51 protein-coding genes and 1 tRNA gene (1 of these 52 running past the window's edge) are annotated in these 55,677 nt (G+C 69.3%); 28 read left to right on the plus strand and 24 right to left on the minus strand.

The features are described from left to right. Positions 1-274: 274 nt before the first annotated feature. Positions 275-598 carry a DUF6280 family protein gene (locus ACK3BB_RS09130; protein WP_111774146.1) on the minus strand — a complete coding sequence of 108 codons (324 nt, stop codon included), beginning with the start codon at positions 596-598 and terminating at the stop codon, positions 275-277. 228 nt (positions 599-826) lie between these two features. Between ACK3BB_RS09130 and efp the strand changes: the two genes are divergently transcribed. Then, a complete protein-coding gene (gene efp / locus ACK3BB_RS09135; protein WP_428928408.1) occupies positions 827-1,390 on the plus strand; it encodes an elongation factor P in 564 nt (187 codons plus the stop codon). Between the two features lie 102 nt (positions 1,391-1,492). On the opposite strand, the gene ACK3BB_RS09140 is transcribed toward efp, so the two are convergent. Next, positions 1,493-2,434, minus strand: coding sequence for an ABC transporter transmembrane domain-containing protein (locus tag ACK3BB_RS09140; protein WP_428928409.1), 942 nt, complete (start codon positions 2,432-2,434; stop codon positions 1,493-1,495). Positions 2,435-2,613: 179 nt separating this feature from the next. Between ACK3BB_RS09140 and ACK3BB_RS09145 the strand changes: the two genes are divergently transcribed. Both ACK3BB_RS09145 and ACK3BB_RS09150 read left to right on the plus strand, forming a co-directional pair. After that, entirely contained in the window at positions 2,614-4,065 is a 1,452-nt protein-coding gene (locus tag ACK3BB_RS09145; protein WP_428928410.1) for a caspase family protein, read from the plus strand. Next, a complete protein-coding gene (locus ACK3BB_RS09150; RefSeq protein WP_428928411.1) occupies positions 4,059-4,898 on the plus strand; it encodes a M15 family metallopeptidase in 840 nt (279 codons plus the stop codon). The genes ACK3BB_RS09145 and ACK3BB_RS09150 overlap by 7 nt, the downstream gene beginning before the upstream one ends. 281 nt (positions 4,899-5,179) lie before the next feature. On the opposite strand, the gene ACK3BB_RS09155 is transcribed toward ACK3BB_RS09150, so the two are convergent. After that, positions 5,180-5,920 (minus strand): YgfZ/GcvT domain-containing protein, encoded by a 741-nt coding sequence (locus ACK3BB_RS09155; protein ID WP_428928412.1) that lies wholly within the window; start codon positions 5,918-5,920, stop codon positions 5,180-5,182. A gap of 150 nt (positions 5,921-6,070) precedes the next feature. Here ACK3BB_RS09155 and ACK3BB_RS09160 point away from each other — a divergent pair, with 150 nt between their 5' ends. Then, positions 6,071-6,751 (plus strand): TIGR04283 family arsenosugar biosynthesis glycosyltransferase, encoded by a 681-nt coding sequence (locus ACK3BB_RS09160; RefSeq protein ID WP_428928413.1) that lies wholly within the window; start codon positions 6,071-6,073, stop codon positions 6,749-6,751. A gap of 173 nt (positions 6,752-6,924) precedes the next feature. Here ACK3BB_RS09160 and ACK3BB_RS09165 read toward each other — a convergent pair whose 3' ends face one another. Together ACK3BB_RS09165 and ACK3BB_RS09170 are read right to left on the minus strand one after the other, a co-directional pair. Further along, positions 6,925-8,685 carry an ABC transporter ATP-binding protein gene (locus ACK3BB_RS09165; RefSeq protein ID WP_428928414.1) on the minus strand — a complete coding sequence of 587 codons (1,761 nt, stop codon included), beginning with the start codon at positions 8,683-8,685 and terminating at the stop codon, positions 6,925-6,927. Next, on the minus strand, positions 8,682-9,362 hold the full coding sequence (locus ACK3BB_RS09170; RefSeq protein ID WP_428928415.1) for a tyrosine-protein phosphatase: 681 nt from the start codon (positions 9,360-9,362) through the stop codon (positions 8,682-8,684). The genes ACK3BB_RS09165 and ACK3BB_RS09170 overlap by 4 nt, the downstream gene beginning before the upstream one ends. A 136-nt stretch (positions 9,363-9,498) precedes the next feature. On the opposite strand from ACK3BB_RS09170, the gene ACK3BB_RS09175 reads away from it, so the two are divergent. After that, positions 9,499-10,707 (plus strand): pyridoxal-phosphate-dependent aminotransferase family protein, encoded by a 1,209-nt coding sequence (locus ACK3BB_RS09175; protein ID WP_428928416.1) that lies wholly within the window; start codon positions 9,499-9,501, stop codon positions 10,705-10,707. A 73-nt stretch (positions 10,708-10,780) separates the two neighbouring features. Here the strand turns inward: ACK3BB_RS09175 and ACK3BB_RS09180 are convergent, their stop codons facing one another. Next, positions 10,781-10,993, minus strand: a complete 213-nt coding sequence (locus ACK3BB_RS09180) for a hypothetical protein (RefSeq protein ID WP_428928417.1) — start codon at positions 10,991-10,993, stop codon at positions 10,781-10,783. An 86-nt stretch (positions 10,994-11,079) separates the two neighbouring features. Next, a complete protein-coding gene (locus ACK3BB_RS09185) occupies positions 11,080-12,186 on the minus strand; it encodes a pyridoxal phosphate-dependent aminotransferase (RefSeq protein WP_428928418.1) in 1,107 nt (368 codons plus the stop codon). A 139-nt stretch (positions 12,187-12,325) separates the two neighbouring features. Here ACK3BB_RS09185 and ACK3BB_RS09190 point away from each other — a divergent pair, with 139 nt between their 5' ends. Next, positions 12,326-13,108: a crotonase/enoyl-CoA hydratase family protein gene (locus ACK3BB_RS09190; protein WP_428928419.1), complete on the plus strand. Its 783-nt coding sequence runs from the start codon at positions 12,326-12,328 to the stop codon at positions 13,106-13,108. Positions 13,109-13,375: 267 nt separating this feature from the next. Here the strand turns inward: ACK3BB_RS09190 and ACK3BB_RS09195 are convergent, their stop codons facing one another. Beyond that, positions 13,376-13,708 (minus strand): DUF1992 domain-containing protein, encoded by a 333-nt coding sequence (locus ACK3BB_RS09195; RefSeq protein WP_428928420.1) that lies wholly within the window; start codon positions 13,706-13,708, stop codon positions 13,376-13,378. 64 nt (positions 13,709-13,772) lie between these two features. Beyond that, positions 13,773-16,919, minus strand: coding sequence for a valine--tRNA ligase (locus tag ACK3BB_RS09200; protein ID WP_428928421.1), 3,147 nt, complete (start codon positions 16,917-16,919; stop codon positions 13,773-13,775). Positions 16,920-17,567: 648 nt separating this feature from the next. On the opposite strand from ACK3BB_RS09200, the gene ACK3BB_RS09205 reads away from it, so the two are divergent. The 3 genes from ACK3BB_RS09205 (at position 17,568) to ACK3BB_RS09215 (ending at position 21,855) form a co-directional block, all read left to right on the plus strand. After that, complete coding sequence (locus tag ACK3BB_RS09205) at positions 17,568-19,865, plus strand: xanthine dehydrogenase family protein molybdopterin-binding subunit (RefSeq protein WP_428928422.1); 2,298 nt, start codon at positions 17,568-17,570, stop codon at positions 19,863-19,865. Then, positions 19,843-20,991, plus strand: a complete 1,149-nt coding sequence (locus ACK3BB_RS09210; protein WP_428928423.1) for a DUF2235 domain-containing protein — start codon at positions 19,843-19,845, stop codon at positions 20,989-20,991. The genes ACK3BB_RS09205 and ACK3BB_RS09210 overlap by 23 nt, the downstream gene beginning before the upstream one ends. A 138-nt stretch (positions 20,992-21,129) precedes the next feature. Continuing rightward, a complete protein-coding gene (locus tag ACK3BB_RS09215) occupies positions 21,130-21,855 on the plus strand; it encodes an SDR family oxidoreductase (RefSeq protein WP_428928424.1) in 726 nt (241 codons plus the stop codon). Between the two features lie 349 nt (positions 21,856-22,204). Here ACK3BB_RS09215 and ACK3BB_RS09220 read toward each other — a convergent pair whose 3' ends face one another. Together ACK3BB_RS09220 and metF are read right to left on the minus strand one after the other, a co-directional pair. Further along, the gene (locus ACK3BB_RS09220; RefSeq protein ID WP_428928707.1) at positions 22,205-22,636 is read right to left on the minus strand and encodes a PaaI family thioesterase; all 432 of its coding nucleotides are present in this window, start codon (positions 22,634-22,636) and stop codon (positions 22,205-22,207) included. A 200-nt stretch (positions 22,637-22,836) separates the two neighbouring features. Beyond that, entirely contained in the window at positions 22,837-23,703 is an 867-nt protein-coding gene (gene metF, locus ACK3BB_RS09225; protein ID WP_428928425.1) for a methylenetetrahydrofolate reductase [NAD(P)H], read from the minus strand. A 92-nt stretch (positions 23,704-23,795) separates the two neighbouring features. Here metF and ACK3BB_RS09230 point away from each other — a divergent pair, with 92 nt between their 5' ends. Beyond that, on the plus strand, positions 23,796-24,701 hold the full coding sequence (locus tag ACK3BB_RS09230; RefSeq protein WP_428928426.1) for a LysR family transcriptional regulator: 906 nt from the start codon (positions 23,796-23,798) through the stop codon (positions 24,699-24,701). Positions 24,702-24,815: 114 nt separating this feature from the next. Here the strand turns inward: ACK3BB_RS09230 and ACK3BB_RS09235 are convergent, their stop codons facing one another. Next, a complete protein-coding gene (locus ACK3BB_RS09235; RefSeq protein WP_428928427.1) occupies positions 24,816-25,838 on the minus strand; it encodes an NADP-dependent oxidoreductase in 1,023 nt (340 codons plus the stop codon). Between the two features lie 142 nt (positions 25,839-25,980). On the opposite strand from ACK3BB_RS09235, the gene ACK3BB_RS09240 reads away from it, so the two are divergent. Beyond that, complete coding sequence (locus tag ACK3BB_RS09240; protein ID WP_428928428.1) at positions 25,981-26,772, plus strand: inositol monophosphatase family protein; 792 nt, start codon at positions 25,981-25,983, stop codon at positions 26,770-26,772. Between the two features lie 432 nt (positions 26,773-27,204). Here ACK3BB_RS09240 and ACK3BB_RS09245 read toward each other — a convergent pair whose 3' ends face one another. Then, positions 27,205-27,951: a rhomboid family intramembrane serine protease gene (locus ACK3BB_RS09245; RefSeq protein ID WP_428928429.1), complete on the minus strand. Its 747-nt coding sequence runs from the start codon at positions 27,949-27,951 to the stop codon at positions 27,205-27,207. 614 nt (positions 27,952-28,565) lie between these two features. Beyond that, the gene (putA, locus tag ACK3BB_RS09250; protein ID WP_428928430.1) at positions 28,566-31,922 is read right to left on the minus strand and encodes a bifunctional proline dehydrogenase/L-glutamate gamma-semialdehyde dehydrogenase PutA; all 3,357 of its coding nucleotides are present in this window, start codon (positions 31,920-31,922) and stop codon (positions 28,566-28,568) included. Positions 31,923-32,034: 112 nt separating this feature from the next. Here putA and ACK3BB_RS09255 point away from each other — a divergent pair, with 112 nt between their 5' ends. Next, positions 32,035-32,511, plus strand: a complete 477-nt coding sequence (locus ACK3BB_RS09255) for an Lrp/AsnC family transcriptional regulator (RefSeq protein WP_428928431.1) — start codon at positions 32,035-32,037, stop codon at positions 32,509-32,511. A gap of 77 nt (positions 32,512-32,588) precedes the next feature. Next, positions 32,589-32,673, plus strand: a tRNA-Leu gene (locus tag ACK3BB_RS09260). Positions 32,674-32,781: 108 nt separating this feature from the next. On the opposite strand, the gene ACK3BB_RS09265 is transcribed toward ACK3BB_RS09260, so the two are convergent. The 6 genes from ACK3BB_RS09265 to ACK3BB_RS09290 form a co-directional block, all read right to left on the minus strand. After that, positions 32,782-33,705, minus strand: a complete 924-nt coding sequence (locus ACK3BB_RS09265; protein ID WP_428928432.1) for an aldo/keto reductase — start codon at positions 33,703-33,705, stop codon at positions 32,782-32,784. Positions 33,706-33,915: 210 nt separating this feature from the next. Further along, positions 33,916-35,628, minus strand: a complete 1,713-nt coding sequence (gene metG, locus ACK3BB_RS09270) for a methionine--tRNA ligase (protein ID WP_428928433.1) — start codon at positions 35,626-35,628, stop codon at positions 33,916-33,918. A gap of 195 nt (positions 35,629-35,823) precedes the next feature. Then, a complete protein-coding gene (locus ACK3BB_RS09275; protein ID WP_428928434.1) occupies positions 35,824-37,047 on the minus strand; it encodes an MFS transporter in 1,224 nt (407 codons plus the stop codon). Between the two features lie 164 nt (positions 37,048-37,211). Continuing rightward, entirely contained in the window at positions 37,212-37,835 is a 624-nt protein-coding gene (locus ACK3BB_RS09280; RefSeq protein ID WP_428928435.1) for a YceI family protein, read from the minus strand. Positions 37,836-38,384: 549 nt separating this feature from the next. Then, a complete protein-coding gene (locus ACK3BB_RS09285; RefSeq protein ID WP_428928436.1) occupies positions 38,385-39,047 on the minus strand; it encodes a YceI family protein in 663 nt (220 codons plus the stop codon). A gap of 318 nt (positions 39,048-39,365) precedes the next feature. Then, positions 39,366-40,208 (minus strand): ImuA family protein, encoded by an 843-nt coding sequence (locus tag ACK3BB_RS09290; protein ID WP_428928437.1) that lies wholly within the window; start codon positions 40,206-40,208, stop codon positions 39,366-39,368. 267 nt (positions 40,209-40,475) lie between these two features. On the opposite strand from ACK3BB_RS09290, the gene ACK3BB_RS09295 reads away from it, so the two are divergent. The 6 genes from ACK3BB_RS09295 (at position 40,476) to ACK3BB_RS09320 (ending at position 45,878) form a co-directional block, all read left to right on the plus strand. Then, on the plus strand, positions 40,476-41,516 hold the full coding sequence (locus ACK3BB_RS09295) for an aldo/keto reductase (protein WP_428928438.1): 1,041 nt from the start codon (positions 40,476-40,478) through the stop codon (positions 41,514-41,516). Positions 41,517-41,757: 241 nt separating this feature from the next. Then, positions 41,758-42,669, plus strand: coding sequence for a 3-keto-5-aminohexanoate cleavage protein (locus tag ACK3BB_RS09300; RefSeq protein ID WP_428928439.1), 912 nt, complete (start codon positions 41,758-41,760; stop codon positions 42,667-42,669). Between the two features lie 4 nt (positions 42,670-42,673). Beyond that, positions 42,674-43,294, plus strand: a complete 621-nt coding sequence (locus ACK3BB_RS09305; RefSeq protein ID WP_428928440.1) for an SGNH/GDSL hydrolase family protein — start codon at positions 42,674-42,676, stop codon at positions 43,292-43,294. Continuing rightward, positions 43,291-44,064 (plus strand): SDR family oxidoreductase, encoded by a 774-nt coding sequence (locus ACK3BB_RS09310; protein WP_428928441.1) that lies wholly within the window; start codon positions 43,291-43,293, stop codon positions 44,062-44,064. Before ACK3BB_RS09305 ends, ACK3BB_RS09310 begins: the two co-directional genes overlap by 4 nt. After that, on the plus strand, positions 44,061-44,384 hold the full coding sequence (locus tag ACK3BB_RS09315) for a hypothetical protein (protein ID WP_428928442.1): 324 nt from the start codon (positions 44,061-44,063) through the stop codon (positions 44,382-44,384). The genes ACK3BB_RS09310 and ACK3BB_RS09315 overlap by 4 nt, the downstream gene beginning before the upstream one ends. Before the next feature lie 21 nt (positions 44,385-44,405). Beyond that, on the plus strand, positions 44,406-45,878 hold the full coding sequence (locus ACK3BB_RS09320) for a carnitine 3-dehydrogenase (protein WP_428928443.1): 1,473 nt from the start codon (positions 44,406-44,408) through the stop codon (positions 45,876-45,878). A gap of 86 nt (positions 45,879-45,964) precedes the next feature. On the opposite strand, the gene ACK3BB_RS09325 is transcribed toward ACK3BB_RS09320, so the two are convergent. Next, positions 45,965-46,825 (minus strand): helix-turn-helix domain-containing protein, encoded by an 861-nt coding sequence (locus tag ACK3BB_RS09325; RefSeq protein ID WP_428928444.1) that lies wholly within the window; start codon positions 46,823-46,825, stop codon positions 45,965-45,967. Between the two features lie 249 nt (positions 46,826-47,074). Between ACK3BB_RS09325 and ACK3BB_RS09330 the strand changes: the two genes are divergently transcribed. Together ACK3BB_RS09330 and ACK3BB_RS09335 are read left to right on the plus strand one after the other, a co-directional pair. After that, on the plus strand, positions 47,075-48,238 hold the full coding sequence (locus tag ACK3BB_RS09330) for a fatty acid desaturase (protein WP_428928445.1): 1,164 nt from the start codon (positions 47,075-47,077) through the stop codon (positions 48,236-48,238). Positions 48,239-48,258: 20 nt separating this feature from the next. Then, a complete protein-coding gene (locus ACK3BB_RS09335) occupies positions 48,259-49,161 on the plus strand; it encodes an EamA/RhaT family transporter (RefSeq protein WP_428928446.1) in 903 nt (300 codons plus the stop codon). 40 nt (positions 49,162-49,201) lie between these two features. Here the strand turns inward: ACK3BB_RS09335 and ACK3BB_RS09340 are convergent, their stop codons facing one another. Next, the gene (locus tag ACK3BB_RS09340) at positions 49,202-49,906 is read right to left on the minus strand and encodes an NUDIX hydrolase (protein ID WP_428928708.1); all 705 of its coding nucleotides are present in this window, start codon (positions 49,904-49,906) and stop codon (positions 49,202-49,204) included. 88 nt (positions 49,907-49,994) lie between these two features. Continuing rightward, positions 49,995-50,375 (minus strand): DUF983 domain-containing protein, encoded by a 381-nt coding sequence (locus ACK3BB_RS09345; RefSeq protein WP_428928709.1) that lies wholly within the window; start codon positions 50,373-50,375, stop codon positions 49,995-49,997. Positions 50,376-50,671: 296 nt separating this feature from the next. Between ACK3BB_RS09345 and ACK3BB_RS09350 the strand changes: the two genes are divergently transcribed. The 4 genes from ACK3BB_RS09350 to ACK3BB_RS09365 are packed head-to-tail and all read left to right on the plus strand — an operon-like array spanning position 50,672 to position 52,659. Beyond that, positions 50,672-51,166 carry an EF-hand domain-containing protein gene (locus ACK3BB_RS09350; protein WP_428928447.1) on the plus strand — a complete coding sequence of 165 codons (495 nt, stop codon included), beginning with the start codon at positions 50,672-50,674 and terminating at the stop codon, positions 51,164-51,166. A gap of 44 nt (positions 51,167-51,210) precedes the next feature. Then, complete coding sequence (locus ACK3BB_RS09355) at positions 51,211-51,816, plus strand: RNA polymerase sigma factor (RefSeq protein ID WP_428928448.1); 606 nt, start codon at positions 51,211-51,213, stop codon at positions 51,814-51,816. Beyond that, on the plus strand, positions 51,809-52,180 hold the full coding sequence (locus ACK3BB_RS09360) for a hypothetical protein (RefSeq protein WP_428928449.1): 372 nt from the start codon (positions 51,809-51,811) through the stop codon (positions 52,178-52,180). Before ACK3BB_RS09355 ends, ACK3BB_RS09360 begins: the two co-directional genes overlap by 8 nt. After that, on the plus strand, positions 52,180-52,659 hold the full coding sequence (locus ACK3BB_RS09365) for a periplasmic heavy metal sensor (RefSeq protein ID WP_428928450.1): 480 nt from the start codon (positions 52,180-52,182) through the stop codon (positions 52,657-52,659). The genes ACK3BB_RS09360 and ACK3BB_RS09365 overlap by 1 nt, the downstream gene beginning before the upstream one ends. A 77-nt stretch (positions 52,660-52,736) precedes the next feature. Here ACK3BB_RS09365 and ACK3BB_RS09370 read toward each other — a convergent pair whose 3' ends face one another. After that, a complete protein-coding gene (locus tag ACK3BB_RS09370) occupies positions 52,737-54,254 on the minus strand; it encodes a diguanylate cyclase domain-containing protein (RefSeq protein WP_428928451.1) in 1,518 nt (505 codons plus the stop codon). A gap of 102 nt (positions 54,255-54,356) precedes the next feature. Between ACK3BB_RS09370 and ACK3BB_RS09375 the strand changes: the two genes are divergently transcribed. The 3 genes from ACK3BB_RS09375 to ACK3BB_RS09385 form a co-directional block, all read left to right on the plus strand. Then, positions 54,357-54,641, plus strand: a complete 285-nt coding sequence (locus ACK3BB_RS09375) for a DUF3572 domain-containing protein (RefSeq protein ID WP_428928452.1) — start codon at positions 54,357-54,359, stop codon at positions 54,639-54,641. After that, complete coding sequence (locus ACK3BB_RS09380) at positions 54,638-55,348, plus strand: HAD family hydrolase (protein WP_428928453.1); 711 nt, start codon at positions 54,638-54,640, stop codon at positions 55,346-55,348. Before ACK3BB_RS09375 ends, ACK3BB_RS09380 begins: the two co-directional genes overlap by 4 nt. Positions 55,349-55,551: 203 nt before the next feature. Beyond that, on the plus strand, positions 55,552-55,677 hold the 5' end (the start) of the coding sequence (locus ACK3BB_RS09385) for a trimethylamine methyltransferase family protein (RefSeq protein WP_428928454.1). Its footprint extends 1,434 nt past the window's final position; 126 of the gene's 1,560 nt are visible here — the first part of the coding sequence; its start codon is at positions 55,552-55,554; the stop codon falls past the right edge of the window.

Consider the following 55,677-nt stretch of genomic DNA (forward strand, 5'->3'; position numbering starts at 1 on the left):
GGGCGGATGGTCCGGTTGATGTAGGGAATGGCCCGGCAAGGGCCCGCTGGTCCGGCGTCTGCCGTCCACCCGGCGCATTCCGCAAACCCATCGTGTCCCCGGCCATCGCCGGATCACGCTTCACCCGCGCGACATAATCGCCCTTGATCCCGCCCAAGGCAGATCGCCCGGTTCAGGTCATGGCAGGGCATTCGCGACGTCACGTCACAAATGGGGCGTGAAAAACGAACGACGCGCCCGAATGGGGCGCGTCGTTCGTTTTGGTCCGTTCGGATCAGGCCGCCTGGGCCTGGGCCTCTGCGGCATGGCGGCGTTCGCTTTCCTCGCGGGACAATGCGACCGAGGTCCGCACACCCTTTGACACGAACTCCATCAACCCCGAGACAACCCGTTCGTTGGGGTCGATCCCGGCGCAGGTCAGAACTTCACGACCATCGCGCGAGCGCGCCCAACGGGCAATCTGCTCGGGGCCATTGCCATATTTCTTGTCGTCGGCAATGGCGTCGTCCAAGGCAGCAAGCACCACTGCCGCGAACAATTTTCGGGCACGGTTGCCTTGCTCGTTGTTAAAGGCCGTGCCGTCAACGAAATCTCTCATCTCGTTTTCCTTGTTTTTCTTGCTCTTGTGTTTTCGGCGTGGCGCCCCTTATGACGAATGCGGACCGATTCGGATACCGCCTTTTCGCATACCTTCCATGCAAGCCGTGCATAACTTGTTTCGACCACCAGATGGGACGCCGGTTGGTTTCGTCGCCTTGTCACACCGTTGCACCGGAGATATAGGGGGCCGAAACAGGCCATCAACCGTTCATAAAGGTTTTATGTCATGCCGAAGATCAATGGCAACGAGATCAGGCCGGGCAACGTTCTGGAGCACAACGGCGGGCTCTGGGCCGCCGTCAAGGTCGACCACGTCAAGCCCGGCAAGGGCGGCGCCTTCGCCCAGGTCGAGCTGCGCAACCTGCGCAACGGCTCCAAGCTGAACGAACGCTTCCGCTCCGCCGACAAGGTCGAACGTGTCCGTCTGGAACAGAAGGACCAGCAGTTCCTCTACGAGAATGACGGCATGCTCGTCTTCATGGACGCCGAGACCTACGACCAGATCGAGCTGCCCGCCGATCTGCTGGGCGAACGCCGGCCCTTCCTGCAGGACGGCATGACCATCGTCGTGGAATTCTACGACGCCGAGGCGCTCAACGCGACGCTGCCGCAAAAGGTCACCTGCAAGGTCGTCGAGACCGAGCCGGTCGTCAAAGGCCAGACCGCGGCCAACAGCTTCAAGCCGGCCGTGCTGGACAATGGCGTCAAGGTCATGGTCCCGCCCTTCGTGGGCCAGGACGAGGACATCATCGTCAACACCGAGACGATGGAATACGCCGAACGCGCCTGAACGGGCCCGGGTCCAATGGGACCCAGGCCGGGGCAGGGTGGGCCACCTCCGGCCCGCGCCGCGCTCCTGCTTCTTTCTCTTTGAAAATATCCGGCATGACGGTCACGCCCCACGGGACGTGGCCGTTTCCTTGTCCGGTCGCGGCAGGGCCACGTCGCGGAGCAATTCGAACTTTACCCGGGTCGCGCTGATCAGCCGGTAGAAGGCGATCATGAAGCTCGTCGGCCCCTGCAGCCGCGCCAGCCCCATTGTCGCGGCCACCACGGTGCCCACGTCGGTCGTGCCGTTCAGAACGGCCCAGCCGCCGAGCAGCAGCACCCCCACCGTGCCTGCGCCGTTGATCAGGCTCAGCACGAACTTGGTCGACAGCTTCCACAGGAACATCTGCCGGCGCGTGTCGTAGATCTCGTCGAAGCCCCGCAGCACCTCGGCGCTTTCGCGGGCCAGGTCGGTGTCGACGATGTCGCGCGTGGCCCGGCGCAGCACCCGCACGCGCTCGGCCACGAAACGGTTGACCACCCGCTGGGTCGTCAGCACCAGGATCACCTGCGGCGCCACGATCATCAGGGCGATCAGGCCCAGCACCGGCTGGGCCGTGGCGATGTACCCCACGACCGACACCATCGTGCCGATCTGCACGACCGGCTCGGAAAAGGCGCTGCCGGCGAACTTGCCCAGCTCCTCGGCTTCGGCCGACACCATCGTCGTCACCGTGCCCGCGCCCAGCTCATGCGCCGGCCCGCCGCCCACGGCATCGCCATAGATGCGCCGGCGCAACCGCCGGATCACGTCTTCGCCCAGCAGGTTCGACAGGAACCCCAGCGCCCATTTCAGCCCGAGGCTCAGCACGATCACCCCCAGCATCTCGGCGCAGAGCCGGATCAGCACCTGCTGCGAGATCTGGTCGTCGGTCAGCTCGTTGATGATGTCCTTCTGGTAGGACAAGGGCACCGCGGCCAGCGCCGCGATGGCCACCGACAGCAGGATCAGAATCACTTGCCGCCGCCCGCTCACCCGCCAGATCGCGGCATACATGTCCCACATCGGGCGCCCTCCCGGTCCGGTTTCACCCCGTTTCTCCCCGGATTCCTGCCCCTTGCCGGCCGCAAGGGCAAGATCACCGCCCTGCAAACGGCCCCGGCCCGCTGCCGAAAGGTGACAGGCGGGGGCGGGCTCGTGTAGCGTTCAAGGATCGCCGTTTGCGAAGTTGATACGAGGTGACCATGGTGCCTGTCCGTTTCACCCTCCTGTGCCTGTCCCTGGTGATGGGCCTGTGCATCGGCCTGGTCCCGGCGGGCCCGGCCATGGCCAAGCGGCTGGCCCTGGTGGTCGGCATCGACGGCTATCGCAACGTTCCGGTCCTGCAAAAGGCGCGCAACGATGCCCGGGCGGTGGGCCAGGCGCTGCAGGCCTCGGGTTTTGACGTGCTCAGCGGCATCGACGTCTCGCGCCGCGACTTCTTCATCCTGCTCAACGATTTCTACAACCGGGTCAGCCCGGGGGACGAGGTGGTCTTTTTCTTCGCCGGGCACGGCGTGCTGCTTGATGGCCGCAACCGCCTGCTGCCCGCCGACGTGCCCGTCGTGTCGCCGGGCAACGAGACCCTGCTGGCCTATGAAAGCCTGGCCGCCGACGAGATCCTCGACGAGATCCAGCGGCGCGGTGCGCGCGTCAGCTTTCTGATCCTGGATGCCTGCCGCAACAATCCCTTCCCGCAATCGGGTCAGCGCAGCGTCGGCGGGGCCCGGGGCCTGGGCCGGATGGATGCCCCCGAAGGCGCCTTCATCCTCTATTCCGCCGGCACCGGCCAGACCGCGCTGGACCGGCTGTCGAATGCGGACAGCGATCCCAATTCGGTCTTTACCCGCGCGCTCCTGCCTTTGATGTCCGAACCGGGCCTGGGCCTGCATGACATCGCCCGCCAGGTCCGCAACGAGGTGCGCGCCATGGCCCGCAGCGTGAACCATGACCAGTTCCCGGCCTATTACGACCAGCTGTCGGGGGATTTCTTCGTGCGCCAGCCGGCCGATCGCGGGGCCTTTACCATCAGCACCGCGCCCGCCACGGCCGACGCCCCGCCGCAGATCCCCGAGACCCAGGCCGTGCCGCCCGTGGGCGACCCCTGTTCCGGGGCGGTCGGCCATTGGGAGGTGATCGCATCGAGCAGCAGCGCATCGGTCTTCGAACTCTACATCGAACGTTACAAGGCCTGCCCGATGTTCGTGGCCCTGGCCACCGAACGGATCGAACAGCTGAAGGGCCCCTCAACGCCCACCAATGAGGCGCCGGCTCTGCCGGACACGACCATGGCCGCCGCGTCATCGTCGGGCGCGCTGCCATCCGTCGGGGTTGGCGTGGGTGTCGCCGCGGGGGCCATCGCCCCGGCTCAACCGGCCCCGGGCACGTCGCCCGTCCGGCCGGCCGCCGTGCCGGCCCCGGTCGTCACGCCGGTGCCCCAGGTCACCCCCAGCCCGGTGCCCTCGGGGGATGTCTGTTTCGATCTCTGGTACCAGCGTAACGCGATCTTCCACGATTACGGCTATTGCTTTCAGACCGACAAGGCCAAGCAGTATTTCGACGTGTCGTCCTGCAAGACCCGCTCGCCCAATCTCAACGCCTTCGACCTGACCCGGGTCGAGACCATCCGCGCCCGCGAAAGGGCCTCGGGATGTTAGGCTATCTCGTGCGCGGGGCGCTGTTGCTGGGGCTGGCGGCCCCGGTCGCGGCCTCGGAGTGTACCGCCCGCGATTTCCTGGCCATGCCCCTGCCGCCGACCGAAGGCCGCCCGGCGGTGTCGGTCGCGCTTGAAACGGCCTATCCCGGGCTCTTTGTCGACGACGGCCAGGCCAGCGTCTACATGCCCGACGGGGCGACCGTGTTGCCCCTGGGCGATATGACCGGCCGGCCGCCGGCCCGGCTGCTGGAAACGCCGACAATCGTTGAACAATTTGCCTATCCCTATCCGCTGGCCTTCGATCTCGACGCCCGCCGCACGCCCTGGGTCGATCCCGGCCGCCCGCGCAACCCGGACTTCTTCGAGGCGCTCTATTTCTCGGCCCAGGCCGAGGCCGCCCGGTCGCTGCGAACGGTGACCTATGCGCCGACGGGCACGCGGTTCTACCTGACCGACAAGACCTGCGCGGCGACCCAGCTGGACGCGGCCCTGCAGGCCATTGCGGCGCAGGGCGTCGATTACGGCCGGTTCTTCCAATCGGTGGGAGGCAGTTTCAACTGGCGCCGGATCTCGGGCACCACACGGCTCAGCGCCCACAGCTTCGGCATCGCGCTCGACCTGAATGCCGAGCTTGGCGGCTATTGGCGCTGGTCGGGGGCCACGGCCGGGCAGGTCGGGGCCTATGACAACCAGATCCCCGAGGGCATCGTGTCGGCGCTGGAACGCCATGGCTTTGTCTGGGGCGGCAAGTGGCACCATTTCGACGGCATGCATTTCGAATACCGCCCCGAGCTGATCCTGCATGCCCGGTTGACCCGCGCCCCGCAGGGCTGAGGCTTGTGTCACAGGGCTGTACCGTGGCCTTGAGGAATAAGCCGTGGTCCGAAGGGGCGGGCTTCACCCCGTGGCGCTGACTGGTGTGACCCGTGCCTCGCATGACGGGGCCAAGCCCCGAGGCACTGAGCCGAAACCCGTAGGGTAGAGCCATGTCCCACAGGACTGGCTCACACCGCCCAGTTTTGACGCCTTGCCCCGAAGGCTCGCCTCTTGTCCCGCAAGTCCGGCCCATGCCCGGAAAACCGGCCCATTCGAGGCAGGCCCTCGCGCCGTCCCCGTCAGGCTTGCTCCATCGTCACGCCCGCCGCGCCGGCCTGCATGCCGGGCTGGACGCGGTCGAAGCGCAGGTAGGCAATGCCCTGTCCGCCGGCCGAGGAAAACAGCGTGCCCACGGGCTTGTCTCCCGCCCGGATCTCGGTGCCCGGCTCGGCCTGGCCGTCGACCTGCACGGTGGCCAGCCCCTTGCGCAGCTCGGTCTTGTGCTTCATCCGCGCGGTGACCTCCTGGCCGACGTAACAGCCCTTGCGGAAATCCACCCCGTTCAGCCGTTCGAACCCGGCCTCCAGGATGTAGCTGTCGGGCGTCAGCTCGATCCCAGTCTCGGGGATGCAATGGGCCACGCGCAGGGCGGTCCAGTCGCTGCCGTCATCGGCCTCGGGCGCTTCGGTATAGGCCCGCCAGCCCAGGGCGGGGTGGCGCGGATCGGCCAGGGCGCCGTCGGGTGCCGGGCCGGTGCCCCGCTGCACCTGCAGCCCGCTGTCACCGATGGTCACGTCGGCGCGCAGCTTGTACATGGCCAGCCGCCTGGCCAGCCCGTCGGCCAGCGGTTCGGCCACGTCCAGCAGGATGTCGTCGCCGGCCCGGGCCAGGAAGAAATCGGCCAGGTACTTGCCCTGGGGCGTCAGGATGGCGGCATAGACCAGCCCGTCATCCAGCCGGCGAATGTCATTGGTCACCAGGCCCTGCAGGAAATCCGCCGCATCGCGGCCCCCGATCCTGAGGATGCGTCTGCTCGCCATCTGTCTCTCCTTTGTTGGTCGTGGACGGCCCGGGGCCGGTCCATGGCGCCGGGGCGGGGCTGTCCATGGGGCACCACCCGGGCTGCGATCTTGTGTCTGGCGGCCTTTGATATAGGTATGCGCGTGCAGCACAATAACCGGGACTTGCCCTTGACCGCCACGCTCAGCATCGTGATTCCGACCCTGGACGCCGAAAAACATCTGCCCCGTTGCCTGGACAGCCTGATCGAAGGCCTGACCAGCGGATTGATCCGCGATCTGGTCATCACCGATGGCGGGTCGCAGGATGCCACGGCCGAGATGGCCGAAGCCGCAGGCGCCGTCCTGGTCACCGGGCCGGCCTCGCGCGGGGGGCAGCTGCGCCGCGGGGTCGAAGCAGCCCGGGGCGACTGGCTGCTGGTGTTGCATGCCGATACCCATCTGTCGCCGGGCTGGTCGCAGGAGGTCATCGACCATATCCGCGACGAAGGTCCCACGGCCCATTTCCGGCTGTCCTTCCGCGAGGGCGGGATGATGGCCGGGCTGGTGGCCGGCTGGGCCAACCTGCGGGCCCGGCTCTTTGCCTTGCCCTATGGCGACCAGGGGCTGCTGCTGCGGCGCAGTGACTACGACGAAGCGGGCGGCTACCCCGACCAGCCGCTGATGGAAGACGTGGCCCTCGTCCGCGCCCTGGGCCGGCCCCTGGCACGGCTGGACAGCCGGGCGATTACCAGCGCCGAACGCTACCTGCGTGACGGTTGGATCCGCCGCGGCCTGCGGAACCTCTGGACCATGCTGCGGTACCGGCTGGGGGCCGATCCCGAACGCCTGGCCGCCGGCTACCGGCGCTGAGCCTTCTTCTGGGGCGTCACGCCCGTGGCAGGCCGGTCGCCGGATATTTTCAAAGAGAAAGAAGCAGCAGGTCGGCGCGCCACCCCGGCCAAGGCGCGGGATGTCCTGCTTCTTTCTCTTTTCAAGTATTCCCGGGGGAGTCCTCCAACGGAGGACGGGGGCAGCGCCCCCATCTACCCGGTGGGGGTCTCGCCCGGATCCTGGAACTGGAGACGGTAGAGCTCGGCATAGGCGCCGCCACGGGCGAGCAATTCGTCATGGGTGCCCTGGTCGATCACCCGGCCGCGTTCCATCACGACGATCCGGTCGGCATCGCGCACGGTCGACAGCCGGTGGGCGATGACCAGCGTGGTCCGCCCGCCCGAGAGCTTGTCCAGCGCCTGTTGCACGACCTTCTCCGATTGCGCGTCCAGCGCCGAGGTCGCCTCGTCCAGCAGCAGCACCGGGGATTCGCGCAGCAGGGCACGGGCGATGGCCACGCGCTGGCGCTGGCCGCCCGACAGGGCCGAGCCGCGCGGGCCGACCATGGTGTCCAGCCCGGCCGGAAGCTGGGGTAGGAAATCGCTGACATGGGCCGCGTCCAGAACCTCCTGCAGCCGGGCGTCGCTGACATCCTCGCGGCCCAGCAGGATGTTCTCGCGCAGGGTCTCGTCGAACAGCAGCGCCTCCTGGCTGACCACGGAGAACAGCCCGCGCAGGTCGTCGAGCGACATGTCCCGGGCCTCGACCCCGCCGATCCGCACCGAGCCCTGCGCCGGATCGACCAGCCGGGTCAGCACGTTGAAAATCGTCGACTTGCCCGCCCCCGAGGCGCCGACCAGCGCCGTGGTCTCGCCGGCCCGGGCGACGAGGTCGAGATCGCGCAGCACGGTGGTCTCGCCGTAGGACAGGGTGACCTTGTCGAGCGCGATGTCGGGCAGGCCCGTGGGCGGGGCCACGGGTGTGTCGGGCGAGGTCAGGGTGATCGGCGCATCCATCAGCGCCTTGATCCGTTCCATCGCCGCCGCCGCCACCTGCCACAGCCCGCTGATCGAACCGAGCCGGCGGATCGGGTCGAAAGCCAGGCCCATGGCCGTGAAGAAGCTCATGAACTCGCCCACGGATTTCTCGCCCGAGATGATCTCGGATCCGCCGAAGACCAGCACGGCCAGGAAGCCCAGCCCGGCCATCAGGTCGACGATGCCCGGGATCAGGGCCGAGCCGAAGGCCGCGCGGACCTCGGCCTCGACATAGGCCCCGGTCTTGTCGGCGAAACGGTCGGCCTGGTAGCTTTCCAGCCGGTTCAGCTTGACCGGCACGATGCCGTGAAAGACCTCGTCCAGCCGGGTGGCCAGGGCCGCGCCCAGGTCGCGGGCGCTGCGGGCCTGGCCGCGCACGAAGCGCTGGATCGCGGCGACCGGCAGGGCCATCAGCGGCGCGCCGATGAGGGTCACGGCCGTCCAGCGCCAGTCGACGCTGATCGCCACGCCCATCAGGGCCACCAGGGCCACGACGTCCCGCCCGGTGCCGGTGACCACGGCCCGCCAGACATCGTTGATGGCATTGACGTCGGTCTGGATGCGCTGGATCAGGAAGCCCGGCGGATGGGCCAGGTGAAACGCCCCGTCCTGGCGCATCATCCGGCGCAGCAGGTCCAGCCGCAGGGCCGCGGCGGTAAGCTGGGAAATGCGCGTGAGGATCACGCTCTGGCTGACCCCGGACACCGCGCGCAGGGCGAAGATGCCGGTGATCGTCAGCCCGACGGTCCAGATCGCCCGGGGATCACCCCCGACGAAGACCTTGTCGAACATCGGCTGCATCATGTAGCTCAGCGCGCCCAGCATCGAGCCTTCGATCGTCATGAAGACCAGCGCCACCAGCAGCCAGCCGATGTGGCGCCGCAGGTAACCGTCCCAGAGCCAGCGGAACAGGCCCTGTCCTGGGGTGTCGCTCATTCCGGTTTCTCCCCGGCGTGGAAGGCGCGGAACATCTCGTTGTTGTCGTATTCGGTGGCGATCCAGTCCTCGAAGGATATCGGGTCGCGGGCGTTGCGGGCCTCGTAGACATCCAGCGTGTAATCCAGGATGCCGACCTTGCCGTTGCGGAAATGCATGTAGCGCGGCGACAGCATGCGCCGGGCCTCGGATACCGGCTTGCCCTGCACGACCATCATGTAGATGGCCGAGGCAAAGCCGGCCCGGTCGGCGCCGGACTTGCAATGCATGACAAAGGGCGGCTCGAGCGTCTTGAGCTTGTCGATGACATCGAGGATGTCCTCGGGCACCGCCGCGCCACGGGCCAGCAGCCGGGCATTGACCAGGGTCAGGCCGAGCTCGTCGCAGATTTCCTTTTCCAGCAGGTAATGCGCCCCGTCGGTCTCGCCGCGCAGGTTGAGCACGGTGCGGATGCCCATGGCCTTCATCTTTTCGAAGCGTTTGCGCGTCGGGTGGTTCGACCGGTAGACCCCCGGGGCGACCTCGTCGAAATTGGTCCAGAGCCCGCGCAGGATCTCGTGGTCGAACCACAGCGCGTAGATCCGGGCCTTGCGCCGGTTCTCGGGCGTGGTGGGCGCGACGTTGTAATGCGCCCGGATCCGGCCTTCCCAATCCTTCAGCCGTGTCGCCAGGCTCATCCCGGTGGTCCTTCCTCTGTGCGGTCTGCGACCGATATGCGCAGGGTCGGCCCGCGCGGCCAAGACGCGGGCGTTTCGCGGATTGACCCCGCCGGCAACCCCGCTAACGTGCCCGGCGCTATTACAGGAACGTTCCATGACATCCAAGCCAAGCCTTCGCCAGGGCCGCCCCTACCTGGCCATTCCCGGTCCGTCCGTCATGCCCGACCGGGTGTTGCAGGCCATGCACCGGCCCGCGCCCAACATCTATGCCGGCGAGATCGTCGACATGACGGCCAGCCTTGTGCCCGATCTCAAGCGCGTGGCGCGCACCGATCACCATGTTGCCATCTATATCAGCAATGGTCACGGGGCCTGGGAAGCGGCGGTGTCCAACGTGGTGGCCCCGGGCGAAAAGGTGCTGGTGCCGGCGACCGGGCGGTTCGGCCTGGGCTGGAGCGAGATGGTCACCGGGATCGGCGGCGTGCCCGAGGTGATCGATTTCGGCAAGCGCACGCCCTGGGACCTGGACCGCGTGGCCGAGGCGCTGCGGGCCGACGAGGGCCACGAGATCAAGGCCGTGCTGGCCGTGCACGTGGACACGTCCAGCTCGATCCGCAACGACGTGCCGGGCCTGCGGCGGGTGCTGGACGAGACCGGCCACCCGGCGCTGCTGATGGTCGATTGCATCGCGTCGCTGGGCTGTGACCGGTTCGAGATGGATGCCTGGGGGGCCGATGTCATGGTGACCGGCTCGCAGAAGGGGCTGATGACGCCGCCGGGGCTGGGATTCGTGTTCTTCAACGACAAGGCCGATGCCGTGCGCAAGGCCATGCCGCGGGTCAGCCGCTACTGGGACTGGTCGCCGCGCGCGGCGCCCGAGTTCTATTACGAGTATTTCGGGGGCACGGCGGCGACGCATCACATCTTTGCCCTGCGCGAGGCGCTGACGATGATCCACGAGGAAGGGATCGAGAACATCTGGGCGCGACATGCCACCCTGGCCCGGGCGGTCTGGGCGGCGGTCGAGGCCTGGGGCGCGGACGGGCCGATGGAGCTGAACATGGCCGATCCGGCCTATCGGTCGCATGCGGTGACGGCGCTGCGGATCGGGGCGCCCCATGGCACGGCGCTGCGCGACTGGGTCGACGAGCGGCTGGGCCTGACGCTGGGCATCGGCCTGGGCATGGCGCCTCCGGGCGATCCGGCCTGGCACGGGTTCTTCCGCATCGGCCACATGGGGCACGTGAACGGCCACATGATCCTGGGCCTGCTGGGGGGCATCGATGCGGGGCTCAAGGCGCTGGACATCCCCCATGGCGGCGGCGCGCTGGAGGCAGCGACACAGGTGATCGCCGGGGTGTGACCCTGCCAGACGGCCCGCCGGTGGCAATTGTCGGGCCGGATATTTGGAAAGAGAAAGAAGCAGCAGGGCGGGGTCAGTCGTCGACCTGCTGCACCGGGTCTACGGGGGCGGCGCGGGCGGCGGCGAGCCGGTCGATGCCGTAATTCAGGCCGAGGGCCAGGCCGACAACGGCGATGAAGCCCAGCAGCGACCAGATCGCGCAGAAGATCCAGAACAGGTTGACGCCGAGCATGGTCAGGGCGGCATTGGTGTAATCGGGGGCCGAGGGGCGTTCGTCTGACGGCATGGGCGAGGGTCCTTAGGCTCACCCCAGAATAGCCCGCGGGGCGGCGCTGTCAGGTAAATCCTGTGCGACCGCCCGGGCCCGGGTGATCAGCCGCGCGCCGTTGCCAGAGCTTTGGGCAGGGCGGCGGCAAAGGCGTCGAGATCGGCGGGCGTGCCGCAGCTGACGCGGATGCAGCGGTTCTGCGGGGCGACGAAGGGCATGCGCACGAAGATGCCGAGGTCGATAAGCGCGTCGAGCACGGCCTTGGCAAAAGCCCCGTCGGCGCCGCAGTCGATGGCCACGAAATTGGTGGCCGAGGGCAGCGGGACCAGGCCGTTGTCGCGGGCGATGGTGGCGATGCGGGTGCGGGCGTCGGCGATCTGGTCCTGCACCCGGGCCAGCCAGTCGGCATCGTCCAGGGCGGCCAGGGCGCCGGCCTGGCCCAGGCGGTTGACGCCGAAATGGTTGCGGACCTTGTTGAAGGCCTGGATCAGCTCGGGATGGCCCAGGGCATAGCCGATGCGCTGGCCGGCCATGCCATAGGCCTTGGAGAAAGTGCGCATGCGGATCACCCGGGGATCGTCATGGGGCAGGGGCAGCGCGGCGGCGGCCGGGGCGCATTCGATATAAGCCTCGTCGAGCACAAGCAGGGTGCCTTCGGGCAGGGAGTCGATGGCCCGGGCAATGGTCTGGCCGGTGACCCAGCTGCCCATCGGGTTGTCGGGATTGGCCAGGTAGACCAGCTTGGCCCCGGTTTCGGCCGCCCGGGCGACCAGGGCCTCGGGGTCCTCGGCATCGTCGCGATAGGGCACCTTGTGCAGCACGCCGCCAAAGCCCGCGACATGGTAGTTGAAGGTCGGGTAGGCGCCGTCGGAGGTGACCACGCCGTCGCCCGGTTCGATCAGCAGGCGGACCAGGGCGCCGAGCAGGCCGTCGATGCCTTCGCCGATGGTGATCTGTTCCGGCGTGACATCGTGGTGGCGGGCCAGGGCCTGGCGCAGGTCGTGGCTCTCGGGGTCGCCGTAGCACCAGATGGCGTCCAGCGCGTCGCGCATGGCCTGCAGGGCCCGGGGCGACGGGCCGAAGACGTTTTCATTGGCGCCCAGCCGGGCGGCAAAGGCCCGGCCGCGGGCGCGTTCCTGGGCCTCGGGGCCGACGAAGGGGACGGTGGCGGGCAGGCCCTGGGCCAGGGTGGTGTAACGCGGTGTGGTCATGGCCCGCCATATTGCCCGGGTCGCGGGGCGGCGCAAGCCCCATGGCGGCCGGCGGGGCCGGGGGCCGTGACCCGGCGTTCCGGTGGACGGGCGGTCCGGCCCCCGGCAGGGTGGGGCCAAGCCAGGCGGAGGAGAGAACATGGCCCGTGTATCGGTCACCCTTGAGGATCACGTCGCAACGGTCATGCTGACCCGGGGCGACAAGATGAATGCGCTCGACGACGAGATGATCGCGGCGATCCTGGCCGCGGCCGAAGAGGTCGGGGCCTCGGGCGCGCGGGCGGTGGTGCTGGCCGGCGAGGGACGCAGTTTCTGCGCCGGGCTGGATCTGCAGAGCTTTGCGCGGATGGCCGGGATGGATGTCGAGGGCTGGCTGATGGCGCGCAGCCACCATGATGCCAACGGGATGCAGGAGGTCGCGCTGGCGTGGCGGCGGCTGCAGGTGCCGGTCATCGCGGCACTGCAGGGGGCGGTCTATGGCGGCGGGCTGCAGCTGGCGCTGGGGGCGGATGTGCGGATCGCGGCGCCGGATGCGCAGCTGGCGGTGATGGAAATGAAATGGGGGCTGGTGCCCGACATGGGAGGCATGGTGCTGTTGCCGTCGCTGGTGCGTTCGGACGTGCTGCGGCTGCTGACCTATACGGCGCAACCGGTGGGCGCCGAGCAGGCCGAACGCTGGGGGCTGGTCACCCGGCTGGCCGAGGATCCCCTGGCCGAGGCGCAGGCCCTGGCCCGCCAGATCGCCGGGCAGAGCCCGTCGGCCATCCGGGCAGCCAAGCGGCTGATCGGGCAGGCAGAGCAGGACAGCCGGCCCGAGGTGCTGCTGGCCGAAAGCCGCGAACAGGTCGGGCTGATCGGCAAGCCCGACCAGGTGGAAGTCGTGACCGCCCAGATGCAAAAGCGCGCGCCCGTGTTCAAGTGAGGCGCCGGGGGCGCTGCCCCCGGACCCCCGAGGGTACTTGGGCCAAGAAGAAGCAGGGGGATGCGTGGTTGTCCCGGGCGTTGGGGAGGGCGGAACGTGCGTCTTCGGCGGGTTGCGGCGGCGGTTTGACGATCGTTCAGGGGAATGCGTCGGGTTCGAGCCCGTTCTCGCCGGCATCCGGCATGGGCGTGACGTCGATGAAGCGGCCCGGGTTGCTGCTTCTTTCTCTTCTTAAATATCCGGCCGTCCAGGCTCCGCCGGGCGCTGTCACCGGAAAAAGGCGCGGCGGGCGTCACGGGCCATGTGATAGCGCATTTCCAGGTCGGCGATCCGCGGCATGGCCGCCCGGCGTTCATCCGGGTCGGTCAGCGCGGCATAGGCGCGCCGGGCCTCGGCCAGTTCGTCCTTCAAGCTGAATTCCCGGGGTTTCACCCCGGCTTCCGCCATGATCCGCATTCCTGCCGACAGGGCCGGATCGACCAAGGCCTCGCCCGAGCGGTCCGGCAGGGGGCGGCCTTCGCCACGCAGGCCGCGCAGCAGGCCGCGGGCTTCTGCCTTGCGGATCTGGCGTTCGACGAGGGAGCGGAAGGCGCGGGACATGGGTCGTATCATGCCACATGTCCCGCCACCGTTCCAGTTCGGGCCTGCCGGGAGGGCGCCCGGCTCAGCCGATCTCGGACAGCCGGGCCAGGGCCTCTTTCAGCTGGGCCTCTTCGCTTTCGCGGGCGGCCAGGTTGGCCCGGGTTTCCTCGACCACTTCTTCGGGCGCGCTTTCGGCGAACTTGGGGTTGTTCAGCCGTCCGCGCAGCCCGCCTAGCTCCTTGGCCAGCTTGCCCAGGGTCTTTTCCAGCCGCGCCTTTTCGGCGTCGATGTCGATGATGTCGGCCAGCGGCAGGCCGAAGGTCGCGCCCTCGGCCGGGATCGTGATCGTGCCCTTGGGCATCGTCTCGGTCTCGGTCAGCCCCTCGATCCGGGCCAGGCGCCGGATCAGGGTCTCGTTGACATCCCAGGCCGCGCGGGCGGCCGGGTCCATGCCCGTCACGACCATCGGCACGTAGAGCCCGGCGGGCACATGCATCTGGGCGCGGGCCGAGCGGGTGTTTTCGATCACCGAGATCACCCAGTTCATCTCGCGGTCCGCCGCATCGTCGATCAGGGCATCGCCATAGGTCGGCCAATCGGCATGGACCAGCAGCTTGGCCCGGTCGCCGGTGGCATCCCAGAGCTCTTCGGTGATGAAGGGCATGATCGGGTGCAGCAGGATGAAACACTGGTCGAGCACCCAGCGCATGGTCGCCCGGGTCTCGGCCTGCGCGGCGCTGCCTTCGGCCAGCAGGGGCTTGGCAAATTCGACATACCAGTCGCAGACCTTGCCCCAGACAAAGGCATAAAGCGCGCCGGCGGCATCGTTGAAGCGGAAGGCTTCGAGCGCGGCATCGACCTCGGCGCGCACGCGGGCGGTTTCACCGATGATCCAGCGGTTGACCGTGGCCGTGGCCGCCGGCGGCGTGGCCGATTGCGGCACGGCGTCGGTGAAGACGCCGTTCATCTCGGCAAAGCGCGTGGCGTTCCAGATCTTGGTGCCGAAGTTGCGATAGCCGGCGATGCGGGCGGTCGACAGTTTCAGGTCGCGGCCCATGGCGGCCATGGATGTCAGGGTGAAGCGGACCGCATCGGCGCCGTATTCGTCGATCAGCTCGAGCGGGTCGAGCACGTTGCCCAGCGATTTCGACATCTTCTTGCCCTTCTCGTCACGGACGAGGGCATGGACATAGACGGTGTCGAAGGGACGTTGGCCCATGACGGCATATTGCATCATCATCATCCGGGCGACCCAGAAGAAGATGATGTCGAAACCGGTGATCAGGACATTGGTCGGGAAGTATTTCTGCAGCTCGTCGGTCTGGTCGGGCCAGCCCAGCGTGCCGATGGGCCAGAGACCCGACGAGAACCAGGTGTCGAGCACGTCCGGATCGCGCCAGACCGGGTAGAGCACGGTGGTCGGGTCCTGGCTGACCTCGTATTCGGCCAGGCTGCGGGCCAGGGTGGCGATGGCCTCGTGCTTGTCGGCGACCTCGACGATGCGGGCATGCGACAGGGGCGTGGGAATGTCGGCGATTTCATCGCGGAAGGCCGGCTGGACGTCTTCGAAGCTGGCCGCGCAATGGGCCCGGGCGCCGGCATGGACCATGCCGCCGTCCTGCAGCAGGCGGCCGAGTTCGACCATGTCGAGATCGCCGTCGCCTTCGTCGTCGCGGAAATCGGGGGCCGAGAGGTCAAGCCCGTACCAGACCGGGATCTGGTGGCCCCACCAGAGCTGGCGCGAGATGCACCAGGGTTCGATGTTTTCCAGCCAGTGGAAATAGACCCGGCGATCGGATTCGGGCAGGATGGTCGTCTCGCCGCTGCGCACGGCATCGAGGGCCGGGCCGACGATCCGGGCGGTGTCGACGAACCATTGGTCGGTGAGCATGGGCTCGATGACCACCTTGGAGCGGTCGCCGAAGGGCTGCATGATGGGCTTGGCTTCGACCAGGGGCACCAGGGCCGGCTCGTCGGTCTCTTCCGAGTCCGCCTCGCGCTTTTTCTTGCCCAGGCGCGGGTCGTCGGCGGCGGTCATGACGGCCAGGCCTTCGGCGGTGATGTCGTCGATGACGCGCTGGCGGGCTTCGAACCGGTCGAGCCCGCGCAGGTGGTCGGGCACCAGGTTCAGCGTGTCGATCTCGGCCTCGGAGAAGGCCGCGCCATTGGCGATCTCCTGGGCGCGGGCCGCGCAGGTGGCATGGTCGGCCCCGTCGTCGCGCAGGTGGCCCGAGGTGTCCATCAGCCGGTACATCGGGATGTTGTTGCGGCTGGCCACGGCATAGTCGTTGAAATCATGCGCGCCGGTGATCTTGACCGCGCCCGAACCGAAACTCGGATCGGGATATTCATCGGTGATGATCGGGATCAGGCGGCGGTGTTCCCTGGGGCCCACCGGGATCTCGCAGAGCTTGCCGACGATGGGCGCATAGCGCGCGTCGTCCGGGTGCACGGCCACGGCGCCGTCGCCCAGCATGGTTTCCGGGCGGGTCGTGGCGATCGAGATATAGTCGCGGGTCTCGCGCAGGGTGACGTTGCCGTCTTCGTCCTTCTCGACGTATTCGTAGGTCTCGCCACCGGCCAGCGGGTACTTGAAATGCCACATGTGGCCGTTGACTTCGATGTTCTCGACCTCGAGGTCGGAGATCGCCGTTTCGAAATGCGGGTCCCAGTTGACCAGCCGCTTGCCGCGGTAGATCAGGCCCTTGTTGTACATGTCGACGAAGACCTTGATGACGGCGTCATGGAAATTGCCGTCTTCGCCTTCGGGCGCGCCGGGGGCGCCGGACATGGTGAAGGCATTGCGCGACCAGTCGCAGGAGGCGCCAAGGCGCTTGAGCTGGTTGATGATCGTGCCGCCGGACTGGCCCTTCCATTCCCAGACCTTTTCCAGGAAGGCCTCGCGGCCCATCTCGCGCCGGGTGGCATTGGCGCTGTCCTTGGCCAGCTCGCGCTCGACGACCATCTGGGTGGCGATGCCGGCATGGTCCTGGCCGGGCTGCCAGAGCGTGTCGAACCCGCGCATGCGGTGCCAGCGGACGAGGATGTCCTGCAGGGTGTTGTTGAAGGCATGCCCCATGTGCAGCGAGCCCGTCACGTTGGGCGGGGGGATCATGATGCAGAAGGTCTCGGGCCGGGAGGCATTGGCCCCGGCCTTGAAACAGCCGGCTTCTTCCCAGGCCTTGTAGAGACGGCTTTCGGCTGCGGCGGCGTCGAATGTCTTGTCCATGGGTCCCACGCTTTCGTCCTGACGGTCGGCTTTGTCCTCTACCTGCTGGGCCGGGCAAGGGGAAGGTGGCAGCGGGGGATTTCTTGCCCGGCGATGGCCCGGGCGGAGGCGGCGGGATGGGATATTTCAGAAGAGAAAGAAGCAGAAAGGCTTTCTTAACCCTGGTCGGTCACATTGATCGGGCGGTACAGGCTGGGAAGCCGATGACCGCAAGAGGAAGAAGCGGCCCCGGTCTCACTGTAAGCACCGCGATGTACAGCGGCCGGCAGGGGATCGGGGCGCTTCGGCTGCGGCGGCCGCCGCCTGGCCCCCACGCCCGGCCGTTTGTTGCCCGCCGGGCGCACCGCGGTGCCGCTGATCGCCGCAGACATCGTGATCATCCTGATCACCGCCCCGAAAACGCCCACGCGACGGGCCTGCATCCCCGATCGCTCTTTCGCGCCTCCTTCCTGCTTCTTTCTCTTCTCAAATATCCCAGTGCGTCCCCACCATCCGCTCCCGACGGTTCGGAAGCTGCGCGCAACGTCCGTTCTCTCCGCATCCCGACCGCCCGGACCATGCGCAGGCCCACTGTCGCAGGCCTGTCACTGGACAAGCGCGGCCGGCTGGCTAGTGTCACTTCCAAGCCAGATCTGAGGAAGGATGACGATGGAAAAGTTCGGCAAGAGCCAGCCCGTCAAACGTGTCGAGGACCAGCGATTTCTGACCGGCACGGGACGTTACGTGGATGACATCGCTCCGGACGGCGCCCTGCATGCCGTCTACCTGCGCAGCCCCGCGGCCCATGCAACGATCCTGTCGATCGATGTCGAAGACGCCCGCGCCGCCGAAGGCGTTGCCGCCGTCTACACCGTGGCCGATCTCGAAGCTGCCGGCGTCGATATCTCGATGCCGGCCACCGTGGTGCCCAACCGCGACGGCACCATGGGCGCCGAGCCGCTGCGCCCGATGCTGGCCAGGGACAAGGTGCGCTATGTCGGCGAGCCCATGGCCGTGGTCATCGCCGAGACCCTCGACCAGGCCCGCGATGCCGCCGAGCTGATCGAATACGACCTGGACGACCTGCCGGCCAAGCTCGACCTGGCCCGGGGTGGCGCCGCGCTGCATGACGTGGCCCCCGACAACCTGGCCTTCGATTGGGGGCTGGGCGACGAGGCCGCGACCGAGGCTGCCTTCCAGGCCGCCGCCCGGACTGTCAGCCTGGAGGTCGGCGACAACCGGATCATCGTCAATTCGATGGAGCCGCGCGGCTGTTACGCCGAATGGCAGGACGGCCGGATGCACCTGGCCTTCAACGGTCAGGGCGTCTGGGGCATGAAGGAGGCCCTGTCCGCCGCGCTGGGGCTGGACCGCGAGGCCGTGCGCATCACCAATCCCGACGTGGGCGGGGGCTTCGGCATGAAATCCGGACCCTATCCCGAGTATTTCTCGGTCGCCCTGGCCGCCCGGCTGCTGGACCGGCCGGTGCGCTGGATGTCCGACCGGGCCGAGGCGATGATGGCCGACAACGGTGGCCGCGACCTGGTCTCGCTGGCCGAGCTGGCCTTTGACGCCGACAACCGCATCACGGCCTACCGCGTGCGCACGCGCTGCAACCTGGGTGCCTACAACTCGGTCTATGGCCAGCCGATCCAGACCGAGCTCTTTGCCCGGGTTCTGATGGGCACCTACGATGTCCAGACCACCTGGCTGGGCGTCGAGGGTTATTACACCAACACCACCCAGGTTGATGCCTATCGCGGGGCCGGCCGGCCCGAGGCGATCTACGTTCTGGAACGGGTGATGGACCGGGCCGCGCGCGAGCTGGGGATCGACCCGCTGGAGCTGCGGCGGATCAATTTCATCAAGCCCGACCAGTTTCCCTATGTCACCGCCACCGGCGAGAATTACGACGTCGGCGATTTCGACAAGGTCATGACCCGGGCCGTGGCCGAGGCCGACCTGGCCGGCTTTGCCGCGCGCCGGGCGGCCGATGCCGGCGAGGGAAAATTGCGCGGGCAGGGGATCTGTTACTATATCGAAAGTATTCTGGGTGATCCTTCGGAAACGGCCAAGGTCGAATTCCACGAGGATGGCACAGTGAGCATCTATGTCGGCACGCAATCGAACGGGCAGGGCCATGAAACGGTCTTTGCCCAGTTCCTTGCCGATCAGACCGGCATCCCGGCTGACATGATCCGCGTCGTGCAGGGCGACAGCGACCTGATCGCCAAGGGCGGCGGCACCGGCGGGTCGCGCTCGGTGACCACGCAGAACACGGCCACGCTGGCCACGGTGGATGCCATGGTCGCGGCCTTCATCCCCTTCCTGGCCGACAAGATGGGCGTTGAGCCCGACAGTGTCGCATTCGATGCCGAGACCTTCCGCGCGCCGGGGTCGAACATGACGCCGACGATGATCGAGGCGGCCGAGATGGCCCGGGCCGAAGGGCGCGACGATCTGCTGGTCCACCAGGAAACCGCCGAGCTGCCGGGGCGGTCCTATCCCAATGGCTGTCACGTGGCCGAGGTGGTGATCGATCCCGATACCGGGCTGGTCACGCTCGACCGCTATACCGTGGTCGACGATTTTGGCAACCTTATCAACCCGATGCTGGCCGAGGGCCAGGTGCATGGCGGGGTGGCCCAGGGCGTGGGACAGGCGCTGACCGAACACGTGGTCTATGACGAGGACGGCCAGCTGCTGACGGCAACGTTCATGGACTACGCCATGCCCCGGGCCTATGATATGCCCATGGTGTCCTTTACCTCGGAACCCGTGCCCTCGAAGGCCAATATCATGGGGATGAAGGGCTGTGGCGAGGCCGGGACCGTCGGCGCGCTGGCGGCCGTGTCCAACGCGGTGCAGGACGCGCTGTGGGATCGCGGGGTGCGCCAGGCCGATATGCCGTTCACCCCGCTCAAGGTCTGGGAAATGCTCAAGGATGGCCCTGTCGCCGCTGAATGACCGCTTCTCCCGATGGTTCGGTCGCCTGCGGTGGGCCGAACCGTCGGAGCCGGGGCGCGAGCTGCCGCCCCGCATTCACGTGGTCGTGCTGGACGGCACGCTGTCGACGCTGGAGCCGGGCGAGGAGACCAATGCCGGGCTGCTCTACAAGCTCTGCCGCGAGGCCGGTGCGCCGGTGCTGGTGCATTACGAGAAGGGCGTGCAATGGCCCAACTGGCGGGCCACGATGGACGTGCTGCAGGGCAAGGGCACCAGCCGCAAGATCCGCAGGGCCTATGGCCGGCTGGCCTCGCGTTATCGGCCGGGTGACCGGATCTTCCTGTTCGGATTCTCGCGCGGGGCCTTTGCGGCGCGCTCGTTGGCCGGGGTGATCGACATGGTGGGGTTGCTCAGGCCCGAACATGCCACCCATTCCAACGTGCGCCAGGCCTATCGCCATTACGAGCGCAACCCCTATGGCCATGCGGCGGCGGCCTTTTCCGAGCGGCTGTGCCACCCCCATGGCACCGTCGAGATCGAGATGGTCGGGGTCTGGGACACGGTCAAGGCGCTGGGGCTGCGGGTGCCGGTGCTGTGGCGGCTGGTGCGCAGCCGGCATGCCTATCACAACCATACGCTGGGCCCGTCGGTGAAGGCGGGGTTTCATGCGCTGGCGCGGGACGAGACGCGGCTGGCCTATGAGCCGGTGATGTGGACAACGCCGCCGGGCTGGAAAGGGCGGCTGGAACAGGTCTGGTTCCCGGGCACCCATGGCGACGTGGGCGGCCAGCTGGACGGGGTGCGCGCGGCACGGCCATTGGCCAACCTGTCGCTGGTCTGGATGCTGGAGCGCGCCGAGGAAAGCGGTCTGCCCCTGCCCGAAGGGTGGCGCGCGCGGTTCCCCTGTGATGCCGGGGCGCCGTCGATCGGAGGCTGGCGCGGCTGGGCCAAGGTGATGATCCTGCGTGCGCCACGGGTCATCGGGCGCGACCGGTCGGAACGGCTGTTCGAGGCCGAGCCGGGCGCTGAAGCCGGGGCCGAGCCGCTGGGGGCGGGCTGGCCGGAGGCGGGCGAGACCGGGTTGCCGCGGGTGAGCTGGGCCGAGCGGATGGCCGCCTTGTGGACATCGACGGATGGTCGGGCCTGAAGGCGGGCCATGTGGCCGGCCGCGTGTCGGGTATTTTTGCCAAGAAGAAGCAGGGCGTCGGCGCGGGGCCCGGCCGTGGCGTCTGGACGGGGGCGGGCGGGCTGGCTAGCCTTGGCCGGTCGGAACGGGAGGAGCGGCATGGGACTGGATGGCAAGGTGGCCTGGATCACGGGCGGCGGCACGGGGATCGGTGCGGCCGGGGCAAGGGCGCTGGCGGAGGCCGGCGCGCGGGTGGTGGTCTCGGGCCGGCGGGCGGAGCCGCTCGAAGAGCTGGCGCGCGAGATCGGCGGAGAGGCGATCGCGCTGGACGTGGCGGATGCCGGGGCGGTGGATCGGGCGGTGGCGCAGATCGGGCCGGTCGACATCCTGGTGGCCAGCGCGGGCACAAACGTGCCGGCGCGCAGCATGGCCGAGGTGGAGACCGAGGGTTGGCAGCGGGTGGTCGATGTGAACCTGAACGGGGTGTTCCACGCGGCCCGGGCGGTGATGCCGGGCATGCGGGCGCGGGGCGGTGGCGTGCTGATGCTGGTGTCCAGCTGGGCCGGGCGCCATGCCACGCGGCTGACGGGGGCGGCGTATAATGCGTCGAAACATGCGGTGGTGGCGCTGAGCGAATCGATCAACACCGAGGAAGGGGCCAATGGCATCCGCTCGACGGCGATCCTGCCGGGCGAGGTGGCCACTGACATCCTGCAGACCCGGCCGGTGCCGCCGTCGCGCGAACAGATGGACCGCATGCTGCAGGCCGAGGACCTGGGCGCGACGATCCGGTTCGTGGCCGAGATGCCGCCGCGGGTCTGCCTGAACGAGATCCTGATATCGCCGACGTGGAACCGGTTTTACCTGGGGTTCGAGGAGCTGTGACCGTTTGGCCGGGCGCGGCTGTGTGCGTGGGTCGTGCGGGGGAGGCGCTGTAAGCGTGGGCTGGACTGGGAAAGAGCGTTGATATCAGGCCGGGGGGAGGCATTGCGGCCCTTTGGTCAAGCTGAGGAAAAGCCGTGATCGTGGGGCTGGGCTGGGTAAGAGCCGTGACCCTGGGACAGGTTGGGGGCAGCTGCGAACCTCGGCCGGCGGGCGCTGGCCGTCAGGGGTGGGCGAAGGAAAAGCCGTGGCCGCGCGCTGGGCGCGGGAGGGGCATTGAGGCACCGCCGGATGCGGGCAACGCCGGGTAAAGCGCCAAAGGGCCGGGCGCGGGGGCGCGCCCGGGGCGCGGTCAGGTCGTGGGAACCTGCATGATGATGCAGGTGGTCGAGCCGGTGGCATAAAGCCGGCCGTCCTCGACGCCGCGGATCTCGCCATGGGCAACGGCGGTCGAGCGGCCGGCGTGGTCGACCTCGGCCCAGCATTCCACCAGCGTGCCGGGGCGGATCGCCCGGGTGATATTCACCTTGTATTCCAACGTGGTATAGGCCTGGCCGACCTGCAGGCGGGTCATCACCGCGCAGCCCATCGCACTGTCGAGGATGGTGCCGTACCAGCCGCCATGCACCGTGCCCAGCGGGTTCATCACGTGAAATTCCGGCGTGCCGCGAAAGACCACCCGGCCGTCTGAGACGGAATGGCCGGAAAAGCCCAGGGTCACGGCAATGGGTGGCGGCGGGAAACGGCCGTCCATCATGCCCTGCATGAACTCCAGCCCCGACATCGAAGCGATCTGCGACAGCGGCAGCAGGTCGCCGGCATCGCGCGCCTCGGCGCGCGGAGTGTCAGGGGACGGGTCGGCGGATGTGGACCGGTCCGGCCGGTTGTCCGGGCCGGATCCGGCCTGTGTCGTCGTGGTCATCGCGCCCTCCCGTTTCGCGTCGCGGTGACGACGCTAGGGGAGGGCTGCGCGGGGGCCAAGCCTTACGCGACGTTCTCGAGCTGGGCCTTGGGCGTCACGCCCAGGGCATGGCAGACGTCGCGGGTCAGTTCCGGCCGGTTCATCGTGTAGAAATGCAGCTTGTCGACGCCGCCTTCGATCAGCTCGGAGCAAAGCTCGGTGCAGACGGCCGTGGCCAGCAGGTCCTGGCGGCCGTCGCGGGTGGCGGCGGTGAAGGCCTCGTCGAGCCATGTCGGCACCGAGGTGCCGCAGCGCCGGGCAAAGCCGCTGACGCCCTTCCAGTTCTCGATCGGCAGGATGCCCGGCACGATCGGCGCGTCGATCCCGGCCTTTTCGCAGGCATCGCGGAAGCGGAAGAAGGTCTCGGCCTCGAAGAAGAACTGGGTCAGGGCCTCGGTCGCGCCGGCGTCGAGCTTGGCCTTGAGCCAGTCGACATCGGCCTGCTGGTTGGGGGCCTCGGGATGGACCTCGGGATAGGCGCCGACACGGATGGTGAACGGCCCGGCCTCGGCCAGGGCGGCGATCAGCTCGCAGGAATTGGCAAAGCCGTCGGGATGGGGTTCGAACCCGGCCGCGCCCTTGGGCGGGTCGCCGCGCAGGGCGACGATGTCACGCACGCCGGCATCGGCAAAGCCCTGGGCGATGGCCAGGGTTTCGGCGCGGGTGGCATTGACGCAGGTGAGGTGGGCGGCGACGGTCAGGCCGGAATGCTTGTGCAGCGTGGCCACGGCATCGCGGGTCAGGTCGCGGGTGGTGCCGCCGGCGCCATAGGTCACCGACACGAAGCGGGGGCCCAGCGGGGCCAGCACCTGGACGGTGTCCCACAGGCGGAACGAGGCTTCGAGGTCGCGCGGCGGGAAGAATTCGAGAGAGATCTCGGGAATGGTCATGGGGAATCCTCTGGGTCTGGCCTATTGTCTAGACGAGGCCGGGAGGTGAAGCTAATTCATATTACTCAAGAACAAGATGAGGTTTGTCTAAAGTGCATCTGGAGTTTCGGCATCTGCGGACCATCAAGGCGATCCATGATTGCGGCGGTCTGGCCCGGGCGGCCGACCAGCTGAATATCACCCAAAGCGCGCTGAGCCACCAGATCAAGGGGCTGGAGGAACAGGCCGGGGTCGAGCTGTTCGTGCGGCGGTCCAAGCCGATGAAACTGTCGGCGGCGGGCATGCGCCTGTTGCGCCTGGCCGAACAGATCCTGCCGCAGGTCGAGGCGGCGACCGAGGAATTTGCCGCGCTGCGGGCGGGCAAGTCGGGGCGGATGCATATCGCCATCGAATGCCATGCCTGTTTCGAATGGCTGTTCCCGGTGCTGGAAGGCTTTCGCAAGGACTGGCCCGATATCGATGTCGACATCCGCCCGGGGCTGGCCTTTGATGCGCTGCCGGCCTTGCAGAAGGAAGAAGTCGACCTGGTGGTGTCGTCCGATCCCGAGGACCTGGCCGGGGTCGAGTTTCTCAAGCTCTTCGACTATGCCCCGGTCTTCGTGGCCTCGGCCCGCCATCCGCTGGCCCAGAAGCCGTTCATCGAGGCCGAGGATTTCCGGGGCCAGACGCTGATCACCTACCCGGTGGAGCGTTCGCGGCTCGACGTGTTCAGCCAGCTGCTGATCCCGGCCAAGGTCGAGCCGGCGGTGATCCGGCAGGTCGAGCTGACGGCGGTGATCCTGTTGCTGGTGGCGTCGAACCGGGGGGTGTCGGTGCTGCCTGACTGGGTGGTGCGCGAGGTCAAGTATTCGTCGGATTACGTCACCCGGCCGCTGACCGCGGACGGGCTGACACGCACGCTTTATGCGGCGGTGCGCAGCGACGATGTGGGCAAGCCCTTTGTCAAACGGCTGGTCGAGCTGGCCCGGACCGAGGCGGTCAAGCTGCAGACGGCCTGAGCGGCGGGCAGCATCGGGCGAGGGAGGCGCCCCAGAAAATGCGCATTTTCTGGGGCGGGGCAGGCGGTGGGGGCCGATACCGGGATGGGGCCCGATCTGATGGCGGCGGACCGGTCAGGAAACCTTGACGATCTGCTTGCCGGTATTGCCGCCCGTCAGCATGGCCATGAAGGCTGCGGGGGCGTTTTCCAGCCCTTCGGCCACGTCCTCGAGATAGCGGATCTCTCCGGCGCCGACCTTGGGCCCGACCTCGGCCACAAACTCGCCAAACCGGTCGTAATGGTTGAAGATGATGAACCCTTCGACATGCAGGAAATTGGTCAGCACCGACCGCCAGGCCGCGGCCAGTGGCATGTCGTCGTCCGAAGCACCATTGTACCAGGCGATCATGCCGCAGACCGGGATGCGCCCGAAGGGATTCATGTTTTCCAGCACGGCGGCCAGCACCTTGCCGCCGACATTCTCGTAATAGATGTCGATCCCGTCCGGGCAGGCCTCTTTCAGGGCGGCCGACAGGCTGGCGGCATCGCCGTGGGCGCGGTGGTCGATGCAGGCGTCAAAGCCGAAGGTCTCGGTGGCCAGGCGGCATTTCTCGGGCCCGCCGGCAATGCCCACGACGCGCAGGCCCTTGGCCTTGGCCAGCTGGCCGACCATCGAGCCGACCGGCCCGGTCGCCGCGGCGACAACCAGGGTTTCGCCGGGCTTGGGCTGGCCGATGGCATTGAACCCGTACCAGGCCGTGATGCCTGGCATGCCCAGCACGCCCAGGGCCGTGGTGATCGGCCCGTGGGCCGGATCGAGCTTGCGCAGCTGCTTGCCCGGCAGGCAGCCGTGATCGGCCCAGCCGAACATGCCCAGGGCCTTGTCGCCCGGGGCGAAATCGGGATGGCGCGAGGCGATGACCTCGCCGACGGCGCCGGCGGTCATGGTCTCGCCGATCTCGACCGGGGTGGCATAGGATTTCGACGCGCTCATCCGCCCGCGCATGTAGGGGTCAAGCGACATGTACTCGACGCGCACCAGCACCTCGCCGTCCTCCGGCTCGGGCAGGGCCACCTCTTCGAGGCGGAAATTCTCGGCGACGGGTGCGGCCTCGGGCCGGCTGGCCAGGACGATGCGGCGCATGGTATCGGTCATGGATCGGTCTCCCCTTTTGCGATCGGGCTCAAGGTGGGCCGGGCCGGGGCGATGTGCAAGCCCGTGACGCGGCGAAGCCACCCTTGGCAAGGCCCGGCCCGACGCGTATACGCCCGACCTGACCGGACAGGAGTTTCCCCCGATGATTGGCAGTGCGAACCTCAACATCATGATCAAGGCGGCGCGCAAGGCGGGCCGGTCGCTGGTCAAGGATTTCCGCGAGGTCGAGAACCTGCAGGTCTCGTCCAAGGGCGCGGGGGACTTCGTGTCCAAGGCCGATATCGCGGCCGAGACCATCCTGAAGGAAGAGCTGATGGAAGCCCGGCCGACCTATGGCTGGCTGGGCGAGGAAACCGGCGAGACCCCGGGCGAAGACCCCACCCGGCGCTGGATCGTCGATCCGCTGGACGGCACGACCAACTTCCTGCACGGCCTGCCGCACTGGGCGGTGTCGGTCGCGCTGGAACACAAGGGCCAGATCGTCGCCGGGGTGGTCTTTGACGCGGCCAAGGACGAGATGTTCTTTGCCGAGAAGGGCGCCGGGGCCTGGATGAACGAACAGCGCCTGCGGGTGTCGGGGCGGATCTCGATGATCGAGACGATCTATGCCACCGGCGTGCCCTTTGCGTCGTCGCCCAACCTGCCGGCCACGTTGCAGGACCTGGCCCGGCTGATGCCGGTCTGTGCCGGGGTGCGGCGCTGGGGGGCGGCCTCGCTCGACCTGGCTTATGTCGCGGCCGGCCGCTACGACGGCTACTGGGAACGCGGGCTGTCGCCCTGGGACATGGCCGCCGGGCTGGTCATCGTGCGCGAAGCCGGTGGCCTGGTCGAGGCGATCCGCCCCGAGGCCGACATCTTCGACAGCAAGGGCGTGATCTGCGGCAATGGCAATGTCTTCGGCAATTTCGCCAAGATCATCCGCAACGAAGGCTGACCTCCGGGCCGGGCTGACCGCCGGCCGGGGCTGACCGGGCGGCGCGGGGCGGGGCTGATGGCTTGACCTTGATGGCTTCCGGCGGGGCCTGACCCGCCACGGGCCGGTGCGCGCCCGGGCAATCCGGTCGCCCGGCGGGCCTCCAACCGGCCCGCATCATTCCGACAGATTTCCTGATGAGGGCCGGCCCGAATCTTTCCAAAAGGCGTCCGGCCATTGAATTGGCCCGTGCATGTCCGACGGGCTGCAGGGCTGATCACCTCGGCGTGCGCTTGTCCCGCAGGGTACCAGGGCATCGACCGACCAACACTCTTCCGACAGTTTGCCTGGCGATCACGCGGGGCCGCGCCTCTCCCGCAGGTTGCCGGGCCACCAACCGGCCCGCATCCTTCCCGACAGACAACCGGGCGATCACGCCCGCCCGAACCGCGCCTAACGCTGGCGCGGGACCTTGGGGATGCGCGTCGGAGACAGGCTGTAGCGGGCCTGGGGATGGGGCGGTGTGCCATGGGTGCGTGACCAGAACCCGACCCCGCCCCGGCGCAGCCAAAGCGGCAGGCACAGGGCAAAACCGATGACGAACCCCCCGGCATGGGCCCAATAGGCCACGCCTCCGGCCTGCGGATCGGCGCCCATCCCGCCAAAGAATTGCAGGGCGAACCACAGGCCCAGCATGGCCCAGGCGGGCACCGGGAAGATCTTGAAGAAGATCACCAGGATCACGAGGATATCCACCCGGGCACGCGGGAACAGCAGCAGGTAGCCGCCCATCACCCCGGCAATGGCCCCCGAGGCACCGACCGTCGGGATCGGCGATCCCGGGGCGGCCAGGACATGGATCAGCCCGGCGCCGATGCCGCTGGCCAGGTAGAAGCCGAGATAGCGCAGGTGGCCCATCTCGTCTTCGAGATTGTCGCCGAAGATCCACAGGAACAGCATGTTGCCGGCCAGGTGCATCAGTCCGCCATGCAGGAACATCGAGGTGAGCAGCGTGATCCAGCCGCTGCCCGTGGAGACTTCGGCTGGGATGATGGCCCAGGACATGAAGAAGTCCTGAACGGCGGCCGGCCCGGGCAGCATCGTGGTATAAAGCACGTAGATCACCACGTTGGCGAGGATCAGCCCCCAGGTGACATAGGGCGTGCGGCCGGACGGGTTGTGATCACGGATCGGAAACATGGCGCAAAGCTTGTGCCAAAGCCGGGCAAGGTCAAGGGCCTGCACGCCGGTATGCGGATGGTGAGGCCGGGGTGCGTGGCTGGCATGGCGCCTGGGTGTCGGGAGCGGCTGGGGTGTCGCCCGGGGGCGATGGTGGACGGGCTGCCATCTGGGTCGCAGGGGCGGTTGGGGGCGACGGCACGTCGGGCACGGATGGGGGATGCCTGCGAGGGGGGCACGGACGGGTGTTGCCCGCGTATCGGGTACGGATGGGTGTCGCCCGCGTGTCGGGTGCGGATGGGTGTCGCCCGCGTGTCGTGTGCGGATTGGGGTTGCACGCGTGGGGGCACGGCTGGGTGTTGCCCCCGTGTCGGGCAAGGATATGTGCTGCCCGCGTGTCGGGAATGGATGGGCGGTGCCCTTGCGACGGGCGTGGTGGTGCCATCCGGGTTTCGGAAGTGTCTGGGGGATCGCTCGGCCATGAGCGCAGAACGGATGTCGCCCGCCCATCGGTAACGGGCGGGTATCCCCCAGGGCGCGGCGGGAACAGGAACGCCCCCCGCATCGCCAACGCTCAAAGACCGACGCACACCCCGCACCCCAGGGTCGGGGTGCAGGGCGCAACGGTGGAGAGGTCAGGCCGCGCCGCCCAGCAGGGCGGCATTGCCCCCGGCGGCCGTGGTGTCGACGCAGACATGGCGTTCGGCCAGCACGTGGCCCGGCTCGGGCGCGCCGGTCAGCAGGGGCAGGATCGGCCCGTCGCGCCGGGCCAGGGCCTGGGCCAGCGGGCGGGCTGCCTCGGTCGGGCCCCAGAAGAGCGCGCCGCCGATCCCGGCCCGGGTGACCAGCGCCTCGGAATCCAGCCCGTCCGCCGCGATGGCCTGCCCGCCGGCGGCCTCGACGGCCGCTTTCTGCGCCGCCACAGCCTCGGCCCCCGGTCCGAGACAGAGGAAGGGCGGCCGGGGATGGCGGCTGAGCCGGTTGGATTCGCCGGTCGGCCCGGGCAGGGTCTCGGCCGGCGGGGGCGGCGTGCCTGCGGGCGCACCGGCGGGCAGGGGGGCCTTGAACCGGGCGATGTAGAACGGCCCGCCGGCCTTTGGCCCGGTGCCCGACAGGCCCTCGCCGCCGAAGGGCTGGCTGCCGACGATGGCGCCGATCTGGTTGCGGTTGACGTAGATGTTGCCGGCAGCCACCGCCTCGGTCACGTGCTGCACGCGGTCGTCGATGCGGGTCTGCAATCCGAAGGTCAGCCCGTAGCCCGTGGCATTGATCGCCTCGATCACCGCGTCGATCTCGCCGGCGCGGAACCGGGCCACGTGCAGCACCGGGCCAAAGATCTCGCGGTCCAGTGCCCCGATGCCGGGCACCGCGATGACGCAGGGCCCGACGAAATGGCCGCCATTGGGCACGGCGATGCGATGCAGCAGGCGGCCGTCCTTTTCGGTCAGAGCAACGTGGTCGAGGATGCCGGTGCGGGCCTGGGCGTCGATCACCGGGCCGAGGTCCGAGGACAGCGCCCAGGGATCGCCCGGACGCAGGGCATCCATCGCGCCGGTCAGCATGGCCAGGAAGGCATCGGCGATATCGTCCTGGACATAGAGGCAGCGCAGGGCCGAACACCGCTGGCCGGCGGATTGAAAGGCGCTTTCGACGATGGCCTGCACGGCCTGTTCGGGCAGGGCGGTGCTGTCGACGATCATCGCGTTCAGCCCGCCGGTCTCGGCGATCAGCGGCGCGCCGGGGGCCATGTGGCGGGCCATCGACGCACGGATCTTCAGCGCCGTGGCCGTCGACCCGGTAAAGGCCACGCCGTCGATCCGGTCGGTGGCACACAGCGCGGCGCCGACCTGGCCGTCGCCGGGCAGCAGCTGGAGCGCGGCGCGGGGCACGCCGGCCTCGTGCAGCAGCGCCACGGCCAGCCCGGCGATCAGCGGGGTCTGGCCGGCGGGCTTGGCGATCACCGCGTTGCCGGCGGCCAGGGCGGCGGCGATCTGGCCGGTGAAGATGGCCAGCGGAAAGTTCCACGGCGAGATGCACAGGAAGGTGCCGGCCGGCGGGCGCAGGTCATCGGCCCGGGCGGCGTAGTAGCGCAGGAAATCCACCGCTTCGCGCAGCTCGGCCACCCCGTCGGGCAGGGTCTTGCCGGCCTCGCGGGCCAGCAGGGCAAAGATCTCGCCGTAGCGCGCCTCGTAGAGATCGGCGGCCCGGCGCAGGATATCGCCCCGCGCCCCGGCCGGGTCGGCCCAGGGTGTAGCGGCGGCCAGGGCGGTGTCGATGTCAGCGGCGCTGGCCGGCCGGACCGTGCCCGTGGTCGTGCCGTCGGCGGGCGACAGGACGGGCCGGGCAGGATCGGGCGCGGCGGTGCCGGCGATCAGCGGGCCGGTCTCCCAGCGATGGGCGGCAAAGGGCGCGCGGGCGGCCTCGATGGCCTCCAGAGTCGGGCGATGGGCCAGGTCGAACCCCTGCGAGTTGCCCCGTTCAGGGGCAAAGAGCGCCGGCCCCCGGGCGATGGCCGGGGCCGGAGCCTCGAGCGCGGCAAAGGGATCGGCGGCCACCGTCTCGGGCGGCACGCTGTCATCGACAACCTGGTTGACGAAAGACGAATTGGCCCCGTTTTCCAGCAGCCGGCGCACCAGGTAGGCCAGCAGGTCGCGATGGGCGCCGACCGGAGCATAGATCCGGCAGCGGGTCTTGTGGCGGTCCATGACGATCGTGTGCAGCGTCTCGCCCATGCCGTGCAAACGCTGGAATTCATAGGTCCGGCCCTGGCCCATGTGCAGGATGGCCGCCACGGTATGGGCATTGTGGGTGGCAAATTGCGGATAGATCCGGTCGGTCATGTCCAGCAGCTTGCGGGCATTGGCGATGTAGGACACATCGGTCAGCGCCTTGCGCGTGAAGACCGGAAAGCCTTCCATCCCCTCGACCTGGGCGCGCTTGACCTCGGTGTCCCAATAGGCGCCCTTGACCAGCCGGACCATGATCCGCCGGTCGTGGCGCGTGGCCATGTCGTAAAGCGCGTCGATCGCCGCCCCGCAGCGCGGCCCATAGGCCTGGACGACCACCCCGAACCCGTCCCAGCCGGCCAGCGCCGGATCGGCCAGCACCGTTTCGATGACCTCCAGCGACAGCGACAGCCGGTCGGCCTCTTCGGCATCGACGTTCAGCCCCATCCGCGCGGCCTTGGCCAGCAGGGCCAGGGCCTTGAGCCGGGGCACCAGCTCTTCCATCACCCGGTCCCGCTGGGCCACCTCGTATCGCGGATGCAGGGCCGACAGCTTGACCGAGATCCCGGGGTTCTCGCGGATGTCCTTCGACCCGCAGGCGTCGGAAATCGCCCCGATGGCCCGCGAATAGCTCAGGTGATAGCGCGCGGCATCGGCCTCGGTCCGGGCGGCCTCGCCCAGCATGTCGTAGCTGTAGGTAAAGCCCTTGGCCTCCATCCCCGCGGCCCGTTTCATCGCCGAGGTGATGGTCTCGCCCAGGACAAACTGGCGGCCCATTTCCTTCATCGCCCGGCTGACCGCCGTGCGGATCACCGGCTCGCCCAGCCGGCGGATCGCCCCGCGCAGGTGGCTGGCCGGGCCCGGCGGCGTGTCGTCCAGCACCTTGCCCGTCAGCATCAGCGCCCAGGTCGAGGCATTGACCAGCGGCGAGGCCGAATGGCCCAGGTGGCGGCCCCAGTCCGACGGGGCGATCTTGTCCTCGATCAGCGCGTCGATGGTTTCGGCATCGGGCACGCGCAACAGGGCTTCGGCCAGGCACATCAGGGCCACGCCCTCGTCGGTCGACAGGCCGTATTCGGCCAAAAAGACTTCCATCAGCCCGGGGTTCGACGCACCCCGGATGGCGCGGACCAGGTCGGCCCCCGCGGCGCAGATCGCCGCGCGGTCCTCGGGGCCAAGCGCGGCCCGGTCGACCAGGGCTTCGGCCATCTGCGCTTCGTCGGCATAGGTTCCGGCGTCCAGCGCCAGGGCAGAGAAATGTGTCATGTTGCCTCTTCCGGGTGTTTCGCTCAGTATATCCCCGCCGGATCGGGCGGTTCTCCCGATTTGAGTGGCTTGGCAGGCAAAGAGACCGATTATGACGCAAAATGCCGATCAAATGGCCGGTTCCGATATGGACCGCTTCGACCGGGCGATCCTGAAGGCTCTGGGCGAAGACGGCCGGATGAGCGTGGCCGAGCTGTCGCGGCGCATCGGCCTGTCGAAATCGCCCACCCAGGCCCGGCTGAAACGGCTGGAGGCCGACGGCACCATCGCCGGTTACCGGGTGCTGGTCGATCCGATCCGCATGGGCTTGGATCACGTGGCCTTTGTCGAGGTGCGCATGACCGACACGCGCGAGGCCGCGCTGGCCGATTTCAACGCGGCGGTCACCCGGGTGCCCGAGATCGAACAGGCGCACATGATCGCGGGGAAGTTCGATTACCTGCTCAAGGTGCGCACGGGCTCGATGCGCGATTACCGCCGGGTGCTGGCCGAGGCCATATCGACCCTGCCGCACGTGGCCGGCACATCGACCTACGTGGCGATGGAAGCGGTCAAGGAGCCCGGCGGCACGGGCGTGGCCGAGAGCTGAGCGGCGCGATTGACAGCCGCGGGGGCGGTGACTACCACACGGGTCAGGCTTGGCCGGGCGCGCCCGGGCCGGGCCGTGCGGGCGTGGTGGAATGGTAGACACAAGCGACTTAAAATCGCTAGGGCCTGGCCCGTGCGGGTTCGAGTCCCGCCGCCCGCACCATGGCAAGGGCCCCGTGACGGGCCTGTCCTGCTTTTCCTTTTGAGTGCGCCCGTGGCGGGTGCTGTTGCGCCGGGGCAGGGCCGATCCGGCCCCGCCAAGGCACGTGTATCAGGCGCCGGCGTCGGTCAGGCGCATCATGTCCTCGTCGCTCAGCGACAGGGCTGCCGCCCGGGCAAAGCTTTCCACCTGCGCGACGCTTGTTGCGCTGGCGATGGGCGCGGTCACGCCCGGGCTGGCGATCAGCCAGGCCAGCGCCACTTCGGCCGGTTTCGCGCCATGGGCCCCGGCCACGTCTTCCAGCACGTCCAGCACGCGCATGCCCCGTTCGGTCAGGTACTTGCCCACCGCCCCGCCACGGGCACGGCCCTTGAGGTCGTCCTCGCTGCGGTACTTGCCCGACAGAAAACCCGAGGCCAGGCTGAAATAGGTCACCACCCCGATGCCCTTGTCGACACAGAGATCGCACAGCGGGCCTTCGAAGGCTGCCCGGTCCATCAGGTTGTATTCCGGCTGGATCACCTGGTAGGCGGGCAGGGCCTGGGCGGCCGAGGTGGCCAGGGCTTCGGCCAGCAGGTCGGCATCGTAGTTCGACGCGCCGATGGCGCGGATCTTGCCGGCCTTGAACAGGGTGTCATAGGCGCCCAGCGTGTCGGCGTGATCGGTCTGCGGGTCGGGCCAATGCGAGAAGTAGAGGTCGATGCTGTCGATCCCCAGCCGTTGCAGCGACCGGTCGGCGGCCTTGAGGATCCAGTCGGAGGACAGGCCCTTTTCGCCCGGCCCGCCCATGTCGGACCCGACCTTGGTAAACAGCTTGACCCGGTCGCGCAGGCCCGGCCGGGCGGCGAACCAGCGGCCCAGCACAGTCTCCGATTCCCCGCCCGCATGGCCATCGACCCAGGCCGAGTAGACATCGGCCGTGTCGATGGCATCGAAGCCGTGGTCGACGAAGGCGTCGAGGATGCGAAAGCTGGTGGCCTCGTCCGCCGTCCAGCCCAGCACGTTGCCGCCAAAGACGATGGGGGCGATGTCCATTCCCGTGGATCCGAGCGTTTTCCTGTCCATCAGGCAATTCCCTTGCGTTGCGGCGGCAGGGGTGCCGCCGGGTCAAGACATAGCCTACCGGGCCGGGAATGAACCGGGAAAATCGCGCGAAGGTGAGAGGCGGAGGCCGGAAAACCGGCGGGCCTGCGGGAATTGCAGGCGCTGTGGCGGGCGGCCCGGCCGGGGCCGCCCGCCCGTGGATCAGCTGCGGGTGCCGGCGAAGCGGGTCTGCCAGTCTTCGCGCTGTTCGTCGGTGATCTTGGCAAAGAGCACGTCCGGCACGGTAAAGGCATGGCCTGCGGGCAGGGTGTTCAGCGCGGCGGCCACATCGTCGGGCCAGCTGTCGTCGGTGGTGCCCATCGCGTCCAGCATCTTGGCCGAGGTGTCCGGGATGAAGGGCGCCGAGAGCACCGCGTAGAGCCGGATCAGGTTCAGCGCCAGCCGGATCTGAGCCGCCGCCCGCTCGGGATCTTCCTTGAAGACCGACCAGGGGGCCGCCGATTGCAGGTATTCGTTGCCCGCCACCCAGATCGCCCGCAGCTCGGTCGCGGCCTTGCGGACCTCGATCGCGTCCATGTGGCCCTCGTAGGCGCGGATGCGGGTGGTCAGGTCGGCGATCAGCGCCTCTTCCTGTTTGCCCAGGGTGCCGCCGTCGGGGACGACCTCGCCGAATTTCGAGCGGCAGAATTTCGTCACCCGGCTGACCAGGTTGCCCAGCACGTCGGCCAGGTCCTTGTTCACGCCGGACTGGAAGCCCTCCCAGGTGAATTCGCTGTCCGAGCTTTCGGGGGCATGGGACAAAAGCCACCAGCGCCAGTAATCCGCCGGAAGGATCTCCAAAGCCTGATCCATGAAGACACCGCGCCCGCGCGAGGTCGAGAACTGGCCGCCGTCGTAGTTCAGGTAGTTGAACGACTTGATGAAATCGACAAGCTTCCAGGGCTCGCCGGAGCCGAGGATCGTGGCGGGGAAGCCCAGCGTGTGGAAGGGCACGTTATCCTTGCCCATGAACTGGGTATAGGTCACGTCACTCGCGCCCTTGTCGGTGCGCCACCAGCGTTCCCAGTCGGTGCCTTTGCCGGCCTCGACCCATTCCTGCGCGCAGGCGATGTATTCGATGGGCGCGTCGAACCAGACATAGAAGACCTTGCCCTCCATCCCCGGCCAGGGTTGATCGCCCTTTTTCACCGGCACGCCCCAGTCGAGGTCGCGGGTGATGCCGCGGTCCTGCAGCCCGTCGCCGTCGTTCAGCCATTTCTTGGCGATCGAGGTGGTCAGCACGGGCCAGTCGGTCTTGCTGTCGATCCACGCCTCGAGCTGGTCCTTCATCGCGGATTGCCGCAGGTAGAGGTGCTTGGTCTCGCGCATTTCCAGGTCGGTGGCGCCCGAGATCGTCGAATGCGGGTTGATCAGGTCGACCGGGTCGAGCTGCTTGGTGCAATTGTCGCATTGATCGCCCCGGGCGCTGTCGAAGCCGCAATTGGGGCAGGTGCCCTCGATATAGCGGTCGGGCAGGAAGCGGCCGTCGGTGGGCGAATACATCTGCGTCTCGGAGACTTCCGCGATCAGGCCGTTGTCGGCCAGGACGCCTGCGAAATGCTGGGTCAGCTTGCGGTTCTGGTCCGAGGAGGACCGCCCGAAATGGTCGAAGCTCAGCCGGAAGCCCTCGGCGATCTTCGACTGCACCTCGTGCATCTCGGCGCAATATTCGGCCACCGGCTGGCCGGCCTTGGCGGCGGCCAGTTCGGCGGGCGTGCCGTGTTCGTCGGTGGCGCAGAGGAACATGACCTCGTTGCCCCGGCCGCGCTGGTAGCGGGCGAAAAGGTCGGCGGGCAGCTGCGAGCCCACCAGGTTGCCCAGGTGCTTGATCCCGTTGATGTAGGGGATCGCCGAGGTGATGAGATGCCGGGTCATGGGCCTTGGTCTCCGTCTGCGTCGGCGGCGTCTTTAACAGCCAGCGCGGGCCGGGGCCAGATGGTATGGGGCCGATGGTCCGGGCGGGGCTCCGATGCGACGCGGCGGCGCGTGTGGAGGAGGCCGGGCAGCCCCGACGCTCCCGCCCGCCCACCCCGCGCCGGGGCTGCCCGGGCGGCACCGGCGGCGCGGGGATCAGTCGTCTTCGCGGGCGCGGCCGGTCAGCCGGCCGATGACGAAGGACGTGCGCGGGGCCCAGACATAGCTGGTGCGGGCCGAGGGCGAAGGCCGGGCGGCCATGCGTACCAGGCCGAAGATCACCAGCCCGGCATGGGCCACGGCGATCATGACAAAGAGCGCATAGGGCCCGAAGCCTTCGATCAGCAGCGAGCTGAGATAGGGCGCGGCGATGGCCCCCACGGCATAGAAGAACATCAGCGCGGCCGAGAGTTCGACCCGTTCATGGCTGTCGGCGAAATCATGGGCATGGGCCGAGGCGATGGAATAGATCGGAAAGGACGTCATGCCGAAGATGAAGGCATTGGCCAGCACGACGCCCACGCCCAGGCCCTGGGTGGCGATGGTCAGGCCCGACGACAGGATCGCCGCGGCCGAAAGCCAGATCAGCACCCAGCGCCGGTCGAACTTGTCGGCCAGCCAGCCCACGGGGAACTGCACCAGCGCGCCGCCCAGGACGAAACAGGCCAGGAACCAGGCGGTCTGGCCGGCGGTCAGACCGACTTCCTGGCCGAAGACCGCGCCGACCATGCGGAACGAGGCGGCCGACAGGGCGGCCACGATGACTCCGGCGGCGGCCAGGGGCGAGCGGGTGACGGCCAGCATCGGGCGCAGGCGCGGGGCGGCGGGGGTTTCCGGCTGGGCGACCTTGGTCAGGGTCAGGGGCAGCAGGGCCGCGCAGCAGATCATGGCCAGCAGGTTGTAGGACACGTAGGAGGCCGGTTCGAGCACGCCGATGACCAGCTGGGCCAGCAGCGCGCCGGTCATGTCGACGACCCGGTAGCTGCCCATGGTCCGGGCGCGGATGTCGTTGGTGACCTTGGATTGCAGCCAGGCCTCGACGATCGTGTAGCACCCGGCCACGCAGAGGCCCGACATCAGGCGCATGATGGCCCAGGCCGTCGGGCTGACGATCATCATGTGGCCCAGCATGCCGATGGCCCCGGCGGCGGTAAAGGCGGCAAAGGCCCGCGAATGGCCGACATCGCCCATCAGGCGCGGGGCCCACCAGCAGCCGACGAAGAAGCCCACGAAATGGGCCGAGCCCAGGAGGCCGATCTCGCCGGTGGTAAAGCCCAGGGTCAGGCCCGACAGGGCATCCAGCGGGCCAAGGCCGCCCGAGGACAATTGCAGAAGCAGGACGGAGAGGAACAGGGCGGCAAAGGAAATCATCAGGCGCATGGGGCCAGCCATACGCCCGGGGTCGTGCGGCGCGCGAGTGTTTTCGACCTTCGCGCGTCGTTTTCATGCCATGCGGCGGATCATGCCGCTCGAGGGCGCCACGGCCCTCCGGCCCGCGCCGGTTCGGGCGTGTGGCACCGGGCCGGCGCCGCGGGCCGGGCGGGTCAGACCGCGCGCAGCGGGGCGTCGACCTTGATCGCGATGCGGTCGCCGACCAGGCCGGGATAGCCCGTGGCGCCAAAGGCCTTGCGGCTGATCTCGCCGGTCAGGCGCATCGTGGCGGCATCGGGCAGGTAGCGGGGCAGGCCGGGCGTGCGCACCATGCGGGCGGTCAGGCTGATCGGCCGGGTCACGCCGCGCATGGTCAGGTTGCCCAGCACCAGGGCGTCGCCGGTCTCCAGCCCGTCCAGCCCGGTGCGGATGTCGGTGGCGACAAAGCGCAGCTCGGGGTGGTTGGCCGTGTCGAGCATGTCGGCCCGGGCCAGGGCGGTGTCGGCAAAGTTCAGGCCGATCCGCGCGGCCGAGGCATCCATGGCCACGTCGATCCGGGCGGCGCCCAGGTTGGTGGGATCGATGGCGGCTTCGGCCCGGGTCACGGGCATGGCCGCGCGCAGGGGCGTGCCGTCGAGCAGGTAGGTGAACCCGACGCGCGGCCCCTCGGCGTCCAGCGCGTAGAGACGCGCGCCGCCGGCCGCCGCGAGGGACGGGGCAGCCGTCAGGCCGGCCAGCAGGGCCAGGGCGGTACGGCGGGTGGGGCCTTGGACGGGGCGTGCATTGTTCGAGATCATCAGAGCAACCTTTCTGCATGCTGTGTGATCGTCATACGGGCGTGGAAGGATGTTCCGCCGGGCCATCACGGTCATGTGATTTCACGGCGAGACGGTTTTTCGCCGGTCTGCATCTTTCCTGCAGATTTCCGTGTCTGGCGGTCGGTTGGGCCGGGGGGGGATGGGCGTGTCGCGCCGGGGGCGGGGAGAGTTGCACCGAGGTCGGGCAGGGGCGGTTGCGCCCAGGGCTGGCAAGGGCGCGTCCTGCCGCCGGGCGGGCAGGGATGTCTTGCCCCGGGGGCAGATGTGGGCGCGGACCGCCGGGGAGCAGGCAATGGCGCATCTCGCCGGGAGCAGGCCAGGGCAGGCCGCACCGGGGCTTGGCAATGGTGCGCCCTGCCAGAGCGCGGGCAATGGTGTGTCCCGCCGGAGCGCGGGCAATGGTGGGTCGCGTCGGAAGGCTGGCGATGGCGCGTCCCGCCGGAGGCCGGGCAAGGGCAGGTCCGGCCGTGGGCCGGGCAAGGGCCCGCCGCGCCGTGGCCCCGGGGGCGGTCCCCCGGGGCGGGGCGGTCAGATGGCCTGCACGCCGGCCTGGATGTCCAGGCCGATCCGGTCGGCCACCAGGTCGCCATAGCCGCTGGCTCCGAAGGCGCTGCGCGAGATCGCTCCGCTCAGCCGGACCTGCAGGTTGTCCAGGTCGTCGGCCGCGCTGCCGGCCGGGCGAAAGACGCTGGCCTTGAAGGTCACCGGCCGGGTCACCCCGCGCACGGTCAGGTTGCCGCTCAGCGTGGCCCCGTCGGAAATCCGTCCGCCGGCGCCCAGGCCCACGCGGGTCGACACGAACCGGATGGTCGGGAACCGCCCGGCGTCGAGCACCTCGGCGCTCTTGAGCGCATCGGTGGCAAAGATCAGCCCGGTCCGTGCCCGGGCCACCGAAACCGAGACATCGACCCGCGAATTGACCAGGTTGTCGGGGTCGAGCCGGATGTCGGCGCTGGCGATGGGCATGGTGCCGGTCTGCGCCGCGCCGCTCAGGGTATAGACAAAGCCCACGCGCGAGGCCTGTTCGGCCAGCCCGTAGCGGCGGGCGGCGGCCAGGCCGGCCCGGGGGGCCAGCAGCAGCGCACCGGCCGCCGCGCCGGCGCTGGCCAGGAAGGCCCGGCGGCCGGGCCGGGCGGGGGCGGTTGCGATGAGGGAGGTGGTGTCGGGCATCTGGGGGATCTTGCGTGTCATGGGTCGGGCACCTTTATCGGAACATCTGGGTTATCGAAACATCGGGGTCTGTCCGGCCGGGATGACCGGCCTCTGCAGGGTCTGTCGGGGCTGGGGCCCGGGCGGTTCAAACTTTATGCCGATCGTGGGGGCCATTCCCCTGCCGGGCGGCGCCGGGCCCGGGTGCCGTTTGCTTGTTGCCGGTTTTGCCCGTGTCTTTTTCCTTCGCGTCTTTTCCCCCCAGTGCTTTTTCCCCGGTGCTTTTCCTCCCGTGTCTTTTGTCATCGTGGCGTCTTTCCTCGTGCCTGCTGTCCCTGTGACCGTTTCCCCCGTGTCCGTTTATCCGGTGCCGGTTGCCCCGCTGCCCGTTCCCCTATGCATCCCAATATCCGTGCCATTGCCCACCGCCTGTCCCCCGGCGTCGGCCAGCGGTTCGGCCCCCGCGCGGAGCCGGGGCGCGGCCCCCGTTTCGCCCTGTGCTTCGGTCCCCGCTTCTCCTTTTGTCTCGGCCGGTGTTGCCGCCCGCATGTCGCCCCGTGCTCCTGCCGGCACTTCGCCCGGCGCCTCGGGCAGGGACGCAGCAAGGGGCGCGGCCTGCATCTTTCCGGCCTGCCGGGTGATCTTCCACTGGCAGACCGGCGCGGTCCTGGCCCGCGCCCGGGTCAGGTGCCAGGCTCGCTCTGCATGGCCATGGGCCGGGGCCATGTGCCAGCGGGTCTCGACCCCCTGGGCGCCGCCCGTGCCCGGCGTCAGCAACAAGCCCAGCGGCGCCAGGCCCCGGCTGTCGCGGGCGGTCTCGGCGGCCAGGTGCATCCGCCGCACCGGGGTCAGGGCCGGGGCGCCGGGCAGGTCGGCCACCACCAGCGGCGCGGCGCCCGCGCGCAGGGCTTCCTCGCAGGCCCAGAGCAGGTCTTCGGCCCGCCGGGGCGCAACAAAGAGGAACCGCGCGGGATCGGCAAAGGCCAGCAGCCCGTCGGGGTTCAGCCGGTCCTTTTCCCAGGACGGCGCGATCCAGATCACCGGCCCGCGCATCCGCCCGGCCAGCCAGGCCGCCAGGGTCCGCCGAGCCGGGCCGCAGGCCTCGTGCACGCGCGCCAGGGCCAGCCCCGGCCCCAGGCCGGGGGCGAGATCCTGCGCCGGGCGGTCCCGGTCGGGCGAAGAGGTCAGCAGCCGAGTCGTCATGGGGAACAGTATACATGTTCTCTTTTTGTTCCGTAAGTCTCATGGGGCGTCGCCGTGGCGGGCCGCGCCCTGGCCGGACCCGTCGCCGCCGGGTCGGTGTCCGGCCCGGCCCGCCGCCCTGCCGTCCGGCTGATCATCCGCGCGCCGGTCGGACAGGCCGGGCGCCCGCCCGGGCCGGCGCGGGCGGTGCGACCGGGGCGATCTGCTTGCGCTCACGGCAGGCGCTCTCCATGGTGCGCGCGACAAGAGACCTGCGGAGACCCCCCGATGAAGATGAACCCGCTCGGCCGGACCGGCATGACCGTCACGGAGCTGTGCCTCGGAACGATGACCTTCGGCACCCAGACCTCGGAAGCCGAAGGCCACCGCCAGATGGACGCGGCCCTGGCCGCCGGCATCAACTTTGTCGACACGGCCGAGATGTACCCGGTCAACCCGGTGCGCAAGGAAACCATCGGCCGCACCGAAGAGATCCTGGGCAGCTGGCACGCGGCCAACCCGGGCCGGCGCGGCGATTACATCCTGGCCACCAAGCATTCCGGGGCGGGCAGCCAGGCCCGCGACGGCGCGCCGATTTCCTCGGCCTCGATCCGGGCCACGCTGGAAGGCTCGCTCAAGCGGCTGGGCACGGATTACGTCGATCTCTACCAGTTCCACTGGCCCAACCGGGGCAGCTACATGTTCCGCAAGAACTGGGACTACGAACCGACGGCCAAGGCCGATGCGGTGCGCCAGGACATGGCCGATTGCCTGGGCGCGCTGCAGGACGAGATCGACCGGGGCACGATCCGGGCCTTCGGCCTGTCGAACGAAAGCGCCTGGGGCACGGCCCAATGGCTGCGCCTGGCCGAAGAGGGCAAGGGCCCGCGGGTGGCTTCGATCCAGAATGAATATTCGCTGATGTGCCGGCTTTACGACACCGACCTGGCCGAGCTGTCGGTGGCCGAGGATGTCGGCCTGCTGGCCTTTTCGCCGCTGGCCGCGGGCCTGCTGACGGGCAAGTACCAGGGCGGCGCGGTGCCCGAGGGCTCGCGCAAGTCGATCGTGCCGAACCTGGGCGGGCGGATCACCGACCGGGTCTTCGAGGCTGCGGGCGCTTATGTCGAGATCGCGCAGCGCCACGGGCTGGACCCGGTGCACATGGCCCTGGCCTGGTGCCGCACGCGGCCCTTCATGGCGTCGGCGATCTTCGGGGCGACGACGTTCGAACAGCTGGAAGTCGCCCTGGCCTCGGTCGAGGTCACGCTGAGCGACGAGGTGCTGGGCGAGCTGAGCGCGGCACACAAGGCCCATCCGATGCCCTATTGAATGGCGCGTGCCGCGCCATGCCTCCGGCGGAGGGTACTTGGGCCAAGAAGAAGACAGGGGCGCGCTGCTGCTTCTTTCTCTTTCCAAATATCCGGCCGGACGCGGTGGCCAGGCGCCGGCCCCGGCATGACGCGGCAAGGCCGGTGACCCCGATGGCGCCCAGGGCCGGGGTGCCGGGGACGGAACAGATCCGGCGTGTCCCAGACAGAGGGTGCGCCGCAGACAACAAGGAGAGACACCCATGCCCCTGACCATGAACCGCGAGGTCTTCATCACCTGTGCCGTCACCGGATCCGGTGGCACCCAGGACCGCAGCCCGCATGTGCCGCGATCGCCCAAGGAAATCGCCGACAGCGCGATTGCCGCGGCCAAGGCCGGGGCCGCGGTGGTGCATTGCCACGTGCGCGATCCCGAGACCGGCAGCCCGCGCCGGGACGTGGCGCTTTACCGCGAGGTGACGGACCGGATCCGCGAGGCCGAGGTCGACGTGGTGCTGAACCTGACCGCCGGGATGGGCGGCGACATCGTCTTTGGCGGGGTGGAAACGCCGCTGCCCCCGGTCGAAGGCACCGACATGGTCGGCGCGACCGAGCGGGTGGCCCATATTGCCGAATGCCTGCCCGAGATCTGCACGCTCGATTGCGGCACGATGAATTTCGCCGAGGCCGATTACGTCATGACCAACACGCCCGGCATGTTGCAGGCCATGGGCCGCAAGATGACCGAGCTGGGCGTGAAGCCCGAGATCGAGGCCTTTGACACCGGTCACCTGTGGTACGCCAAGCAGCTGGTCAAGGACGGCGTCCTGGACAGCCCGGCGCTGGTGCAGCTGTGCATGGGTGTGCCCTGGGGCGCGCCGGATGACCTGAATACTTTCATGGCCATGGTCAACAACGTGCCCGACGACTGGACCTTTTCGGCCTTTGCCCTGGGCCGCAACCAGATGGCCTATGTCGCGGCCTCTGTCCTGGCGGGCGGCAACGTGCGCGTGGGGCTCGAGGACAACCTCTGGCTCGACAAGGGCGTGCTGGCCACCAATGCCCAGCTGGTCGAACGCGCCGTGACCATCGTCGAGAACATGGGCGCCCGGGTGATCGGGCCCGAGGCCGTGCGCGAGAAGCTGGGCCTGGTGAAACGCGCGCCGAAAGGGTGAGGCGATGAAGACCGTCCTGTGCTTTGGCGACAGCAACACCTATGGCACCGTGCCGATGACCCGGCTGGACCATGACGAGCGGTTCGACATGGACACCCGCTGGCCGCGGGTCATGGCGGCCGGGCTGGGCGGGGGCTGGCACCTGGTCGAGGAAGGCCACCCGGGCCGGACCACGGTGCATGACGATCCGATCGAGGGCATTCACCGCAACGGCGCGCGCATCCTGCCGGCGATCCTCGACAGCCACCGGCCGGTCGACCTGCTGATCCTGATGCTGGGCACCAACGACCACAAGCAGCGGTTCGGCCTGGGCACCCAGGACATCGCCATGGGCGCCGGGCGGCTGGTGACCATGGCCCAGGCCTCGGGCCGGGTCGACAAGATCCTGCTGGTCTGCCCGCCCAAATGCCTGGAACGCGGCGTGCTGGCCCAGGTCTTTGCCGGGGCCGAGGCGCGCAGCGAGGGGCTGGCCGCCGAGATGGCCCGCGAGGCGGCGTCCAAGGGCGTGGCCTTCTTCGATGCCGGCACGGTGATCGACAGCGATCCGCTCGACGGGGTGCATTTCAGCGCCGCCGGCCACCGGGCCCTGGGCCGGGCGATGGCGGAACAGGTGGTCTCGGCATGACCGGGCCGGCCGGACAGCGCGTGGTCATCACCGCCGGCGGCGGGGGCATCGGCGCGGCCATGGCCCGGCGTTTTGCCGCGGCTGGCGCCCGGGTGGCCCTGTGCGACATCGACGGCGATGCCGCCCGGGCCGTGGCGGCCGACCTGCCGGGGGCGATGGGGCAGGGCGCCGACGTGACGGACGAGGCCCAGATGGCGGCCTTTCTCGATGCGGCCGAGGCCCACCTGGGCGGGGTCGACGTGCTCTGTGCCAATGCCGGGACCGGCGGGCCGGTGGCGCCGATGGCCGAGATCGCCCTGGCCGACTGGAAAGCCTGCCTGGCCGTCAATCTCGACGGGGCCTTCCTGGCCTGCCGCTGGGCGGCGCAACGGATGGGCGGGCAGGGCGCCGGGGCGATCATCATGACCGCGTCGACCTCGGGCCTCTACGGCGTGCCCACCCGGTCGCCCTATGTCGCGGCCAAGTGGGGCGTGATCGGCATGATGAAGACCCTGGCCATGGAACTGGGCCCGAAGGGCGTGCGGGTCAACGCGATCTGCCCGGGCGCGGTCGAAGGCCCGCGGATGGACCGGGTCGTTTCCGCCGAGGCCCGGGCCCGGGACATGACCGAAGAGGCGGTGCGCGCGCTTTATGCCGAGGGCACCTCGATGCGCCGCTGGATCACGGCCGAGGACGTGGCCGAGACCGCGCTCTTCCTGGCCTCGCCTGCCGCGCGGCACGTGTCGGGCCAGGCCATTGCCGTGGATGGCCACACGGAGCGCATGACGTGACCGGCCGGGCGGCCCTGCTGGCGCTTGCCCTGCTGGCCGCCTGTCGGTCCGATGCTCCGCCGCCGACCACCGGCGCGGAGACGGCCGATTCGGCCCTGGCGGCCGATTGCGCCGACCGGGGCGGCACGCTGGTCTTCGGCAAGGCCGGGCCGGCCTGTGCCATGCCCCAGCCCGACGCGGGGAAGGCCTGCACCGGGTCGGCCGATTGCCAGGGCTTCTGCCTGGCCGACAGCCGGACCTGTTCACCGGTGACACCGTTCTTCGGCTGTCACGACCTGTACGAAGAGGGGCAGCCGGGTGTTGCCATCTGCATCGATTGAGAGATTTGAAGGAGTGATCCCATGACCAGAACGGCAGCGATCATCGGCGGCGGTGTCATAGGCGGCGGCTGGGCCGCGCGGTTCCTGCTGAACGGCTGGGACGTGAAGATATTCGACCCCGACCCCCAGGCCGAGCGGGTGCTGGGCGATGTCATGGCCAATGCCCGCCGGTCCCTGCCGGGGCTGATGGACGTGCCCCTGCCGCCCGAAGGCGCAGTGACCTTCTGCGCCAGCATCGCCGAGGCGGTCAGCGGGGCGGAATGGATCCAGGAAAGCGTGTCGGAACGGCTGGAGCTGAAGCACAAGGTGCTGGGTGAGATCCAGGCTGCCTGTGCGCCCGAGGCAGTGATCGGATCGTCGACCTCGGGGTTCAAGCCCACGGAATTGCAGCAGGGCGCGGCCCGGCCCGGCCAGATCGTCGTGGCCCATCCGTTCAACCCGGTCTACCTGCTGCCCCTGGTCGAGGTCGTGGCCACCGGTGCCACGCCCGAGGTCATCGCCCGGGCCGAGGGCGTGCTGACGGACATCGGCATGTATCCCCTTGTGCTGGAAAAGGAAATTGACGCCCACGTGGCCGACCGGTTCCTCGAGGCCGTCTGGCGCGAGGCGCTGTGGCTGGTCAAGGACGGCATTGCCACGACCGAACAGGTCGACAATGCCATCCGCTACGGGTTCGGCATCCGCTGGGCGCAGATGGGCCTGTTCGAAACCTATCGCACCGCCGGGGGCGAGGCCGGGATGCGGCATTTCCTGGCCCAGTTCGGCCCGGCCCTCAAATGGCCCTGGACCAAGCTGATGGACGTGCCCGAGTTCGACGACGACCTGGTCGAGCTGATCGCCGGCCAGTCGGATGCGCAATCGGGCCACATGACCATCGCCGAGCTGCTGCGGGCGCGGGATGACAACCTGGTTGCCCTGCTGCGCGCGCTGAAGGGCCGCGATTTCGGCGCCGGCGCCCTGCTGGTCGCCCAGGACAGGGCGCTGGCCGAAGGCACCGAGCTGGCCGCCGGGGTCGACGGGTTCGCCGACCTGTCCCAACCCCTGCCCACGCTGCGCCGGGCGGTGCCGATCGACTGGGCCGATTACAACGGCCACATGACCGAGTTCCGCTATCTCGAAGCCTTTTCGCTGGCGACGGACCGGTTCATGGAAATCATCGGCTGCACCAAGGATTACATCGCCGCCGGGCAGAGCTATTTCACCGTCGAGACCCATATCCGCCATGTCGACGAGGTGCTGTGCGGTGCGCAGATCGAGGTGCGCACGCAGATGGTGCTGGGGCAGGGCAAGAAGCTGCATCTCTACCACGAGATGTTCGAGGGCAACCGGCTGCTGGCCACGGGCGAGCATTTCCTGCTGCATGTCGATCTCGACAGCCGGCGGCCGTCCGAGCCGTCGGCGGCGATTGCCGATGCCATGGCGCGGATCACCGCGGCCCAGGCCGGGCTGGGCTATCCCGAGGGCGCCGGCCGGGCGATCCGCAAGCCGGCGTGATCCGGCGGTGCGCGCCCGTGCCGGGCGCGCATTCCCTTTCATGATCAAACGTCCGGGCGCCGCCTGTGCCCGGGCGGGCCGGGACCTCAGCCGATCCTGTGGCGCAGGGCCCGCAGGTGGGTTGGCACCAGGCGGGCGGTCAGGGCGGATTCGCGCACCAGCAGGTCGAAGTTGCGCGTGAAGAGATCGATCCTTTCGCGGTCGCGGAAGGACATGAAATGGCCCCCCGTGTAGAAGACGCAGAGCAGCGGGCCGAAGATCGTCACCGGGGCGGCATAGAGCCGCTTGGCATCGAAGAGATAGAGCCGCAGCCGGGGGTAGAGCTGTTCGGCCAGGTCGAGGAAATGGTCGATCTGGGCGTGGCGGATGTCGGCCGGCAGGCCTTCGTAATAGCCCGTGGCGCTGGCAAAGCTGGTCAGCTCGTAGAGCGGCATGGCGATCTCGTAATCCGATTGCGAGCGGCGCATCCAGTCCAGCCGGTCGGTCGCCGCGCCGATGGCCTGGGCGGCGGTGCGGCCCAGGTGGGGGCTGTATTCCCATGCCAGCAGGGCATCGCATTTCAGCATGTCGGGCAGGGCGGCCGGCACGTGGCGGATCTTGTAGCCCTGGGCCTCCTGGTGCCAGGCCTGGATCTGTTCGTCGACCGGCGCCCGGGCGGTTTCGGCCAGGCCCAGGCTGTTGGCCAGCAGGTCGGCGGCCCGTTCGGGCCGGTCGGACAGCCCCAGCAGCCAATCCGAGGACACGCCGAGCGCGGTGGCCGCCGAGCCGATGACATGGGCATTGGGCAGGCGCGGCCCGTCGCCGGTCAGCAGCTGCGAGATGGTCGACCGGTCGACGCCGATCCGGCGGGCCAGGGCGCTTTGGCTCAGGCCGCTGTCGCCCATGGCCTGGGCGAGGCGGGCGCGGAAGCCGTCGGCGCGGGTGCGTTTGTCGATGATATCCTGCATGTGGTGCATTTTATCACGGATGCAGAGTTTTGTTGACCATTTCCCGAATTGTCACCGGCGGCCCTGGCGGGCGATGCCGAAGGGGCCACAGCACACAGCAGAGACCCGATGCCCCACCGGCCCATCCCTCGATCGCCCGATGCCCAAACGCCCAGCCCGCATGCGCCTGACACCCGTTCGCCTGGCGTCAATGGTGTCGCGTCTTTCCGCCACACGTCCGCGCCGAGCCATGCCGCTGAACCTTGGCTCATGTCCGAACCCCGTCGCGGGTCCGCACCCGGCCACACGGGTGAGCCATGCCATGCGCCCGAACCGGGCCCCGCGTCTGAGCCCCGCCGCGCGGTCGAAGCCGGCCTCGCGCCCGATTCCGGCCAAGCTGCCAAAGCTCCCCTGACGCCCAAGGCCCGTCACGCGGCAGCCCCCCGCAGTACAGCCGAACCCTGCAACAGGCCGGACCTCCGCCGCATCGACGACCCGCTCCACGCGCCCGATCCTTGCCACACGCCGGCCCCCCGACGCGCGCCGGCGCCGGACCAGGTCGAATGGCCGACGGTTGCGCTGATCGGGCTGGTCTACCTGGGTTGGGCCGGGGCGGTCTGGGGGCTGGCCGGGCTGTCGCCCTGGCTGGCCGTGGCCGTGCTGGTGCCGCTGCTGACCCTGCAATCCTCGCTGGCCCACGAGGTGCTGCACGGCCATCCCTTTCCGAACCAGCGGCTGAACGCCGCGCTGGTCACCCTGCCGCTGGGCCTGTTCGTGCCCTATGCGCGGTTCCGCGACCTGCACCTGGAACACCACCGCGATGCCGACCTGACCGATCCCTATGACGACCCCGAGAGCAATTACCTCGATCCCGTCGTCTGGCTGGCCCTGCCGGGGTGGAAACGGCGGCTCTACCGGGCCAACAACACCCTGCTGGGCCGCATGCTGCTGGGCCCGGCGATCGGCACGCTGGCCTTCCTGGCCGACGACCTGCGCCGGATCCGCCGGGGCGAGCGTGGGCTGGCCGCGACCTGGGGTGCCCATCTGGTCATGTGCGCGCTGGTCCTGTGGGCCGCGACGCGGGGCGGGCTGGGGCTCTGGACCTATGGGCTGGCGGCCTACGGAGCCTTTTCCGTGCTCAAGATCCGCACCTTTGCCGAACACCGGGCCCATGACCGGGTGCGCGCGCGGACGGTCATCGTCGAGGATCGCGGGCCGCTGGCCTTTCTCTTTCTCAACAACAACCTGCATGTCGTGCACCACATGCATCCCCGGGCGCCGTGGTATGCCTTGCCCCGGCTCTATGCCGCCCGGGCCGACCATTACCGGGCCTGCAACGACAATTACGTCTTTGCCGGTTACGCCCAGGTCTTTCGCCATCATTTCCTGGCGGCCAAGGATCCCGTGCCCCATCCGCTCTGGTCGCGGGGCTGAAAGCGGGCCATAGGGGGGGCATGAGCCTCTGGATTCCCATCACCATCGCCGCAGCCTGTTTCCAGACCCTGCGGTTCATGTTGCAGAAACACCTGTCGACCGGCCAACTGTCGGCCGCCGGGGCGACCTTTGCCCGCTTTGCCTATTCGGCCCCGGTCATCCTGGTACTGACCGGCCTGTGGCTGGGCCTGTCGGGCCAGGCCCTGCCGGCCCTGACGGGGCGGTTCTGGGCCTTTGCCCTGGTCGGCGGGCTGGCCCAGATCCTGGCCACGCTCTGTGTCGTGCTGCTGTTCAAGCAGCGCAATTTCGCCGTGGGCATCACCTTCAAGAAGACCGAGGTCATCCAGACCGTTCTGGTCGGGCTGGTCCTGCTGGGCGAGGGCGTCAGCCCGGGGGCCTTCGGGGCGATCCTGCTGGGGCTTGTGGCCGTGCTGATCCTGTCGAAGACCCCGGGCGATGCCTCTGGCTGGTGGCGCGGGCTGGCCGCGCCGGCCACCGGGCTGGGCCTGGCCTCGGGCGTGCTGTTCGGCATTTCGGCGGTCAGCTATCGCGGTGCGTCGTTGCAGCTGGGCGAGATCGACGCCGCCCTGCGCGCGGCGATCACCCTGGCGGCGGTGACATCCAGCCAGATGCTGGGCATGGGCGCCTGGCTCTACTGGCGCGACCGGCCCGGGTTGGTTGCCGTCTGGACCGCCCGGCGGGTGGCGGTCTGGGTCGGGCTGATGTCGATGGGCGGATCGTTCTGCTGGTTCTATGCCTTCACGCTGCAGAACGCGGCCTACGTCAAGGCCCTGGGCCAGATCGAGCTGATGCTCAGCCTGCTGGCCTCGGTCCTGGTGTTCCGTGAAAAGGTCACCGGGCGCGAGATCACGGGCATGGCCCTGCTGGGCCTGTCCATCCTGGCGCTGATCGTCGTGGTTTGAGGCATCGCAGCCCCTGGGTGGGCGGCCACGGGGCCGGCGCTCAGCCCTCGGGCATGGGGCGGCCGTGCAGCCGCAGGAAGAGGCTGGCCTCGTCGTTGTTGCGGAAATAGGGCACGCTGGCCGGCGGGGCGGGATCGTCCAGCCGGGCGGCGACCTCGGCCAGGACGACCTCGGTGATGAAGGGCAGATCGAAGCGCCGGACCTCGGCCAGGGGCACCCATTGCAGGTGCGACAGCTCGTCGGAGGCGCGCGAGAAATCGTCCAGGTCGCCGCGGATCGCCGCGGCATCGACCAGGAAGAACCGGGCATCGAAGCGGCGCGGCCGGCCCGGCGGGGTCAGGGCGCGAAAGACGAATTGCAGCGCTTCCGCCGAGGGCACATGGCCGGTGGCGGCGTAATCGGCCCAATCGGCGGGCACCGGGCCGGGCCAGGATCCGGGCCGGCCCAGGACCAGGCCGGTTTCCTCCCAGAGCTCGCGGATGGCGGCGGCGGCCAGCGCGGTCTGAAGCCCGGCCGGGGCATCGTCGGCCAGCCGCTCGTGGCAGGGCGCGGGCAGGGGTGCGTGCAGGGCGATGGCCGCATCGCCGGGATCGACGGCCCCGCCGGGAAAGACCACCTTGTCGGGCATGAAGGCCGCGCGCGATCCGCGCTGGCCCATCAGCACGGCCGGGGCGTCGTGGCGATCGCGCAGGACGATGATCGTGGCGGCATTGCGGATGGCCGTCTTGTCGACGGGCGCGGCCATGGCCCCACTGTCTGCCGGTGACGCCGCGCGGCGTCCGGCGGTACCGGTGCTGTCACTCATCCTGTCCTCCCCCGGGGCGAGGGCTCTTTCAGCCCGGGCGGCCGAAGCCGTGCATCATCCGGGCCCATTGAAAGCCGATCATCGCCCCTTTCAACCTGGGCAGAAGGTAAAGCGACAGGGCCACGCAGCCAACCGCAAAGATGGTGAACAGCACCAGCGGTTCGGGGCGCCAGATCTCGAAGGACACCAGCAGCAGGGGGGCCATCAGGTGGCCGACGATCAGGATGGTCAGATAGGCCGGGCCGTCATCGGCGCGCTGGTGGTGCAGCTCCTGGCGGCAGACCGGGCAGACCGGGGTGACAGCCAGGTAGCCGCGCATCAGCGGGCCGCTGCCGCAGCTGGGGCACTTGCCCCGCCAGCCCCGCGACATTGCCGGCCAGAGCGCACGCGGACAATCGCCCGCGCCCATCTCGGCCTGGACCTCGCCCGCCGGGGCGCAGGTCGGGCAGACGGGGCGGGAGGTGCCAGTCGCGATATCGTGCCTGATCTGTGTCATTTCCGTCCTTTTCGAGATTTGTGGCAATGTGGGGCCATGACCGGGCGGTGGAAAGGTGGCAGAGCGCCCTTGCGTCGCGATGTCGCGAAATGTGGAAGTTTTTGCCTGCATGAGCGACGGAATGCTGTTGCCGGGGCGTTGATGGGATATGGTTGGTGGCAGGAACCTGCCGATCTGCCAGACGAGGACGACCCGAGGGGATCAGAGCAATGACGACGACACAGCGGATCGGACGGGCCGTGGCATCGGCCTTCATCGCGATGGCCCTGGCCGGGCCCCTGGCGGGCACGACGGGTACGGCGGCCTGGGCGGCGGGATCGGGGTTCGGCCCGCGCCCGGTGCCTTTCGACGAGATCGACCGCGACGGCAACGGCGAGGTGACCCGGGCCGAGATGCAGGCCAGCGGCCAGGCGCGGTTCGATGCGGCCGACACCGATGGCGACGGCCATCTCAGCCGGGCCGAGCTGGAGGCACGGGCCGAGGGCAAGGCGCGGCTGTTCGTCGGCCGCCTGATGGCCCGGGCTGATGCGGATGGCGACGGGCTGTTGTCGATGGACGAGATGCGCGCGGCGGCGCCCAACCGGGCGGCGGCCTTCGATGAGATGGATACCGACGGGTCGGGCGGGCTGTCGCGGGCCGAGATGGAGGCCGGGCAGCAGAAGGCCCGGCAGATGGCTCCGGCGGCGCAGGCGGGACAGGGCTGAGACTTGGGCACGGCGCACGAGACAGCCCGGGAAAGCCGGTCGGCGTGAGACCGGCCGCGCGATCCTGTACCGCCGGTCCGGCCGAGCTGGACGAAGAGGCGGTGTTGCTGGCCGCGTTCGCGGCCGGTGACCATTCGGCGGCCGCGGTGCTGACCGAACGGCTGACGCCGCGGGCCTACGGGCTGGCCCTGCGCCTGACCGGCGACGGGGCCGAGGCCGAGGACATCACCCAGGAGGCGATGGTCCGCCTGTGGCGGATGGCGCCGGACTGGGAGCCGGGCACGGCACGGGTGAGCACCTGGGTCTACCGAGTGGTGACCAACCTGTGTCTCGATCACAAGCGGCGCCGGCGGGGCCGGGACGGATCGCTGGACGAGGCGCCGGAACCGGCTGACGAGGCGCAGAGCGTGGCCGACAGGATGCAGGACGCCGCGCGGGGTGCGGCCCTGCAATGGGCGCTGGACCAGCTGCCCGACCGCCAGCGCCTGGCGGTCGTGCTGCGGCACCTGCAGGATCTGCCGAACCCTCGCATTGCCGAGGTGATGGAGATCTCGGTTGAAGCTGTGGAAAGCCTGACCGCTCGGGGCAAGCGAAGCCTGACCCGGCTGCTGGCGGACAGGAAGGGCGAATTGGGGTACGAAGATGACTGAAGACGACGAATTCGACAGGCTGGTGGGCCCCTGCATCGCGGCGGCCCGGGCCGAGGACGCACGGTTGCCCGACGGGCTGATGGCCCGGGTGATGGCCGATGCCGCGCGGGTCCAGGCCGGTTGGCAGGACAGCGCGCTGCGCGAGGCGTCGGTGGTGCGGGTGCCGGGCTGGCGCCAGGTGCTGATGGCCCTGGGGGGCATGCCCGCGCTGGGTGGGCTGATGGCGGCCTGCGCCGCGGGGATCTGGCTGGGTGCGGCGCCGCCGCAGGCCTTCGATCCGCTGGGTTTCGTGGTCAATTCCTCGAACGCGCTGACGGTCTATTCCGATCTGCAGGACACGATCCTGGCCGAGGGGGGCAATTGATGGCGGGGCAGACGACTGCGACCGGCGCCATGCGGCCCTGGCTGCGGGTGGTTCTGGCGGTCTCGCTGGCGCTGAACCTACTGGTGGTCGGGCTGGTCGTGGGCGCGGTGCTGCGCTTTGGCCTGCCGGGCAGCCACATGCCGCCACCGACGGGGCTGTCGCTGATCCGGGCCTTGCCGGCCGAGGACCGCAAGGCGCTCAAGGCGCATATCTTCGAGGTATTGCCGCCGCCGGCTGACCGGGTGGCCGAGGCCCGCGACCTGGCCGCCGAACTGTCGGCCGTGCCCTTCGATCCGGCGGCCCTGCGGGCGGTGGTCGAGGCCCAGTCGGCGACACGGGCGGCCTTCCACGGGGCGTTGCAGCAAGCCTGGATGGATCACGTGGCGGGCATGGAAGATGCCGCGCGGGTGGCCTATGCCGAGCGGCTGGTCGAGCTGGCCGAGGACGGGCGCGGGCCGAAAGGGCCGCCGCGGGACTGACGGCCGGCGCCCGCATCACCGCGGCGCCCGGCCTTCGGCGCGGGCTTGCGTCTCTGGGCCCCTGGCCGGGGGTGGTGTCAGGCGGCGGACCGGGCGATGGTGACCGTGTTCCGCCCGGCATTCTTCGAGGTATAGAGCGCCCGGTCGGCCTGTTGCAGCAGGGCGGCCAGGCGCGGTTCGTCCGGGTCGTCGGGAAAGCCGTAGACATCCGGGTCGCCCGCCGGCGGGCAGATCGCCACGCCGATCGACACGGTCACGGCTTCCTTGCGCAGCTGGCCATCCGGCGCATCGCCGACCGGAAAGGGCCGGGCATCGACGGCCCTGCGCAGGGCGTCGGCCACGGCCCGGGCGGTGGGCGCATCGGTGTCGCGCAGCACCACCAGGAATTCCTCGCCGCCGATCCGGGCCAGCACGTGCTGGGGATCGAGCGCGGCGCGCAGGCGGCCGGCGGCTTCGGTCAGGACGGCATCGCCGGCCAGGTGGCCATGCTGATCGTTGATGCGCTTGAAATGGTCGAGATCGGCCATCATCACCGCAAAGCTGCGCCCGGTCCGGGCCGACTGGCGGATGACATGGGCCAGGTGGGGCAGGGCATAACGGCGGTTGTAAAGCCCGGTCATCGGGTCGATCAGCGCCGCGCGCAGCCCGTCGCGCACGGTGTTGCGCAGCCGGTCGGACAGGTGTTTCCGCCTCAGCTGGGCCTGGACCCGCAGGGCCAGCTCGCCCGGTTCGAACGGCCCGGGCATGACGTCATCGGCACCCATGTCCAGCGCCTGGACCGCGGCCGAGGCCACCCCGTCGCGGCCGCGGGGCAGGGCGATGACGGCCATGTGGCGCGTCGACGGCCCGGCGCGCAGGTCGGCCAGGCAGCGCAGCGCCGGGCCCGGCCGGTCGGCCGTCAGCGCCAGGACAACCACGTCGGGCGGGTGGACGGCGTTCAGCACCTGGCCACGCTGCATCATGCCAAAGCCCGAGACCGGCTGGTTCAGCTGGGCCGACAGGCCCTGGCACCAGGCATGGGCGGTTTCGGGCTCGTCGGCCAGGATGGCCACCCGCCCGGGGCGGGCAAAGCCCGGCCGGGGTTCGGCAAAGCCCGGGGCGGCATGGGGCGCGCCGGCGGCCCGGGCGGATGTGTCGGGGGCGGTCTCGGGCCAGGTCCGGGGCGGGTCCGGCGGGCGGCCATGGTTGTCGGGATCGGGGCCGAGGTCCAGCGCCGGGCCGGCCGGGCGGGCGCGCAGGATGGCCCGCAGCCGGGCCTGCAGCATGGTTTCGTCCAGCGGATGCACCAGCAGATCGGTCAGCCCCGCCCGCAGCGCCGCCCGGCGGTCGGTCAGCTCGCCCGGGCGGGCGATGGCCACCACGGGCACCAGGCGATCGGGGTCCTCGGCATCCAGCGCCGCGCGCAGGTCCATGGCCGAGCCGTCGGGCAGCGACCAGGCCGTCAGCACCAGGTCGGGCCGGTCGATGCGCAGGGCCACCAGCGCATCGGCCAGGGTCTGGCCCTGGTCGACCGTGTAACAGGCCGGTTCCAGCAGCGCCGTGAGCACGATGCGATTGGTCGACACCGCATCGAGTATGAGAAGTCGTCCCTGCACGCTGCCACCTTTCTGCCCTTGATTTCAGTTTTCACGCAGTCTTAATCATCAGGGTTAACAAACCCTTTCCGTTCCCGCGGATTAACCCGACGACAGGCGACGATGGTTCTATCTTCCGAAAATGCCGAGACCTTTGCCCTGCAAGTGCTGGGCTGGCTGGTGACCAATGACGACTTGCTGCCGGTCTTCCTGGGATCGACCGGGGCCGATATCGATGCCGTGCGCAGCGGGGCGGGCGACCCGGGGTTCCTGGCGTCGGTACTGGATTTCCTCCTGATGGACGATGCCTGGGTGATCGCGGCCTGCGACGCGCTGCAGGTGCCCTATGACCGGCCCCAGGCCGCCCGCGCGGCGCTGCCCGGCGGCCAGCAGGTGCATTGGACATGAGCGCCGCGGGGATGCCCGACGTGCGGGCGGTGCTGTTCGACAAGGACGGCACGCTGTTCGATTTCGCCCGGACCTGGAACGCCTGGTCGCTGGAGGTGCTGAACCACCTGTCGGGCGGCGACGAGGCGTTGGCCGATGCCCTGGCCCGGGCGATCATGTTCGACCGCCAGGCCGTGACCTTCCTGCCGGGCAGCCCGGCCATTGCCGGAACCAACGACATGGTCGCCCGGGCGCTGGCCTCGGAACTGCCCGGGGCTGATGCCGGCCAGATCGCCCGGTTCCTGGCCGACAGCGCGGCCGGCGCGCCGCTGGCCGAGGCGGTGCCGCTGGTGCCCCTGCTGGCCCAGCTGGCCGCCCGGGACATGGCGCTGGGGGTGATGACCAACGATCACGAAAGCTCGGCCCGGGCGCATCTGTCGGCCTCGGGCGTCCTGGAGATGTTCGATTTCGTGGCCGGGGCGGACAGCGGCTACGGGGCCAAGCCCGATCCCGATCCGCTGCTGGCCTTCTGCGATGCCGTGGGTGCGCGGCCCGGGGCGACGGTCATGGTCGGTGACAGCACCCATGACCTGGTGGCCGGCCGCGCGGCGGGCATGCGCACCGTGGGCGTGCTGACGGGCATGAGCGGGGTGGCCGAGCTGGCGCCCTTTGCCGACGTGGTGCTGCCCGACATCGGCCATCTGCCGGGCTGGCTGGGCGGGGTCTAGGCACGGCTTGCGGCGCGCCGTCGCCGGGCGGTGGATGCTGCCGCGCGCAACTGCCCGATGGATGGGCGCCGGGGCGCGGCACCGGACGGGGCAGGGGGCCAAAGCCCGGGGGCCATCGCCAAATGCGACATGGCGTGTCGGGAACGGAGCGGCAGGCCGGGCCGGAACGCGGCCTTCTGAAGGCGCAGCTTTCGGAGGATGCCATGGCAGAGGGTCAGGGACGCAGGAAACGCGGCGGCGGGCGGGCGGCCAACATGGCCCGGCGGAGCACCCAGGTCATCGACCAGATGCCCTGGCGGTTGCCGTGCAACCGCGACCGGCCGGTCGAG

Source organism: Marinibacterium sp. SX1, from assembly GCF_050389775.1.
Lineage (GTDB): Bacteria > Pseudomonadota > Alphaproteobacteria > Rhodobacterales > Rhodobacteraceae > Marinibacterium.

Bases quoted from the DNA above. Each gene is read 5' to 3' on its own strand.
- ACK3BB_RS09210 (WP_428928423.1), top strand. From the start codon at position 19,843: ATGGCCCTGTCGCCGCTGAATGACCGCTTCTCCCGATGGTTCGGTCGC.
- ACK3BB_RS09175 (WP_428928416.1), top strand. From the start codon at position 9,499: ATGACATCCAAGCCAAGCCTTCGCCAGGGCCGCCCCTACCTGGCCATT.
- ACK3BB_RS09380 (WP_428928453.1), top strand. From the start codon at position 54,638: ATGAGCGCCGCGGGGATGCCCGACGTGCGGGCGGTGCTGTTCGACAAG.
- metG (WP_428928433.1), bottom strand. From the start codon at position 35,628: ATGACCCGGCATCTCATCACCTCGGCGATCCCCTACATCAACGGGATC.
- ACK3BB_RS09320 (WP_428928443.1), top strand. From the start codon at position 44,406: ATGACCAGAACGGCAGCGATCATCGGCGGCGGTGTCATAGGCGGCGGC.
- ACK3BB_RS09290 (WP_428928437.1), bottom strand. From the start codon at position 40,208: ATGACGACTCGGCTGCTGACCTCTTCGCCCGACCGGGACCGCCCGGCG.
- ACK3BB_RS09345 (WP_428928709.1), bottom strand. From the start codon at position 50,375: ATGGGCGCGGGCGATTGTCCGCGTGCGCTCTGGCCGGCAATGTCGCGG.
- ACK3BB_RS09335 (WP_428928446.1), top strand. From the start codon at position 48,259: ATGAGCCTCTGGATTCCCATCACCATCGCCGCAGCCTGTTTCCAGACC.
- ACK3BB_RS09340 (WP_428928708.1), bottom strand. From the start codon at position 49,906: ATGGCCGCGCCCGTCGACAAGACGGCCATCCGCAATGCCGCCACGATC.
- ACK3BB_RS09235 (WP_428928427.1), bottom strand. From the start codon at position 25,838: ATGACCGATACCATGCGCCGCATCGTCCTGGCCAGCCGGCCCGAGGCC.
- ACK3BB_RS09200 (WP_428928421.1), bottom strand. From the start codon at position 16,919: ATGGACAAGACATTCGACGCCGCCGCAGCCGAAAGCCGTCTCTACAAG.
- ACK3BB_RS09195 (WP_428928420.1), bottom strand. From the start codon at position 13,708: ATGTCCCGCGCCTTCCGCTCCCTCGTCGAACGCCAGATCCGCAAGGCA.
- ACK3BB_RS09275 (WP_428928434.1), bottom strand. From the start codon at position 37,047: ATGCGCCTGATGATTTCCTTTGCCGCCCTGTTCCTCTCCGTCCTGCTT.
- ACK3BB_RS09255 (WP_428928431.1), top strand. From the start codon at position 32,035: ATGGCCGGTTCCGATATGGACCGCTTCGACCGGGCGATCCTGAAGGCT.
- ACK3BB_RS09155 (WP_428928412.1), bottom strand. From the start codon at position 5,920: ATGGCGAGCAGACGCATCCTCAGGATCGGGGGCCGCGATGCGGCGGAT.
- putA (WP_428928430.1), bottom strand. From the start codon at position 31,922: ATGACACATTTCTCTGCCCTGGCGCTGGACGCCGGAACCTATGCCGAC.
- ACK3BB_RS09330 (WP_428928445.1), top strand. From the start codon at position 47,075: ATGTCCGAACCCCGTCGCGGGTCCGCACCCGGCCACACGGGTGAGCCA.
- ACK3BB_RS09180 (WP_428928417.1), bottom strand. From the start codon at position 10,993: ATGCCGTCAGACGAACGCCCCTCGGCCCCCGATTACACCAATGCCGCC.
- ACK3BB_RS09295 (WP_428928438.1), top strand. From the start codon at position 40,476: ATGAAGATGAACCCGCTCGGCCGGACCGGCATGACCGTCACGGAGCTG.
- ACK3BB_RS09215 (WP_428928424.1), top strand. From the start codon at position 21,130: ATGGGACTGGATGGCAAGGTGGCCTGGATCACGGGCGGCGGCACGGGG.
- ACK3BB_RS09130 (WP_111774146.1), bottom strand. From the start codon at position 598: ATGAGAGATTTCGTTGACGGCACGGCCTTTAACAACGAGCAAGGCAAC.
- ACK3BB_RS09305 (WP_428928440.1), top strand. From the start codon at position 42,674: ATGAAGACCGTCCTGTGCTTTGGCGACAGCAACACCTATGGCACCGTG.
- efp (WP_428928408.1), top strand. From the start codon at position 827: ATGCCGAAGATCAATGGCAACGAGATCAGGCCGGGCAACGTTCTGGAG.
- ACK3BB_RS09240 (WP_428928428.1), top strand. From the start codon at position 25,981: ATGATTGGCAGTGCGAACCTCAACATCATGATCAAGGCGGCGCGCAAG.
- ACK3BB_RS09165 (WP_428928414.1), bottom strand. From the start codon at position 8,685: ATGAGCGACACCCCAGGACAGGGCCTGTTCCGCTGGCTCTGGGACGGT.
- metF (WP_428928425.1), bottom strand. From the start codon at position 23,703: ATGACCATTCCCGAGATCTCTCTCGAATTCTTCCCGCCGCGCGACCTC.
- ACK3BB_RS09375 (WP_428928452.1), top strand. From the start codon at position 54,357: ATGGTTCTATCTTCCGAAAATGCCGAGACCTTTGCCCTGCAAGTGCTG.
- ACK3BB_RS09185 (WP_428928418.1), bottom strand. From the start codon at position 12,186: ATGACCACACCGCGTTACACCACCCTGGCCCAGGGCCTGCCCGCCACC.
- ACK3BB_RS09280 (WP_428928435.1), bottom strand. From the start codon at position 37,835: ATGATCTCGAACAATGCACGCCCCGTCCAAGGCCCCACCCGCCGTACC.
- ACK3BB_RS09205 (WP_428928422.1), top strand. From the start codon at position 17,568: ATGGAAAAGTTCGGCAAGAGCCAGCCCGTCAAACGTGTCGAGGACCAG.
- ACK3BB_RS09245 (WP_428928429.1), bottom strand. From the start codon at position 27,951: ATGTTTCCGATCCGTGATCACAACCCGTCCGGCCGCACGCCCTATGTC.
- ACK3BB_RS09150 (WP_428928411.1), top strand. From the start codon at position 4,059: ATGTTAGGCTATCTCGTGCGCGGGGCGCTGTTGCTGGGGCTGGCGGCC.
- ACK3BB_RS09350 (WP_428928447.1), top strand. From the start codon at position 50,672: ATGACGACGACACAGCGGATCGGACGGGCCGTGGCATCGGCCTTCATC.
- ACK3BB_RS09145 (WP_428928410.1), top strand. From the start codon at position 2,614: ATGGTGCCTGTCCGTTTCACCCTCCTGTGCCTGTCCCTGGTGATGGGC.
- ACK3BB_RS09190 (WP_428928419.1), top strand. From the start codon at position 12,326: ATGGCCCGTGTATCGGTCACCCTTGAGGATCACGTCGCAACGGTCATG.
- ACK3BB_RS09310 (WP_428928441.1), top strand. From the start codon at position 43,291: ATGACCGGGCCGGCCGGACAGCGCGTGGTCATCACCGCCGGCGGCGGG.
- ACK3BB_RS09170 (WP_428928415.1), bottom strand. From the start codon at position 9,362: ATGAGCCTGGCGACACGGCTGAAGGATTGGGAAGGCCGGATCCGGGCG.
- ACK3BB_RS09285 (WP_428928436.1), bottom strand. From the start codon at position 39,047: ATGACACGCAAGATCCCCCAGATGCCCGACACCACCTCCCTCATCGCA.
- ACK3BB_RS09365 (WP_428928450.1), top strand. From the start codon at position 52,180: ATGGCGGGGCAGACGACTGCGACCGGCGCCATGCGGCCCTGGCTGCGG.
- ACK3BB_RS09140 (WP_428928409.1), bottom strand. From the start codon at position 2,434: ATGTGGGACATGTATGCCGCGATCTGGCGGGTGAGCGGGCGGCGGCAA.
- ACK3BB_RS09360 (WP_428928449.1), top strand. From the start codon at position 51,809: ATGACTGAAGACGACGAATTCGACAGGCTGGTGGGCCCCTGCATCGCG.
- ACK3BB_RS09220 (WP_428928707.1), bottom strand. From the start codon at position 22,636: ATGTCGGGGCTGGAGTTCATGCAGGGCATGATGGACGGCCGTTTCCCG.
- ACK3BB_RS09325 (WP_428928444.1), bottom strand. From the start codon at position 46,825: ATGCAGGATATCATCGACAAACGCACCCGCGCCGACGGCTTCCGCGCC.
- ACK3BB_RS09300 (WP_428928439.1), top strand. From the start codon at position 41,758: ATGCCCCTGACCATGAACCGCGAGGTCTTCATCACCTGTGCCGTCACC.
- ACK3BB_RS09265 (WP_428928432.1), bottom strand. From the start codon at position 33,705: ATGGACATCGCCCCCATCGTCTTTGGCGGCAACGTGCTGGGCTGGACG.